Annotated in this window: 60 protein-coding genes (1 of these 60 only partly in view); 37 read left to right on the top strand and 23 right to left on the bottom strand. The window is 55.6% G+C overall.

The window, feature by feature from the left end:
- The 4 genes from VRY85_RS07405 to VRY85_RS07390 form a co-directional block, all read left to right on the top strand.
- Positions 1-999, top strand: the 3' portion of a protein-coding gene (locus tag VRY85_RS07405; RefSeq protein ID WP_414597953.1) for an MFS transporter. Its footprint begins 255 nt before the window's first position; only the last 999 of its 1,254 coding nucleotides appear in the window; the start codon falls outside the window, past its left edge; its stop codon occupies positions 997-999.
- 412 nt (positions 1,000-1,411) lie between these two features.
- Positions 1,412-2,893 (top strand): SulP family inorganic anion transporter, encoded by a 1,482-nt coding sequence (locus VRY85_RS07400; RefSeq protein WP_347287807.1) that lies wholly within the window; start codon positions 1,412-1,414, stop codon positions 2,891-2,893.
- 9 nt (positions 2,894-2,902) lie between these two features.
- Positions 2,903-3,739 carry a universal stress protein gene (locus VRY85_RS07395; RefSeq protein WP_347287750.1) on the top strand — a complete coding sequence of 279 codons (837 nt, stop codon included), beginning with the start codon at positions 2,903-2,905 and terminating at the stop codon, positions 3,737-3,739.
- Positions 3,740-4,340: 601 nt separating this feature from the next.
- Entirely contained in the window at positions 4,341-5,015 is a 675-nt protein-coding gene (locus VRY85_RS07390; protein WP_414597952.1) for an SOS response-associated peptidase, read from the top strand.
- 117 nt (positions 5,016-5,132) lie between these two features.
- Here VRY85_RS07390 and ssb read toward each other — a convergent pair whose 3' ends face one another.
- The 5 genes from ssb to VRY85_RS07365 form a co-directional block, all read right to left on the bottom strand.
- Entirely contained in the window at positions 5,133-5,591 is a 459-nt protein-coding gene (gene ssb, locus VRY85_RS07385) for a single-stranded DNA-binding protein (protein WP_414597951.1), read from the bottom strand.
- A gap of 66 nt (positions 5,592-5,657) precedes the next feature.
- Complete coding sequence (locus tag VRY85_RS07380; RefSeq protein WP_414597950.1) at positions 5,658-6,467, bottom strand: DUF3560 domain-containing protein; 810 nt, start codon at positions 6,465-6,467, stop codon at positions 5,658-5,660.
- A gap of 645 nt (positions 6,468-7,112) precedes the next feature.
- On the bottom strand, positions 7,113-8,423 hold the full coding sequence (locus VRY85_RS07375; protein WP_414597949.1) for an MFS transporter: 1,311 nt from the start codon (positions 8,421-8,423) through the stop codon (positions 7,113-7,115).
- 9 nt (positions 8,424-8,432) lie between these two features.
- Positions 8,433-8,690 (bottom strand): metal-sensing transcriptional repressor, encoded by a 258-nt coding sequence (locus tag VRY85_RS07370; protein ID WP_132475008.1) that lies wholly within the window; start codon positions 8,688-8,690, stop codon positions 8,433-8,435.
- A gap of 136 nt (positions 8,691-8,826) precedes the next feature.
- On the bottom strand, positions 8,827-9,354 hold the full coding sequence (locus VRY85_RS07365; RefSeq protein WP_347287406.1) for a JAB domain-containing protein: 528 nt from the start codon (positions 9,352-9,354) through the stop codon (positions 8,827-8,829).
- A 597-nt stretch (positions 9,355-9,951) separates the two neighbouring features.
- Here VRY85_RS07365 and VRY85_RS07360 point away from each other — a divergent pair.
- The 3 genes from VRY85_RS07360 (at position 9,952) to VRY85_RS07350 (ending at position 15,196) form a co-directional block, all read left to right on the top strand.
- Positions 9,952-12,291: a heavy metal translocating P-type ATPase gene (locus VRY85_RS07360; protein WP_414597948.1), complete on the top strand. Its 2,340-nt coding sequence runs from the start codon at positions 9,952-9,954 to the stop codon at positions 12,289-12,291.
- A gap of 154 nt (positions 12,292-12,445) precedes the next feature.
- On the top strand, positions 12,446-12,931 hold the full coding sequence (locus VRY85_RS07355) for a hypothetical protein (protein WP_414597947.1): 486 nt from the start codon (positions 12,446-12,448) through the stop codon (positions 12,929-12,931).
- A gap of 48 nt (positions 12,932-12,979) precedes the next feature.
- Positions 12,980-15,196, top strand: coding sequence for a DUF3141 domain-containing protein (locus tag VRY85_RS07350; RefSeq protein ID WP_414597946.1), 2,217 nt, complete (start codon positions 12,980-12,982; stop codon positions 15,194-15,196).
- A gap of 155 nt (positions 15,197-15,351) precedes the next feature.
- Here the strand turns inward: VRY85_RS07350 and VRY85_RS07345 are convergent, their stop codons facing one another.
- The 5 genes from VRY85_RS07345 to VRY85_RS07325 form a co-directional block, all read right to left on the bottom strand.
- On the bottom strand, positions 15,352-15,768 hold the full coding sequence (locus VRY85_RS07345; protein WP_414597945.1) for a DUF411 domain-containing protein: 417 nt from the start codon (positions 15,766-15,768) through the stop codon (positions 15,352-15,354).
- Between the two features lie 58 nt (positions 15,769-15,826).
- Complete coding sequence (locus VRY85_RS07340) at positions 15,827-16,300, bottom strand: c-type cytochrome (RefSeq protein ID WP_180150739.1); 474 nt, start codon at positions 16,298-16,300, stop codon at positions 15,827-15,829.
- An 81-nt stretch (positions 16,301-16,381) separates the two neighbouring features.
- Positions 16,382-17,893, bottom strand: a complete 1,512-nt coding sequence (locus VRY85_RS07335) for a multicopper oxidase family protein (RefSeq protein ID WP_414597944.1) — start codon at positions 17,891-17,893, stop codon at positions 16,382-16,384.
- A 217-nt stretch (positions 17,894-18,110) separates the two neighbouring features.
- The gene (locus tag VRY85_RS07330) at positions 18,111-18,389 is read right to left on the bottom strand and encodes a DUF2933 domain-containing protein (RefSeq protein WP_414597943.1); all 279 of its coding nucleotides are present in this window, start codon (positions 18,387-18,389) and stop codon (positions 18,111-18,113) included.
- 399 nt (positions 18,390-18,788) lie between these two features.
- Positions 18,789-19,124: a four-helix bundle copper-binding protein gene (locus VRY85_RS07325; protein ID WP_414597942.1), complete on the bottom strand. Its 336-nt coding sequence runs from the start codon at positions 19,122-19,124 to the stop codon at positions 18,789-18,791.
- Between the two features lie 326 nt (positions 19,125-19,450).
- Here VRY85_RS07325 and VRY85_RS07320 point away from each other — a divergent pair, with 326 nt between their 5' ends.
- The 23 genes from VRY85_RS07320 (at position 19,451) to VRY85_RS07210 (ending at position 38,876) form a co-directional block, all read left to right on the top strand.
- Positions 19,451-20,506, top strand: a complete 1,056-nt coding sequence (locus VRY85_RS07320; RefSeq protein WP_414597941.1) for a cytochrome D1 domain-containing protein — start codon at positions 19,451-19,453, stop codon at positions 20,504-20,506.
- Between the two features lie 123 nt (positions 20,507-20,629).
- On the top strand, positions 20,630-21,436 hold the full coding sequence (locus tag VRY85_RS07315) for a class I SAM-dependent methyltransferase (protein WP_243650786.1): 807 nt from the start codon (positions 20,630-20,632) through the stop codon (positions 21,434-21,436).
- Positions 21,437-21,748: 312 nt separating this feature from the next.
- Positions 21,749-22,057, top strand: a complete 309-nt coding sequence (locus VRY85_RS07310; protein WP_132474986.1) for a heavy-metal-associated domain-containing protein — start codon at positions 21,749-21,751, stop codon at positions 22,055-22,057.
- Between the two features lie 119 nt (positions 22,058-22,176).
- A complete protein-coding gene (locus tag VRY85_RS07305; RefSeq protein WP_132474984.1) occupies positions 22,177-22,446 on the top strand; it encodes a DUF2933 domain-containing protein in 270 nt (89 codons plus the stop codon).
- 214 nt (positions 22,447-22,660) lie between these two features.
- Positions 22,661-24,502, top strand: a complete 1,842-nt coding sequence (locus tag VRY85_RS07300) for a copper resistance system multicopper oxidase (RefSeq protein ID WP_414597940.1) — start codon at positions 22,661-22,663, stop codon at positions 24,500-24,502.
- The gene (locus VRY85_RS07295) at positions 24,499-25,569 is read left to right on the top strand and encodes a copper resistance protein B (RefSeq protein WP_414597939.1); all 1,071 of its coding nucleotides are present in this window, start codon (positions 24,499-24,501) and stop codon (positions 25,567-25,569) included. The genes VRY85_RS07300 and VRY85_RS07295 overlap by 4 nt, the downstream gene beginning before the upstream one ends.
- 145 nt (positions 25,570-25,714) lie before the next feature.
- Positions 25,715-26,143: a cupredoxin family protein gene (locus tag VRY85_RS07290; RefSeq protein ID WP_341539329.1), complete on the top strand. Its 429-nt coding sequence runs from the start codon at positions 25,715-25,717 to the stop codon at positions 26,141-26,143.
- Positions 26,144-26,321: 178 nt separating this feature from the next.
- Positions 26,322-26,909 carry a M23 family metallopeptidase gene (locus VRY85_RS07285; protein ID WP_414597938.1) on the top strand — a complete coding sequence of 196 codons (588 nt, stop codon included), beginning with the start codon at positions 26,322-26,324 and terminating at the stop codon, positions 26,907-26,909.
- 190 nt (positions 26,910-27,099) lie between these two features.
- Positions 27,100-27,792, top strand: coding sequence for a heavy metal response regulator transcription factor (locus tag VRY85_RS07280; protein WP_132474978.1), 693 nt, complete (start codon positions 27,100-27,102; stop codon positions 27,790-27,792).
- Complete coding sequence (locus VRY85_RS07275; RefSeq protein ID WP_414597937.1) at positions 27,789-29,204, top strand: Cu(+)/Ag(+) sensor histidine kinase; 1,416 nt, start codon at positions 27,789-27,791, stop codon at positions 29,202-29,204. The genes VRY85_RS07280 and VRY85_RS07275 overlap by 4 nt, the downstream gene beginning before the upstream one ends.
- 683 nt (positions 29,205-29,887) lie before the next feature.
- Entirely contained in the window at positions 29,888-30,502 is a 615-nt protein-coding gene (ccmA, locus tag VRY85_RS07270) for a cytochrome c biogenesis heme-transporting ATPase CcmA (RefSeq protein ID WP_414597936.1), read from the top strand.
- Entirely contained in the window at positions 30,499-31,182 is a 684-nt protein-coding gene (gene ccmB / locus VRY85_RS07265; protein WP_414597935.1) for a heme exporter protein CcmB, read from the top strand. The genes ccmA and ccmB overlap by 4 nt, the downstream gene beginning before the upstream one ends.
- 8 nt (positions 31,183-31,190) lie before the next feature.
- Positions 31,191-31,928 carry a heme ABC transporter permease CcmC gene (gene ccmC, locus VRY85_RS07260; protein WP_414597934.1) on the top strand — a complete coding sequence of 246 codons (738 nt, stop codon included), beginning with the start codon at positions 31,191-31,193 and terminating at the stop codon, positions 31,926-31,928.
- Positions 31,925-32,116, top strand: a complete 192-nt coding sequence (gene ccmD, locus VRY85_RS07255) for a heme exporter protein CcmD (RefSeq protein WP_414597933.1) — start codon at positions 31,925-31,927, stop codon at positions 32,114-32,116. Before ccmC ends, ccmD begins: the two co-directional genes overlap by 4 nt.
- Positions 32,100-32,540, top strand: a complete 441-nt coding sequence (ccmE, locus tag VRY85_RS07250; RefSeq protein ID WP_414597932.1) for a cytochrome c maturation protein CcmE — start codon at positions 32,100-32,102, stop codon at positions 32,538-32,540. Before ccmD ends, ccmE begins: the two co-directional genes overlap by 17 nt.
- 5 nt (positions 32,541-32,545) lie before the next feature.
- The gene (locus tag VRY85_RS07245; RefSeq protein WP_414597931.1) at positions 32,546-34,507 is read left to right on the top strand and encodes a heme lyase CcmF/NrfE family subunit; all 1,962 of its coding nucleotides are present in this window, start codon (positions 32,546-32,548) and stop codon (positions 34,505-34,507) included.
- The gene (locus VRY85_RS07240) at positions 34,504-35,028 is read left to right on the top strand and encodes a DsbE family thiol:disulfide interchange protein (protein ID WP_132474962.1); all 525 of its coding nucleotides are present in this window, start codon (positions 34,504-34,506) and stop codon (positions 35,026-35,028) included. The genes VRY85_RS07245 and VRY85_RS07240 overlap by 4 nt, the downstream gene beginning before the upstream one ends.
- On the top strand, positions 35,025-35,477 hold the full coding sequence (locus VRY85_RS07235; RefSeq protein WP_414597930.1) for a cytochrome c-type biogenesis protein CcmH: 453 nt from the start codon (positions 35,025-35,027) through the stop codon (positions 35,475-35,477). The genes VRY85_RS07240 and VRY85_RS07235 overlap by 4 nt, the downstream gene beginning before the upstream one ends.
- Positions 35,477-36,343 (top strand): c-type cytochrome biogenesis protein CcmI, encoded by an 867-nt coding sequence (gene ccmI / locus VRY85_RS07230; protein ID WP_414597929.1) that lies wholly within the window; start codon positions 35,477-35,479, stop codon positions 36,341-36,343. Before VRY85_RS07235 ends, ccmI begins: the two co-directional genes overlap by 1 nt.
- A 5-nt stretch (positions 36,344-36,348) precedes the next feature.
- A complete protein-coding gene (locus VRY85_RS07225) occupies positions 36,349-36,948 on the top strand; it encodes a TlpA family protein disulfide reductase (RefSeq protein WP_243650785.1) in 600 nt (199 codons plus the stop codon).
- A gap of 59 nt (positions 36,949-37,007) precedes the next feature.
- Entirely contained in the window at positions 37,008-37,754 is a 747-nt protein-coding gene (locus VRY85_RS07220) for a cytochrome c biogenesis CcdA family protein (RefSeq protein ID WP_132474957.1), read from the top strand.
- Positions 37,755-37,794: 40 nt separating this feature from the next.
- Positions 37,795-38,229 (top strand): disulfide bond formation protein B, encoded by a 435-nt coding sequence (locus VRY85_RS07215; RefSeq protein WP_180150725.1) that lies wholly within the window; start codon positions 37,795-37,797, stop codon positions 38,227-38,229.
- A gap of 41 nt (positions 38,230-38,270) precedes the next feature.
- A complete protein-coding gene (locus tag VRY85_RS07210; RefSeq protein ID WP_414597928.1) occupies positions 38,271-38,876 on the top strand; it encodes a DsbA family protein in 606 nt (201 codons plus the stop codon).
- A gap of 334 nt (positions 38,877-39,210) precedes the next feature.
- Here VRY85_RS07210 and VRY85_RS07205 read toward each other — a convergent pair whose 3' ends face one another.
- From VRY85_RS07205 to VRY85_RS07180, 6 genes are all read right to left on the bottom strand, one after another.
- Positions 39,211-39,768, bottom strand: coding sequence for an SCO family protein (locus VRY85_RS07205; RefSeq protein ID WP_414597927.1), 558 nt, complete (start codon positions 39,766-39,768; stop codon positions 39,211-39,213).
- A 90-nt stretch (positions 39,769-39,858) separates the two neighbouring features.
- On the bottom strand, positions 39,859-41,379 hold the full coding sequence (gene lnt / locus VRY85_RS07200) for an apolipoprotein N-acyltransferase (RefSeq protein ID WP_414597926.1): 1,521 nt from the start codon (positions 41,377-41,379) through the stop codon (positions 39,859-39,861).
- 170 nt (positions 41,380-41,549) lie between these two features.
- Complete coding sequence (locus tag VRY85_RS07195; protein WP_180150722.1) at positions 41,550-42,074, bottom strand: copper chaperone PCu(A)C; 525 nt, start codon at positions 42,072-42,074, stop codon at positions 41,550-41,552.
- 80 nt (positions 42,075-42,154) lie between these two features.
- Positions 42,155-42,757, bottom strand: a complete 603-nt coding sequence (locus VRY85_RS07190) for a peptidoglycan DD-metalloendopeptidase family protein (protein WP_180150721.1) — start codon at positions 42,755-42,757, stop codon at positions 42,155-42,157.
- 85 nt (positions 42,758-42,842) lie between these two features.
- Complete coding sequence (gene lspA / locus VRY85_RS07185; protein WP_180150720.1) at positions 42,843-43,361, bottom strand: signal peptidase II; 519 nt, start codon at positions 43,359-43,361, stop codon at positions 42,843-42,845.
- Positions 43,362-43,368: 7 nt separating this feature from the next.
- Positions 43,369-45,657: a heavy metal translocating P-type ATPase gene (locus tag VRY85_RS07180; protein ID WP_414598080.1), complete on the bottom strand. Its 2,289-nt coding sequence runs from the start codon at positions 45,655-45,657 to the stop codon at positions 43,369-43,371.
- A 228-nt stretch (positions 45,658-45,885) separates the two neighbouring features.
- Here VRY85_RS07180 and cadR point away from each other — a divergent pair, with 228 nt between their 5' ends.
- Both cadR and VRY85_RS07170 read left to right on the top strand, forming a co-directional pair.
- Positions 45,886-46,293 carry a Cd(II)/Pb(II)-responsive transcriptional regulator gene (cadR, locus tag VRY85_RS07175; RefSeq protein ID WP_347287770.1) on the top strand — a complete coding sequence of 136 codons (408 nt, stop codon included), beginning with the start codon at positions 45,886-45,888 and terminating at the stop codon, positions 46,291-46,293.
- 160 nt (positions 46,294-46,453) lie between these two features.
- Entirely contained in the window at positions 46,454-46,909 is a 456-nt protein-coding gene (locus VRY85_RS07170) for an ATP-binding protein (protein WP_180150717.1), read from the top strand.
- 61 nt (positions 46,910-46,970) lie between these two features.
- Here the strand turns inward: VRY85_RS07170 and arsH are convergent, their stop codons facing one another.
- From arsH to VRY85_RS07150, 4 genes are read right to left on the bottom strand one after another with little or no spacing between them, the layout of a single operon-like run.
- Positions 46,971-47,729: an arsenical resistance protein ArsH gene (gene arsH, locus VRY85_RS07165; RefSeq protein ID WP_414597925.1), complete on the bottom strand. Its 759-nt coding sequence runs from the start codon at positions 47,727-47,729 to the stop codon at positions 46,971-46,973.
- 23 nt (positions 47,730-47,752) lie between these two features.
- The gene (gene arsC, locus VRY85_RS07160) at positions 47,753-48,178 is read right to left on the bottom strand and encodes an arsenate reductase (glutaredoxin) (protein ID WP_414597924.1); all 426 of its coding nucleotides are present in this window, start codon (positions 48,176-48,178) and stop codon (positions 47,753-47,755) included.
- Positions 48,175-49,260, bottom strand: a complete 1,086-nt coding sequence (locus VRY85_RS07155; RefSeq protein WP_414597923.1) for an ArsO family NAD(P)H-dependent flavin-containing monooxygenase — start codon at positions 49,258-49,260, stop codon at positions 48,175-48,177. The genes arsC and VRY85_RS07155 overlap by 4 nt, the downstream gene beginning before the upstream one ends.
- A complete protein-coding gene (locus VRY85_RS07150; RefSeq protein WP_128355434.1) occupies positions 49,257-49,574 on the bottom strand; it encodes an ArsR/SmtB family transcription factor in 318 nt (105 codons plus the stop codon). The genes VRY85_RS07155 and VRY85_RS07150 overlap by 4 nt, the downstream gene beginning before the upstream one ends.
- A 157-nt stretch (positions 49,575-49,731) precedes the next feature.
- Here VRY85_RS07150 and VRY85_RS07145 point away from each other — a divergent pair, with 157 nt between their 5' ends.
- From VRY85_RS07145 to VRY85_RS07125, 5 genes are all read left to right on the top strand, one after another.
- Entirely contained in the window at positions 49,732-50,868 is a 1,137-nt protein-coding gene (locus tag VRY85_RS07145; protein ID WP_035274519.1) for an MFS transporter, read from the top strand.
- Between the two features lie 52 nt (positions 50,869-50,920).
- Complete coding sequence (locus VRY85_RS07140; RefSeq protein ID WP_180158578.1) at positions 50,921-51,262, top strand: ArsR/SmtB family transcription factor; 342 nt, start codon at positions 50,921-50,923, stop codon at positions 51,260-51,262.
- A 54-nt stretch (positions 51,263-51,316) separates the two neighbouring features.
- Positions 51,317-51,811: an arsenate reductase ArsC gene (locus tag VRY85_RS07135; protein ID WP_180158579.1), complete on the top strand. Its 495-nt coding sequence runs from the start codon at positions 51,317-51,319 to the stop codon at positions 51,809-51,811.
- Positions 51,808-52,293, top strand: coding sequence for an arsenate reductase ArsC (locus tag VRY85_RS07130; RefSeq protein ID WP_414597922.1), 486 nt, complete (start codon positions 51,808-51,810; stop codon positions 52,291-52,293). The genes VRY85_RS07135 and VRY85_RS07130 overlap by 4 nt, the downstream gene beginning before the upstream one ends.
- A 77-nt stretch (positions 52,294-52,370) precedes the next feature.
- Complete coding sequence (locus VRY85_RS07125) at positions 52,371-53,657, top strand: arsenic transporter (protein WP_414597921.1); 1,287 nt, start codon at positions 52,371-52,373, stop codon at positions 53,655-53,657.
- Between the two features lie 201 nt (positions 53,658-53,858).
- On the opposite strand, the gene VRY85_RS07120 is transcribed toward VRY85_RS07125, so the two are convergent.
- From VRY85_RS07120 to VRY85_RS07110, 3 genes are all read right to left on the bottom strand, one after another.
- The gene (locus VRY85_RS07120) at positions 53,859-55,403 is read right to left on the bottom strand and encodes an ArnT family glycosyltransferase (RefSeq protein ID WP_180158582.1); all 1,545 of its coding nucleotides are present in this window, start codon (positions 55,401-55,403) and stop codon (positions 53,859-53,861) included.
- Positions 55,390-56,433 carry a glycosyltransferase family 2 protein gene (locus tag VRY85_RS07115; RefSeq protein WP_180158583.1) on the bottom strand — a complete coding sequence of 348 codons (1,044 nt, stop codon included), beginning with the start codon at positions 56,431-56,433 and terminating at the stop codon, positions 55,390-55,392. Before VRY85_RS07115 ends, VRY85_RS07120 begins: the two co-directional genes overlap by 14 nt.
- Positions 56,434-56,470: 37 nt before the next feature.
- Positions 56,471-57,324: IS3 family transposase (locus VRY85_RS07110; protein WP_414597920.1), on the bottom strand; the 854-nt coding region annotated here is incomplete at its 5' end.

Genomic DNA, 57,324 nt, shown 5'->3' with positions numbered 1-57,324 from the left:
CGGCTAATCGATCAATTCGGTGGCCGTCCCGTATTAGCCACCAGCTCTCTACTGCTGGCAGCAGGACTGGCCCTGATGGGCTTGGCGCCGAGCCTGCTTGTTTACTTCCTCGCATGGACCATCCTGGGAACGGCCATGGCCAGCGGCTTGTATGACGCCGCCTTTTCCACGCTGGGACGGCTGTTTGGGGATAACTCTCGCACCGCCATGACAGGCGTGACGCTGATGGGCGGCTTTGCCAGTACGGTGGCCTGGCCGGCCATCACGGGCCTGGAGGCTGAACTGGGTTGGCGCGATACCTGCTTGGTGCTGGCTGGTGTGCATTTGACGGTAGGGTTGCCGCTGTATTTACTGTTGATCCCTCGCGAGCAGCAGCGCAATAGCGAAGTCGAGCCCACAAAACAAGCTGAACAGCCGGCCGAGGTGATCAAGGAAGCCAGATGCCTTTTCGTGCTAGTCGCCATCCTTTTCACATTGCAGTCATCCGTTATGTCCAGCCTTTCCGTGCATCTGCTCGATGTCCTTGGCCAGCTCGGCTTTGCTGCGCCTGTGGCATTGGCCGTCGGCATGATGATCGGCCCATCACAGGTGGTCGCCAGACTGTTGGAGTTTTCCCTTTGGCGATCGCTTCATCCGACATGGTCCGCGCGTGGTGCCGTGTTGCTCTGCTTTCTCGGCCTCGCCCTCCTGGCTGCGGCGGACCCTGCTCTGGCGTTTGTTGCAACGGCTCTATATGGCGCAGGCAATGGCCTTCTTACCATCGTGCGCGGCACGCTTCCACTCGCCCTTTTCGGGCCTCAAGGATATGGCACCCGTATGGGCCTACTGGCGCGCCCCATGCTTTTTGCCCAAGCCATTGCTCCCCTGATGATGGCGATGCTGCTCAGCGAACTGGGGCCGACGATCCTGTTGACCACACTCACCACCTTGGCGTTGGTCGGGGTAGTGGTGACGTGGCGCTTGCCCATAGGTCGTCATGAATCTGCACATAAGACCTGATGGAATGCGCTCAGCCAATGGAGTTCATCCTGACGGAGATCCTCCTAAAAAGCGGATTCTTGCCAACTGCGCCTGCAAAACCGGAATGCACCCTGGTACAGGTCAATTAGAAACCGCCTTTATCCTCAAGGTATAATGCCGCTATGCACAACAGTCTTTCCTCATCCGTCCGAGATGTCGCCCCTGCGTGGGCGGGATTGTCTGTGCCTTTTTCTCAAGCAAACATCGCCCGCCAAGCGGGTCATGCCATTCACAAGGCAGCTCGGCAACGACTGAGTCCGCCCTAAGTCGGTAGTTCCGTTTGCGTTCCAGCACCAAGCGCTGCTGGTTCGACCTTCGTCTTCCCCAATATTTCCGACTTATGTCGGCTCTGCTGCACGCTTGCGGCAGAGCGACGCTTTTTCTTGTGTCCATGCTAACTAAATCCCTGCACCAGGACTGGTTTTCCAATGTCCGTGGCGACCTGCTCGCCGGTATCGTCGTCGCGCTCGCGCTGATCCCTGAAGCCATTGCGTTTTCCATCATCGCCGGCGTAGATCCCAAAGTGGGTCTGTATGCCTCCTTCTGTATTGCAGTTGTCATCGCTTTTGCTGGCGGCCGCCCGGGCATGATCTCGGCTGCCACCGGTGCCATGGCGCTCCTGATGGTCACCCTGGTCAAGGAGCACGGCCTGCAGTATCTCTTGGCTGCAACCCTTTTGACTGGCGTGTTCCAGATTCTGGCCGGTGTACTTAAGCTGGGCGGCCTGATGCGTTTCGTATCGCGCTCGGTCGTCACCGGTTTCGTCAATGCGCTGGCCATCCTTATCTTCATGGCCCAGCTTCCCGAGCTGACCAATGTCACCTGGGTGGTGTATGCCATGACCGCCGCAGGCCTGGGCATCATCTACCTTTTCCCCTACCTCACGAAATCTGTTCCCTCTCCTCTCGTCTGCATCGTGTTGCTCACCGCAGTCGCAATGATGCTGGACCTGGATATCCGTACGGTGGGAGATATGGGTGAGCTGCCAGACAGCCTGCCGGTTTTCCTGCTGCCGCAGGTGCCGTTGAACTGGGAAACGCTAGCCATCATCTTCCCGTACTCGCTGACCCTGGCAATCGTCGGTTTGCTCGAGTCCATGATGACCGCCACCATCGTGGACGACCTGACTGACACGCCGAGCGACAAGAACCGGGAATGCGCCGGCCAAGGCGTCGCTAACATTGCCTCCGGTCTGCTGGGCGGCATGGCGGGATGCGCCATGATCGGCCAGTCGGTCATCAACGTTAAATCCGGCGGTCGCGGCAGGCTTTCCACGCTGGCGGCCGGCGTAATTCTGCTGATTATGGTGGTGTTCCTTGGGCCGTGGGTAAAACAAATCCCCATGGCTGCACTGGTGGCCGTGATGATCATGGTGTCCATCGGCACCTTCAGCTGGGAATCTATCCGTAATCTGCGCGCTCACCCCAAGAGCTCCAGCATCGTCATGGTGGCAACCGTCATCGTGGTCGTTGCCACGCATGATCTGGCCAAGGGTGTTTTCGTGGGCGTCCTGCTTAGCGCCCTCTTCTTCGCCACCAAGGTCAGCCGACTGTTTCAGGTCAAGTCCGAGCTCGTGGACGAGGGCAAATGTCGCAACTACGTGGTGTCTGGTCAGGTTTTCTTTGCCTCTGCAGACAGGTTCGTATCGGCGTTCGATTTCAAGGAAGCCGTCGATCGCATCACGATCGATGTGAGCCGCGCGCATTTCTGGGACATCACCGCAATCAATGCGCTGGACAAGATTGTTTTGAAGTTCCGGAGGGACGCCACCACCGTTGACATCATCGGCATGAACGAGGCCAGCGCAACTCTGGTCGACCGATATGCCGTTCATGACAAAGCCGGCGCTGACCACGACCTGACCGCACACTAAGGAGACACCATGAACAACGTGATTGCTTGTATTGACGGCGCGAGCTACACCGAGAGCGTCTGCGACTATGCGACCTGGGCGGCAAAGAGGCTGGGTACTCCGCTTGAATTCCTTCATGTGCTAGTTCGTCAGGACGATGCGAAGGTCGATGCCAGCGGCAGTATCGGGTTAGGCGCCCAAGAGTCCCTTCTGCAGGAATTGTCCGATCTGGATGAGCGTCGCAGCATCATTGCGCGGGAACATGGCCGGCAACTGCTGGAAGGCGCCAAGCAGCGGGCCATAGCAGCCGGTACACAACAGGTCAGCGCACGCCAGCGTCATGGAGAACTCATCGAAACGCTGGTCGAGATCGAGACAGACACTCGTCTGTATGTACTCGGTCAGCACGATCATGAGGCGAAGCCCAAGCGCTTTTTATTGGATCACAACCTGGAGAGTGCAGTGCGCACGCTGCACCGCCCGATCCTGGTAGCCAATTCAAAATTCGCTGAGCCCCAGCGCTTCATGATTGCCTTTGACGGGAGCGCGACAGGCCGCAAAACAGTCGAGATGGTGGCAGACAGCCCGCTGTTGCGCGGCTTGGAGTGCCATGTCGTGACGGTAGGCAATGCCGTGGAAGCGCTGCGCTGGGCCTCTGAGAGATTGGATGGGGCGGGGTTCCAAGTGACATCTCACCAGCTTGACGGAGAGCCTGCCAATGCGTTGGCTAACTATGCGCAGCAGCAGAGCATCAATATGATGGTCATGGGTGCCTACGGACATTCGAGGATCCGGCACTTGGTTGTGGGTAGCACTACCACGGCCATTTTGCGGCAAAGCAAAGTCCCTGTGCTGATCCTTCGTTGAGCGAAAATACAGACAATCTGCCGCCTCACCGAGGTGAGGGTTTCTCTGACGTAGCCCCCTGGTAGGTCTATTGCTGCGGCCCTGTAAATCCATAGCAGCCTCTATGCAGTCAACGTGTAGTGTCCTTGCAGTCTTCATGCGGTCAAAGTACAGATTGAAGGCTGCCGGTCTGTAGTCATGGTGTTGTGGCCGTAGGGGCACTACGCTGTCTACGCGCCAAGAGGCCACAGACGTGGTCGCAATCCTGCCAGCCAAATCAAAGTCTTACGCCGGTTTGTTGCTCTGTCTGCCTTACGGCGGCGAAAGTGGCCGCTTGCCCGCAAACGATTGATCCATAAGCCCTTTTCCCACTCCGCCAGGGGTGCGTCATGTGTGGGACTTTTAAGGCCACAAATGAGCGAAGGCGAACTTGGGGACGGAAGTCCCAGCCAGAACGGAAACCGGGCTGGCATCGTCACCGGACAGGGTCCCAGGCGCAGCCTGGGAACTGCACGGCACTAGCAGCAAAAGCTGCTCTGACATGCTCCCCAACAGTAAACCACCTGCAGAGAACAGCAATCCCGACATTGCACACCCGCAGCAAACACGCGGGAATTTCTCTATGTGCAATCGCTACGTAACACCCGATCAGGCGGCTCTTGAACGCTACTGGCATGTAGGAGGCCAGAACCCGCCAAGGCTCTGGGGGCCACTGGTCCATCCCCGGGGCATGGGGCCGTTTATTCGTGCGGGCGACCAGGGGCGGGAACTTGCTGCGGGCCAGTGGGCGCTGATTCCACCATTCGCCAAGGGTGCCAAACTGCCCTATTCCACCAACAACGCACGTGCGGAAGAACTGGCTAACAAGCCCACCTTCCGGCAGGCGTGGGCGCGGGGGCAGCGCTGCATCATTCCGGCGGAATCTTTCGATGAGCCCTGTTGGGAAAGCGGCAGCAATGTGTGGTGGCGGTTCCGGCGCGCCGATGGTGCGCCCTGGGGGCTGGCCGGTCTGTGGAATACCTGGGTCGGTCGAGATACCGGCGAAGTGGTGGAAAGCTACACCATGCTCACGCTGAACGCGGACACTCACCCCCTGATGAACAGAATGCACAAGCCGGATCCCTCCAAACCTGCCGGCGCGCAGGATAAGCGCTCGGTGATTCCGATTGAGCTGGCCGATGTCGATCAATGGCTGAACGGCAGCCAGGACGACGCGCAGGCGCTATTTACTCTGACGCCCGCTGCGGCATTCGATGCCATCCCGCTGGAACCGCCGCGACAGTCCAGCCTGATTTAATGATTTGCGCAGGCCAGCGCGGACATGACGGAACCACACGCGACAAGACCCGGCAAAGCCGGCCCAGTCGCGGTTTTTTGCCAGGCCGGCGTTACCCGGCCTTCGGCGGGCTGTCGATCAAAACGGAATATCTGATGGTTCGACTTCTTCAGGTGCTGCAGCAGGTGCCTTCGCCTTGCTGTTGCGGCCTTTCGAGCGGGCTGCCGGCCCAGGCTGGGCGGTGTCAGCCTGGGCCGTTTCCCTGGCGCCCAACATCTGCATTTGGTCTGCAATGATTTCCGTGGTGTAGCGATCTGTGACGGTGTCGGCGTCCTGCCATTTGCGGGTTTTCAGGCGGCCTTCCACAAATACGGTGCGGCCTTTGCGCAAGTATTCACCGGCAATTTGAGCCAATCGGCCATAAAAAACGACACGGTGCCACTCAGTTTCTTCGCGGCGCTCACCTGTGGCCTTGTCCTTCCATTGGTTGGTCGTGGCAATCGACACTGAGCACACGGCTGCACCGTCTGCGGTGTAGCGGACTTCGGGGTCTTTGCCAAGGTTGCCGATCAGAGTGGCGCGGTTCAATGATGCCATGGTGACTTCTCCTTTGTGTCAGTCAGGGTAAAAACCTGGACGACCTTTCGCCCAGGTGGGGAAGACTTATTGCTGCCGCTGGGCGAGTTCCAGGGCACGCATGAAATCCATTGCGGACCATTGGGCATTGGCCGTCAGTTGTCGAACCCAGGCGCTGCGTGTCGGACTCCAGCGAAAACCGTGGCGCTTGAGCAAGTCGCGAGTTTCCTTCGCCGGTTTGCCGTCAAACAGGAACATGGCGCGGTTTTCCTGCGGATCCTCGCGGTAGGTGTAGCCGGGGCCGCTGCGTTCAAACTCGGGCCGGTCAGCCACTTTCTCCAGGTCTTTGATGCGTTGGGCAATGCGGCGAATATTGGCGTTGTTGTTCTGCAGTTGGTACGGTGCAAAACCGATACGACCCATAAAATCGGGCTTGACCAGTTCGCGGGCGCGAGTATCGTCCACCAGGCCGCTGGCTACGAGGGCGCTGATGCAGGTTTCCGGCTCGGCCTTGGCGTGGCGGCGAAGAATCCCATTCAGTTTCTTCATGGTGTCCTGCCATGCCTGCAACGATGCCAGCTTGGCCTTCAGTTTTTCGATGGCCTGCGGGTCATCGCTGGAGATGCCGCCCTTGCCTACTGCTGCGGCCTTGTCTGCATAGTGTTCGGCCTTCTTCTGCAACTCAAAGGATTTTTCATAGCCCTGCTGGATGCGCTCCCGATAGCGGCGGTCGCCACGTTCGGAGTGATGGCCCACCAGAATTGGTTGACCAAAGGGAATGGCCTGTGCCATGTCGTGCGCCTGGGCGTGTGCCGCGTCTGCCTGTCGTTCGGCCTGTGCGGCCTTGGCCTGATACCCTGCTTTCCGTGCTGCTTGCTTCGCTTCATAGGTGTTCATGATCTGATCTCCAAATGAGGTTTTGGGTTTTCAGCTGACCGGATCCGAAGATTCTTGAGCCGAAACGTAAATCCGCCGTGTGGGGTTTATGCAGGCTCTCCGGTCTTGCCGCCGTCTTCCGTGAGTTCCGTCGCCGTGCCGATCTGGATCATGTAGCGCCGACCGGAAAGAGGCGGGAACGGAAGCCGCAGCCCGAAGCGAAGCGGAGGGATCGGGTGAGTACCCGGCGAAGCGAACCCCTTGTAGGGAGAAGCGCAGTGATACCGTCGGCGGTTTTGGCGACGGAACTCACGGAAGACGGAACAGCGGCCCGCCCGAGCGATGACCCCGAACGGCAGCCGCGCGGCGAGCGCCCCAGCCGCGCACGGCGCGGCTCTCACCTGGGCCACCGGCCCAGAGCAAGCGAAGCGCGCAGCGCCGGCAGGCGCGAAGACGTGAGGGATGGAAGCCCGAAGGGGCAAGACGCCGCAGGCGGCTTGTTGCGAAGCACGACAGCCCGGCCCGCAGCCGACAGGCGGAGGGACACGCGTGTGGACTATCGTTGAAATAGGGCCCACCCGCCCAGTCAGGAAACTAAGGCGCGGTTAGATTCGGCGCTGCTGTGGCTTGTCTTTCTGTGTCAGGGGTATGAGCGGCGGACCGCACTTAAACGCGCGTCCAGTCCCGGTGCAGATCGTCAAAGATTTGGGGGTGGCGATGCACACCTTGGTTTGTGTATTCGCGCAAATGAGGATGATCTGGTGGCAGATCCGGGTGATCGTGAGGGATGTCAGAAGAATCACTAGCGGGCCAGAGCCGCAATGCCAGCCCCACTCCGGCGAGACCGATGAGCGACATGATGACGAAGGTTGACTGCAGTCCAAAGGCAGCGCCAAAACGGCCGACCAAAGGATAGGCAATGAGCCAACATAGATGAGATAGCGCGAACTGCGCGGCAAAGACCGCAGGGCGATCCTCGGGATGTGCTGAGCGACGCAACAATCGACCGGAAGGTGTTTGCGCCATGCTGTAGCCAAAGCCGACAACGACCCAGATCACCAGTAGACCAACATAGCTGGAAATCATCGCACCAGCTGCTGTTCCCAGCACCAGCATCGCCGCGCCCGCAATCATCACGGGTCGATCGGCAAGCTTGCCAAGCAAACGAGGCAGTGCGAAGGCTGCAATCATCGAGCCGCCTCCGAAAGAAGCCAGCGCCCACGCGACCTCGGATTCACCCAGACCGAAGCGAGCCTTCACGATGACCACCGTATTGACAATCACCATTGACCCAGCAGCTGCCACTGCGAGGCTGATCGCCAACAGGCCCCGAAGGCGGGGCGTGGCAAGATAAATCCGCGTACCGCGCGTGATGCGCTCCCAGATACCACGACGCGGGCCTGGAACGGTTGAGGGCAGCCTCACGCTTACCACGAGCGCCGCGGAAATAAGGAAGCCGAGAACCGTTCCGGCAAACAGGTTGTGAAAACTGATGACCGTGAGCAGCGCGGCGGCCAGCATAGGGGACACCAAGCTTTCTAGATCGTAGGCCAGCCGCGAAAGAGACAGTGCCTTCGTGTATTCGTCTTCATCGGGGAGGATGTCCGGGATGGTGGCTTGAAAGGTCGGCGTGAAGCCTGCCGATGCCGCCTGCAAAACGAAGATCAACACATAAATTTGCCAGATTTCGCTGACAAAGGGCAGGCTCAGCGCAATAGCCGCTCGTATCAGATCTAGAGCAACAAGCAAAGATCGCCGCGGCAGCCGATCTGCGAACGCTTGCGCCACCGGAGCAACTCCAACATAGGCGAGCATCTTGATGGCGAGCGCAGTGCCGAGAACCACGCCAGCATCTGCACCGGCAAGGTCGTAGGCAAGCAGGCCCAACGCCACCGTCATCAGTCCGGTGCCAATAAGGGCGATCACTTGAGCCGCGAACAGGTGGCGGTACGTGCTGTTCTTCAGGACAGAGAGCATCGGATGGCCTCAAAGCAGTTTCGTCAGCGCCTTCATTTCGGCCAGCACGGAGTCGTTGTCATGGGCAATGCAGTGATCGATATGATCGTGAATGAGAACGCGCTTTGCCGCCGTGACAGCGCTTTCTACCGCCGCGAGCTGACGGGCGATGTCGAGACACGAGTCGCCACCTTCGATCATCCCGATGACGTGCCGAAGATGCCCATCGGCACGTTTCAGACGCTTCACGATATCGGGATGAGTAGAGTGCTTGCCCTCTGCTTTCATGCGGCAATTTTATCCCCCTAGGGGGATACTACAAAGCAAATTTGCCGACGGTGTTGGCCAACCGTGGACCTGCCTGGTCAATTGCATTCGTGCCTATAAAAGGCAGGGCGGAACGCCCTGCCCGATTTTCTGGCTCTCACATCTCCCCACGTTCGGCGAGCGAGATCGTTTCTGACGCGGTCACGATGACATGGTCAAGAAACCGCACATCAATCAAGGCCAGCGCTTTCCTGAGATGCTGGGTCAGATTGAGGTCGGCCATGCTCGGCTCGGACGAACCGGACGGATGGTTATGCGCCATGATCAACGCGGCAGCATTCAGCCTCAATGCCGTTTTCACGATCTCACGCGGATACACGCTCGCCTGATTGATCGTACCCAGGCCCTGCTCCATGTAGCGGATAGGCTTGAACTTGCTATCCAGATACAGGAAAGCCGCGCACTCATGCCCCAAGCCGGCCAGCTTAGACTGGAAAAATTTGCGTACTTTCTGAGGGTTGTCCACTGGCTGTGACTGCGGCAACAGACTTTCTGCAGCCATGCGGCCCGCTGCAAGAATCATGTCATCGCTGGCCAGCTTATAGCGACCGCTAGGGCCCCGCACGTAGAGTGCAGGGGTAGCGTTCATGTTGTCATAGCTCAGCGCGGCGGTTTGGTGTTCCATGGTTGTTTTCTCCTTTCGGGGTTAACCGGCTACCGGGGCCGAAGATTCCGAGCCTTTTGTAGGTTTTGCGGTGACCGCAGTCCTACGTCTGGCCCGGAGTGCCACCGTTGCCGTGAGTTCGTCGCCTTGCCGCGCTGGATCAAGGAAGGACGATAGGAAACGGGCTGGCACGCAAGCCGCAGCCTGAAGGAGAACGAAGAGAACCGGAGGGACCGGGTGAGTACCCGGCGAAGCGAACCCCTTGGATGAAGGAGTGGAGTGATACTGTCGGCGTTTTAGGCGGCGCACTCAGGGCAATGGCTGCCCTTGCCACATAGAAGGATTGTGGATACCAGCCGCGCGGCGAGCGCCTTTATCGCCCGCAGGCGATCCGAACTGCTGGATCTTTTTTTCCCCACCAATCGCCGAACGCCAAGTAGATCGCCCCGTGAGGTCTGACTCTGTACCGATTTAGATGACAAAAATGTAATGCGCGCGAAATGTAAATTGGCACGTAGACGTGGCATGATTGACAACAGTCGGGCGCCGACGCTACGGTCGTTTACTTGCTGTGGCGCGCCCTAACTGACGTTCTCTAAAGGATTGACGAACAGAGCCATGACACAGAAACAGCGTGATGGTCATCATAAGAATGATCAACGGAATCATCCAGGCGCCGAGGCTGCACTCACCGACCCAGTATGTGGGATGCATGTCACCAAAAACACTGAGCATCAATGGCAGCACGCCGACAGAACGTTTTATTTCTGCAGCGAAAACTGTCTTCAAAAGTTCAGTGCCGGGCCCGATAAATACCTGGGCTCAAAGAGCGACAGCGAATCAGCCCTTACCGAAGACGCCCCGGGCACGATATACACGTGCCCAATGCATCCCGAGATTCAACAGGATCACCCGGGAAGCTGTCCAAAGTGCGGCATGGCGCTCGAACCTTTGATGCCGACCCTGGATGACGATAACCCCGAACTGGTAGATTTCTCGCGGCGCTTCTGGTGGACACTGCCCTTCACAGTCGTCGTCACAATCCTTGCAATGTTCGGCCCGCAACTCGGTTGGTTCGACATAACCACACAGACTTGGGTCGAGCTCGTACTGTCCGTTCCCGTAGTCCTGTGGGCGGGCCTGCCCTTCTTCGTCAGAGGATGGCAATCGGTCGTCAACCGCAGCCCCAATATGTGGACCTTGATCGGTCTAGGCACAGGAGCGGCATTTGTATATAGCACGCTGGCGACCGTGGCCCCCGGAATTTTCCCGGAGACCTTTATGTCGATGGGACGCGTTGACGTCTACTTTGAAGCCGCCGTCGTCATCATTTCCCTCACACTGCTCGGGCAAGTTCTAGAGCTTCGCGCGCGCTCACAGACCTCGGCCGCGATCAAGTCTTTACTCAGTTTAGCGCCTAAAACGGCCCGCCGAATCAACGCCGACGGAACCGAAGAAGACGTGCCTCTGACCCATGTTCATGAAGGCGACCGTCTGCGCGTGCGCCCTGGAGAAAAAGTCCCGGTAGACGGCGTGGTGGAAGACGGTTCCAGTTCCCTGGACGAGTCGATGCTAACTGGCGAACCTTTACCCGTCAGTAAACGGGTGGGCGACAAGGTTATTGGCGCAACCATGAACACATCGGGCGCTTTGGTGATACGCGCCGAAAAAGTCGGCTCTGCAACCGTGCTTTCGCAAATCGTTCAGCTTGTCGCACAGGCGCAGCGCTCACGCGCACCAATGCAGAGAATGGCCGACCTTGTAGCAGGCTACTTCGTCATGGCGGTCGTTGCGATCGCCATCATCACTGTATTCGTATGGGGCATCTTCGGGCCCCAGCCGAGTTGGGTGTACGGCTTGATCAATGCCGTAGCGGTATTGATCATTGCATGCCCCTGTGCGCTCGGGCTGGCCACGCCCATGTCAGTGATGGTCGCAACCGGCCGGGGCGCCACGCAAGGTATTTTGTTCCGCGATGCGGCCGCAATCGAAAACTTGCGGAAGGTAGATACCCTTATCGTCGACAAAACCGGCACATTGACGGAGGGTCGCCCGGCGTTCGATAAAGCCGTTTCGGCCGGTGTAATGGAAGTGGACGAAGTCTTGCGCCTTGCTGCCAGCCTCGATCAAGGCAGCGAGCATCCCCTGGCTGACGCCATCGTCGACGCGGCTCGGGAACAAGGTCTGAGCCTGAGCCCAGTGAATAACTTTGAATCGGGCAGCGGTATAGGCGTCCGCGGCGAAGTTGACGGGAAGCGGCTGGCACTGGGTAATACAGCCCTAATGCAACAAGACGGTGTGGAGGTCACAACCTTGACCGAAACGGCCGAATCGTTCCGGGCCAGGGGCGCCAGCGTGATGTATCTGGCTGTCGACGGTCAAGTGGCCGGACTATTAGCCGTTTCCGACCCTATAAAGGCGAGCACACCGGAAGCCATGCAGGCCCTCAAGGAGGCGGGAATACGCGTCATCATGGCGACCGGTGACGGCTTAACGACAGCCAAAGCTGTTGCCGAAATCCTGAACATTGACGAAGTGTATGGCGAAGTGAAGCCCGCCGATAAGCTCGATTTAGTGAGCAGATTGCAAGCTGAAGGCCGGGTCGTTGCGATGGCCGGTGACGGCATCAATGACGCGCCGGCATTGGCCAAAGCAGATGTCGGCATTGCCATGGGAACCGGCACCGACGTGGCCATGAACAGCGCACAGGTGACGCTGGTTAAGGGGGACTTGCGCAGCATATCCACCGCACAACATTTATCCAGGAAGACGGTAGCCAATATGAAGCAGAACCTTGGCTTCGCTTTCATTTACAACGCGCTGGGCGTGCCGTTGGCGGCCGGCGTCTTGTACCCCTTTATGGGGCTCTTGCTCTCGCCCATGTTCGCCGCGCTGGCCATGAGCTTAAGCTCGGCATCCGTAGTATTCAACGCACTGAGACTGCGCAATTCAGTGTAGCCAAGCCGGCGCAGCTGCTCCTGATCTGACCGACGCTTGAATCCCGCGGACATTACTGTTTTGTAATGTCCGCGACATCATTTCGACAGCCCCCGCTCAGTATAGTGAAAGCAATGACCATGATCGTGGTCACTTGCAAGTAAGGAGCATCACCATGAGAAAGATCCGTTTAATCGCCTCCACCATTATTCTGAGTTCGGCTAGCGCCCTGTCGTTCGCTCAGACGACAGACGAGCATAACGCACACCACCCCGGAGGGACCGGCAACAACGAAACGTCAATTTCGGATAAATCATTAGCGGCAGACCCGGCGCTTCTGAAGCAAAAGATGGATACCCATATGAAGGCCATGAACACCTTTCATGAGAATCTTCAAAAAGCCACGCCAGACGAACGTCGCGCACTCATGTCCGAGCACCACGATTTGATGCAAGAAGGCATGAAGCTAATGGGCATGGCGTCCGCAGGAATGCAGGGTATGGGAATGATGGGAAGCATGCACTCTCAAACCGGAAAAGATCCATCCGCAGCGCCGTCAGGTGCACATCACGAGATGATGCTGAAACGGATGGACATGATGCAAGGCATGATGCAAATGATGATGGACAGAATGCCGGCGGCGGCCACTACAACCCCATAATCTTGGCGTTCTGATGACAACGACGCCGGCGCACGGGAGGGAACCAACATGAAGGCGGAAACACCGAACAGTTCACAGGGGAAAGGCCGCTACGAGGCGAGCCCAGAAGCCGATACACCCAAACTGCCACACTTGGCGGAGTATGCGGTTGACGCCTGGCAACGCAGTATCCTCTATGCAGACGTCATGCGCCAGCGCGGCAATCAATATGAAACGCACCTCGCCGAGCGTGTTCCGAATGTTCTGAATTTCCCTTCCGAAGTAGTGATATCCGGTAAAGACCTGCCTCGACCAGTGAACTATTGGCTGGTACGGATAGAGCCGCCGCACGACAAGCCTGCGGATCATATGAAACGACCTTTCGTGGTGATCGATCCTCGCGCTGGCCACGGCCCAGGCATTGGCGGCTTCAAAGTCGACAGCGAGATCGGCGTGGTTATCGATGCTGGCCACCCCTGCTATTTCATTGGTTTTCTGCCCGACCCCATAGAGGGGCAAACGATCGAAGACGTGATGCACGCGGAAGCGGCTTTCCTCGAAAAAGTGATTGAACTGCATCCGTGCCCTGAAGGTAAGCCAGCCGTCATTGGCAACTGCCAGGCCGGCTGGCAAATTCTGATGACTGCAGCCATTCGACCGGAACTGTTTGGCCCGATTATTGTCGCCGGTGCACCGCTTTCTTATTGGGCCGGATGGCGCGGTCGCGATCCCATGCGCTACACCGCCGGGCTGCTTGGTGGCAGCTGGTTAACTGCAATGACGAGCGACATGGGTGCCGGCCGTTTCGACGGCGCGTGGTTGGTGCAAAACTTCGAAAACCTGAACCCAGCCAATACGCTCTGGAACAAGCAACACCATCTGTATGCAAACATCGACACAGAGGCGCCCCGTTACCTGGACTTTGAAAAATACTGGGGCGGGTACGTCTACCTCAACGATGTGGAGATGCAGTACATCGTTGATAATTTATTCATTGGCAACCGCCTCTCGAGCGCCGAGCTGCGCACCTCGGATGGCTCACGCATCGATCTACGCAACATCCGCTCGCCGATCGTAGTCTTCTGCTCCTACGGCGACAACATCACACCGCCGCCACAGGCCTTAGGTTGGATTACTGACTTATACGGCGACGATGAAGACGTACTAACGCACGACCAAACCATTATCTATGCCACTCACGATAGCGTCGGCCATCTGGGCATCTTTGTGTCTGGAGCAGTCAGCCGCAAAGAACATCATAAATTCACTACTAATATCGACCTGATCGACGTTTTACCCGCGGGCATATATCGCGCAACGATTGCAGAGCCAGCGCAAAAAGATGGCGCGGTCCCGCTCGATAATTTTGAGCTTTCGATCGAGCCTGCCGACGTGGCCCGCGTGCGCGACATTGTCCAGCCGGATCCAGAGAGCGACCGTCGCTTCAACGCTGTGGCGCAGCTCTCGAAGATTAATTTAGGACTGTACCGCCAGTTTCTGCAGCCATGGGTACGTCATACGTTCACACCGCAGGCGGCGCAGTGGTTACAGGCCATGCATCCGTTGAGGCTCTCTTACGAATGGTGGTCCGATCAAAACCCGTTGTCATCACACATCGCCGATACTGCAACTAAAGTTCGCAAACAGCGTGTAGCGATTGACGACGACAATCCTTTTCTGCAGATGCAGGAAATTGGCTCGCAAGCCATTACGCAGGCGCTCGACCACTGGCGAGATGCGCGCGACTCGGCTTATGAACGAGCTTTTGAATGGATCTACGACTCGCCCTGGATGCGCATTATCACTGGACAGACAGGCAGCGACGAGCCAGCCCACGCGGGGCCTTGCACTGCACCTGATCATGATGCCTTGATCCAGCAGAAGATTACAGAGCTCCGTACCGAGATTGCCGAAGGAGGCGCGCTCGAGGCAGGAATCCGAGCCCTGATTTATATTCACCGCTTTTGTAGTTCTATTGATGAGCGGCGTGCGAACTTACTGCTCGAACTACACCAGCCCGACTGCCACCGTGGCTTTGACATGGCGTCTTTCCGCGACACAGTGCGCCGCCAAGCCAATATTATGCGGCTTGACGAAAAGGCCGCAATTGCGTCCCTGCCCCAGCTGCTGGCCCGTGACAACCCGGCCCGCATTCGGGAGATCGCTGACGGTGTCGCGCGTATGCGCGACTTTGGGCCGTTGTCGACTGCCGAAGAATCGAGTCTGTCTCAGATGTTGGGGATCTTCGATCATGCTGTCACTAGCCACGCTTTGAAGTTACCTTAAAGAACAGGTAAGAATCTACCCGCGCCTCCCGAGAGGCTCATCACAAAATGTCGTGATAACCGCGTCACATGCCTGCGCGGGTTGGGGCGAGGAAAGGCTATCCACATGATGCACGTACCGAGACATGATAGGAATATCACGACTCGGTACTACGGCTAGTCTTTTGAAAAGGCCTTCCCTTCGAAATCGACCGTCACCAGCTTTCCATTTAACTTGCCCATCCCGGGGGAATTCACTGGCATGCCAGGGGCCGCCACGCCCTTCACCGAAGCGTCTGCCAGGAGCTTGTTAACCGCATTGGCCGGCACGTGTCCCTCAATGATTTGCCCCGTACTCTCGACCACGCCTGTATGGCAGGATCCCAGCTTCGCGGGTACACCCAGCTTCTGTTTGATCGACGTCATATCAGTCGTCTTGATCGCTTTAACCTCAAAACCAGACTCCCGCATATGATCCACCCACCCGGAACAGCATCCACAGTATGGATCCTGATACACCGTAATAGCGGTATCGGCGGCATGGGCCAATGAAGAGGCGGCCATCAGAGTAGCCGCGACAACCAACATTTTCATAATTCACTCCTGATAAGTGGTCGGATCCGACCACTCGTAAATATCCTCTTGGACTCCATCAGCCCTGGGTTCGCACAGTCACTTCTTTTTGCGCCTCCAGCACCTTGGGCGGCCAGCTGCTCTTTATATACGCCAGCACCGCGATAATTTCCTCATCAGTCAGGATATCGCGATAGGCTGGCATATCGGTCTCGTAGCCCCGTGGCGCTGTGCGCCCCGGAACCAGGCTATTTTTCACCATGTCGATTAGCATTGCATCGGGGTGATGCCACGTGTGGCCGGTCTTATCGTGCGGCGGCGCGGGCAACCGACCATTCGCCAACCGTTGGCGCCAGTCCGGTTGACCTTGCAGCTCAGCGCCATGGCAGGACGCGCAATTGTTTGCGTATATCACTCTGCCCTGCATCACCAGGGTCTGATCGTCGGGGTCGATAAACACAGGCCCCGATTGTTTCATCGCCGTGTAAAGGGCTGCGGCGGAACCCAATAAAACGATTGCCGCTGCGCCAAAGACTAATTTCTTACGTGACATTGCTTCATGACTCGCTTAGCTGACCGTTATCTCTCGAAACATCCCAGCACCTGTGTGCGCTGGGAGTAACCATGCTCTGGCCTACGCGCTGACAGCGAACTCTGTCATCATGCCGGTCTCAAGATGCGGCATATGGTGGCAATGCAGCATCCAGCGCGCGGCTTCGCCCGCGTCGAGTGCGATATCGACCTTCGACATCGACGGCACATATACAGTGTCCCGGAAGGCGCCCGAGACCGCGCGTCCGTTCAGCCCGACGATCTGGAACACATGTCCGTGCAGATGCATCGGGTGGCCCATCATCGATACGTTATGAAAGGACAGCACGACCCGCTCGCCGCTTTTCGCGCTAACCGGACGGTGCTGGCCCCAAACGGCGCCGTCGATCGTCCAAACATAAGGCTGCATTGTGCCGCCCAGCGTTACGATGTGGCTACGATCTACGGGCCGACTCGTCAGTGCGTTCAAGGCGATCAAGCGCGACTCCTGTGACAAGTCAGTGTCAAAGGCGGGTGCGTCGGTTTCTGCCAGGGTGTCAATGCGGCGGATTTCAGCGCCCGGAGTGGCAAGGATCAGCCCTGTACGCTCTCGCGCCCCTTCCCGTAGCGCGAGAATCGGCCAGGCACCACCGTCCTGCGGCAGGTCGATTTCGAGATCAAGCCGCTGGCCCATGGCCAAGCCAAAGCGCGTACCCTGGATGGGCTGGATGGCATGTCCATCCACAGCGACGAGCCGGGCTTGCGCTTTCCCAGTCTCGATCCAGAAAACCGTTGCCGCAGCAGCGTTAATCACCCGCAGACGGATGCGCCCGCCACGCTCGACCTGCACCACCTCGGGATCCGAAAGCGTGCGGTCGTTGGCAAGATAGGCATCCCAGTCGTAGTCATTGAGATCCATCGCCATGCCATCCATGGCACCATGGTCCATGCCCGCCATATCACCCATGTGGCCGCCTCCATGACCATCTCCATGGCCGCCCCCGTGGCCTTCCTCGATCTCAGCCATCACTTCCTGGGGTGTCTTGAATGAGAAATCATGCAGGAATAGCACCACCTCTTGCCGATCGGCCGCGACATCTTCCTTTGAACGAACGATCAACGGCGCCGCGAGCAGTTGCATCTCCTGAATTGGCACATGACTGTGCATCCAGAATGTGCCTGACAACGGCTCGAAATCATAGGAGCGGGTCTCACCCGGCGCGAGCATCGGCAAAGGCAAGTCTGGTACGCCATCCTGCGCGTTGGGTGGAATTTGGCCATGCCAGTGAATGATCGTACTCACATCAAGATTGTTGGTCAGGTCAACCCTGAACCTCTGTCCGGGGTCGAGAACTAAGCCTTGGCCGCTAGGACCAGCAAGACCGAAGACGGTCGCCGCGCGACCGTCGACATCGAGCGTGCGGGTTGCTGCCTGTAGAGACAGCGGGGCCACACCCTGAGCTGCCGCGAACTTGGGCAGCTGCGAATAGGCCAGCATGGCTGCACCCGCGGCAAGAAAGCCGCGTCGTGAAATGGTATTCATTATTGTTTCCTGTACAACGGTAGTGCTAATGCATAGATATAGCGAAGTGCTGCGGTCAGTCGAGTGACGCAAGCATTACTTTTTCATAATAAAAAGACATTTGAGCTGGCAGCCCACAGGGGAGCGATACGAGCTCAAGTGCGCAGAAATGCTGAGGGCACACCCATCTCATAACCGCAACAATGAGTACAGCATGACCCCTGCAAACGCGACGGCCAACACTATGAGCATTCCCAGCACTGCGATTAGAACTAAAACTGCTCTCTTGAGGTCGCCACCCATTAGCTGGTTAGGCATCCCGCCGCTTACTCACCGCCAGGCCTAGGCGAGTGAATCCCGACTTAGCGGGCTCATCCTTCGATAGTTTTGGCGAACTGCTTTTATTGGTGGCATGGTCGGTGTGGCACGACTGCATACCCTTCATCATGAAAACCATCATCAGCGGACAAATTAACAAAAACAGAAACGGGCTTACTGCAACGAGCAGTTCGCGTGCAGCGGGAAACATTGCATAGGCAACCGCAATCCCAACGGCAAGCCCGGCGCCGGCCTTTAGCATCGTCTTCATATCGCATTTCATTTTCGGTTCTCTTTGGTGATGTGTTTATCGTCCGCCATACAATCGAGCGGCTCACCTTACTGTAGCCGCCGCCGCCTTTCAGGGGCATTGCTCGTGCATTACATCTTTGTCATCTTCGCCGCGCCGTCGTAACCAAGCTAATTTGTAGCGGTTTGTATTTTGTCATCGGCGCAATGCTCGGTGACTGCGCATAAAGCAGGAACGAACGATCCTTGCACATTCCATCAGGAGCCTCGACGGGGCTAGACACCAGACTTGTGGAGCAAGGTCATGCTCGTACCCGTTAGCACACCGTCGCTCGAAATATAAGAAGCCGACGTGACGTCACGTCGGCCTGCAGTTAATCGCGCCTTATTGGGCGGCGCGAACGTTCCTTAAAACAAGACGTTAAGCCGCCTGGGCCATCCGCCTGCACTCCTCAGCACATGTGCGACACGCCTCCGCGCAGCGTTGGCAATGTTCCATTTCGTGCTTCGCGCACTCTTCTCCGCAAGCTTCGCAGATCTCTGCACACAAGCGACAGATGGATTGCGCAAACTCACTCCCTCTCGCCATATGACTGGCCGCAAGGCGGCACATTGCAGCGCAATCCATATCCAGTTTTACACAGCGCGCCATGCTACTGGCGTCTTGTTCATGCAGGCAGGAAACTGCGCAGTGATCACATTCTGTAGCGCATGCATAGCAGGCGTCGATGCAAGATTGAAACTTCTTATGGGGCATATTCATCTCCAATGATCTTAACAGGTGTTTAATGTGCATCCCTAAGTGAGACGCCACACGGCTAAACCAGCAAATCTCGAGCCGTCGCACCAGACAAAAATATGAGTGGTGAGCGATACTGGCCGCGCATTACACCTTTGTAATCGTGCCGTCATTTTCTTGAATATTGGTACGTGCAGCGCCCGTCGCACCCGCAATAGCGGCATGACATTGCAAAAGGGTAATCCGCGAGTAATCGTCCGGTCAGGGGCAGCACCCTATAGTTTCAGCAATGGTTTCCCATTGCCAGAAAACAATTTTCCTTGCCTATATATGGAGGCTTCCCCATGCTGAAACTTCGTCCTGCCCTTCTCGCTGTCGCTCTTGCCTTCTCTGCCAGCACGATACACGCTGCGTCGCTGCCAAATGGCGTCGTATATAGTGCAAACGAGGGCGATGGATCCGTTAGCAAGATCGTTCTGAGCACAGGCAATGTGCAGACAACTCCGATCAGCGTCGTGCCCCATAATGTTCAGATTTCCCCGGACGGCAAAACAGTGCTCGCCGTCGGAACTGCGAAAAACAACGGAGGTGGACACGGCGGTCACGGAGAGAAGGCAGCTGGCGCGCACAGCGACGGCGCTGACGCTCACGGGGACGCCGGCCTGCTAATCCTGGACGGCGATCAGCTTGATACAGTATTGCAAACACTGCCGTCGGGCGACCACCCTGCTCATATCGTCACCAGTTCTGATGGGCGCTATGCGTACATCACCAACGCCGATAAGGATCGCGTGTCGGTAGTGGATATCCAAGCGAAGAAAATTACCGCTGAGATTGATACCGGGTCTTATCCGCACGGCTTGCGCTTGAGCCCGAGTGGGCTCGAGCTCTACGTAGCAAACGTGACCGACAACTCAGTTTCCGTCATCGACACCAAAAGCCTCAAAGAGGTCGCGAGGATTCCAGTAGGCAAGGCACCCGTACAGGTGGCATTCACCCCGGACGGCAAGCAGGTATACGTCTCACTACGCGACGAAAACAGCGTGGCGGTGATCGACGTGGATACAAGGAAAGTGACCAATCGCATCGGCGTCGGTCGCGGCCCGATCCAACTCTATGCCGCTGCGGGCGACACGATGTACGTGGCGAATCAAGGAAGTGATACCGATCCGGACAACACCGTTTCAGTGATCGATACCACAAACCAAAAGGTTATTGGCACCGTCGTGACGGGTAAAGGTGCTCACGGTGTAGTTGCGAGTGAAGACGGTAAATACGTCTTCATCACTAACACCCTCGATAATAGCGTGAGCGCGATCGACACCAGCACTCATGATGTGGTTGCTACGTATCAGGTAGGACCCAACCCTAACGGAATCACGTACCGTAGCGCGCCATAAATTGTTTCTTAGAAAAACGCGATTGGTGCCCCGGCGGGAATATTGGGGGTTCCGTGGCAAACCCACAAAAAAACGTGCGGGTTTGCGTAGGAATAGATCACCATTGATTTGGAACCAATGAACATGCAACAGCCTCTTAATCCTGCCGAAGTGTACGAGCGCTATCTCAGCCGACCTATTGCAGATCCATGGACACGCGTTCTTTTGGAATTGGCAGTTCCCAAGCGCGGTGATCGGGTTCTCGATCTTGCATGTGGCACCGGCAGTGTGGCTCGACAGGTCGCACCGATAGTAGGGACAACTGGTACAGTCGTCGCGGTCGATATCAACGCAGACATGTTGAAGGTGGGTCGCACCCAACACCAACCCGCAGGCGCGCCGATCGAGTGGCGCCAAGGCGATGCAACGCACCTAGACCTTCTTGACGATAATTTCGATCTGATTTTCTGTCAGCAAGGACTGCAATTCTTTCCAGACCGAGGCGCTTCAGTACGAGAGATGCGCCGCCTGCTTCGCACGCACGGAACAGCCGTAATCAGTGTCTGGCAATCTCTAACTCGACACCCAATACACGAAGCGCTATTCACCGCCACCGCGCGCTACCTCGACGTCCCATTCAGGGACGTCGACGTTGCCTTCTCCTTTTCCAGCGCAGAAAAGCTCTATACGTTGCTTAGAAGCGCGAACTTTACACATGTAGAAGTTACGACGAAAGCTGTGTCGATCCAAATGCCTGAACCCGAACGATTCGTCGAATTTTCTATATTGGGCGCAGCGACATCGATTCCGAAGTTTGCTTCGTTAGACGGGGCAACGCGAAGTGCGCTCGTGAGCGAAGTAACCAAGGAAACTCACGCAGTCGTGCAAAGCTTCATGAAGGGAGATTCCTTACGATTTCCCATGGAAGCCAATATTGCGATTGCGAGATAGTTTGATTCTGCGGACTGGGGCACCGGCCACTTGTGGTCGACGACGGTTGAAGTCGGAAGTAGAACTGCACTTCAATGAGTTGCAAACGACCAGCTGCATTTTCAATTTGCTACTAACACCGGAAAGCTTTCAAGTTTGGACGCTATGCGGAACCGTGATGGAATCAGCGAAGGTATTGCTTGACCTTGTCGCAATGGGAAGGTTTATCTTGGTAGTGACAGCACGCGACCGGGAACCGTGGGTACGAGGAAACAGAGACGAGCTGTGGCTCTGACTGCCGTTTGAACTGAAACAATACTGAAGGAGTAAAGCATGAAACAAATCGAACTGAAGGTAGCGGGCATGACTTGCGGCGCCTGTGTCGCAAGAGTGACTCGGGCACTTGTTGGTGTACCAGGGGTGCATAACGCCGAGGTAGACCTTGCGCGGGGAGTGGCGCGCGCCAACGTTAACGACGTCGCTGCGATACAACCGGCTCTGCTGCAAGCTCTAGCGGCGGCGGGCTACCCCGCGCAGCAAGTGACCGGCAGTGCTGTGAGTATGGAAGGCAGCCAGGAAGCCGCTCCAGAGGGTTCTAAACGCGATCCTCGAGCAAGCGGCGGGTGCTGCGGCGGCCACTGAGCGTCTCATAAAGTATCGGGTCGATATTTCGCTGTATGCATTGCAGAGGGGCGCAAACGCGAGCTGAACGCCGCTAGCGTTCTAGAAAGTATTAGTTAATTTAGTTGGAGCTCCTGCGTATGAAGCATCATCCGTCCCACCCCAAGCGTCAACGGCCATCGCCCTCGCTTTGGGCGCGCCCTGGGGCGAAGGCTTGGATTTCCCTCGTCCTAGTGACGGGCTTTTACCTCATGCGGGAGCATTGGGGACATATCACAGGCTGGTGGCCTTATTTACTCCTGGTAGCCGTTTCGCTCATGCATTTAATGCATGGGCACAGAGGACACCAGCATGGCAATTCGAGCGAATCGGATTCAACGCAGCATGACGAAAAAGCCAAAGGCCAATGATATCGGTGCTGCCGGCACCGGTCACTATCCGCCCGAGGAGGCGCCGATCACGTCGTCGCTAAACCGGCCATACCGTCCATTACAAAAATGTAATGCGGGCGTCATTGGGCCGACATGTGCGCCTCGTTAAAGTCGTTGTTGGCGATTTAATTGAAGCCTCGATCATCGAAGGATGATTGATTTCCACCATCTTTCGAATTTCGGATACGCTCACGTGAAACACCTGCTACCGCCCTCGCTTGCACTGCCTATCCTGCCCCGTCGCCGATTCGTTCAGGGCCTTGCGGCCGGCGGCGTATTGTTGGGCTTGTCCCCCTTCGCCCGAGCTGCTGGGGGTTCGTTCGCCAAGACGGGCACAGGCTCAGCCGCTGTCCTGACGGGAACCGAATTCAACCTGGAGATCGGTGAATCGCCCGTCAACTTCACCGGCAACCCACGCATGGCCACGACGGTGAATAGCTCGCTTCCTGCCCCCACGTTGCGTTGGCGCGAAGGCGATACGGTCACTATTCGCGTCAAGAACCGGCTGCAGGAAGCGACCTCCATACATTGGCACGGCATCATCCTGCCTTTCCAAATGGATGGCGTGCCAGGCATCAGTTTTACGGGCATCGCCCCAGGAGAAACGTTTACATATCGATTTAAAGTCGAACAGAGCGGCACCTACTGGTATCACTCCCACTCTGGGATGCAGGAGGCGACCGGCGTCTATGGGGCGATCATTATTGACCCGGCAGAAACCGACCCCATACGGGCGGATCGGGAGTATGTCGTTCAGCTCTCAGATTGGACCGACGAGGACCCGATGCGGGTCCTGGCCAAGCTGAAGACGCAAGGCGACTACTACAACTACAACCAGCCCACCGCCGTTGATTTCTTCCGGGATGCCTCACGGGATGGCCTCAAAGCAGCCATCGACAAGCGCAAAATGTGGAACGAGATGCGCATGAGCCCGACCGATTTAGCCGACCTGTCCGCGAACGTGCTGACCTATTTGATGAACGGCACGACACCGGCGGGCAACTGGACGGGGCTGTTTCGGCCTGGTGAACGGATCCGCTTACGCTTTATCAACGGAGCAGCCAACACCTTTTACGACGTCCGCATACCAGGCTTACAGTTAACAGTCGTTCAAGCCGACGGCGTCAACGTTGAGCCCGTGACAGTGGATGAGTTCCGCTTTGGTCCTGGGGAAACCTACGACGTGCTGGTGCAACCTAAGGACGATACCTACACCGTCTATGCGCAAGCCATGGATCGCACGGGATATGCGCGCGGTACGCTCGCCACACGTGCCGGACTCGAAGCGCCTGTGCCCGCGCTTGATCCAGTGGAATGGCTGACCATGGCGGACATGATGGGCGCAATGGGCGGTGGCATGGCCGGAATGAGCCACGGCGCGGCCGGCCAGTCGTCCATGAGCGGAATGGACCACGGCGCTATGGCAGGAATGAACCATGGCAGCATGCAGGGCATGAATCACGCAGGCATGGCGAGTATGGATCATGGCGCAATGGCAGCGGCTGGCGCAAGCACCCAAGTGCGCCACGCAAGGACCGAGTATGGTCCGAGCATCGACATGCGGGTCGACATGCCTCGCACCAATCTGGACGATCCCGGCATTGGGCTGCGCAATAATGGCCGCCGAGTATTGACGCTTTCAGACTTGCACACGGTGGGTGGCGCGATGGATCCGCGCGGCGCAGAGCGTGAAATCGAGCTTCATCTGACCGGCAACATGGAACGCTATGCCTGGTCGTTCGATGGCGTTGAATACGGAAAATCGACACCTGTGCATTTTCGCTACGGCGAGCGGGTCAGGGTTATTTTGCACAACGACACCATGATGACGCACCCCATGCACTTGCACGGTATGTGGAGTGAGCTGGAGGCGCCCGACGGAAGCTTCCAGGCTCGCCGTCACACGATTCCGGTGCAGCCGGCGCAGCGCATCAGCTTTCTCGTGACCGCGGATGCACTGGGTCGCTGGGCATGGCACTGCCATCTGATGCTGCACATGGATGCGGGAATGTTTCGCGAAGTGGTGGTGGCATGAGCTCAATAAACGAGAAAAAGGGAATCTTCTTCGTGAATACCCATATAAAGAAAAGCATTCTTGCCGTTGCAATCGCAACGCTCGGCGCAGCTCCTCTTTTCGCGTACGCCCAAGCGCATGACGCCCATACAGGCCATACCGCCATGCCAGCCAGCTCGGCTCCTAGCGATGCAGCAAGCATGCCTGGCATGGATCACAGCAAAATGAATATGCCTGGCATGGACCATGGCCAAACCAACACAACTCCGACGGCCGCTGTTCACGATATGGGAGCAATGGATATGAGCGGCGGCGGGATGGACCATGGCGATATGCAGATGCAAGGCGGATCGGCGCCACCAGATGCACGCGACCCCGATGCCTACTCCAATGGCTACGTGCGTAACGCGGGCAAGTACGCGCTGCCACCTTCAGATGCGCTGATCATGTCGGATATGCACAAGTTCGGCTCCGTCAACGTCGACCGGTTCGAGTACGTAAGGGCGCGAGGCGAGGAATGGGCCGCCTATGAAGGGGAGGCTTGGTATGGCAGCACCTATAACCGTGCCGTCATCAAAGCGGAAGGCGAAGTGGCGAGTGGCAAGCTGCAGGAGTCCGAGACGCAACTACTTTGGCGCCATGCGGTTTCAACGTTCTGGGATACGGAGCTGGGCGTTCGTTTCGATCACGGCAAGGGCGCGCCGAACCGGGAATGGTTGGCATTCGGCTTCAAGGGGTTAGCGCCTTACTGGTTCGAGGTGGATGCCACGGCTTATGTCGGCCCCAGCGGACGCACGGCTCTGGGACTGAAGGCCGAGTACGACATCTTGCTGACTCAGAAGTTGTACCTGCAACCGAGCGTGGAAGTGAATCTCCATGGCAAAGACGATGAACGTTGGGGCATTGGCAGCGGTCTGACAGACGGCACGGCGGGCTTGCGCCTCAAGTACGAAGTCACGCGTCAGTTTGTTCCCTACGTTGGCGTGGAGTGGTCCAGCAAATTTGGAAAAACGGCAGATTACGCGCGTGCAGCGGGCGACTCCAAGCAGGAAACCCGTTTCGTGGCGGGTTTGAGCTTTAGGTTTTAACGGTTTTACCAGGGAACATCATATCTGATGCTCTTTTTTTCCTCATTCAAAAGTGATTTTCATGAGAAAGACACTATCTATATTGATATTAAGCACGTTACCCGTTCTGGCATTTGCTGCCGGGAGCCACGGTGGAGGTCATGAGATGAAAGACGGCACCGTGATGCAAGGCCATGACATGTCCAGCATGAAAAAAACCGGCTCAACTATGGGGCAACCTGGCGACCCCGCCAAGGTCACACGTACGATCGAGCTAGTCATGGACGACACCATGCGTTTCTCTCCAAGCCAGTTCAACGTCAAGCCGGGCGAGACGGTTCGTTTTTTCATGAAGAACAACGGCAAGATCCCGCATGAAATGGTGATCGGTTCCGTTGCAGAACTCAAAGAGCATGCAGCCATGATGAAAAACATGCCTGGAATGAAGCATGCCGAGCCCAATATGATCACGGTCAATCCTGGTCAAAAAGGTGGGCTCGTCTGGCAGTTTCCTCAGGCTGGAACCGTTGACTTTGCCTGCCTTCTTCCTGGACACATGGAAGCCGGCATGATCGGTAAGGTAAAAGTCGGATAAGGTGCCATGAAGGCAAAGGCGGCGGTACTGCGTACGCAGTACCGCCCACGCTTTTTCCCCACAGCATCTAGAGTCGATCGGGTCAAAGAAGACGAACCACGCTTTAGCACTATAAAAATATTTTTTATCTGACATGCGTAGGATATTAAAAGGCCTGTTTCTCGTCTTAGGCTACCTTATGACGAATACTGTGGCAGCATCGGAGGTCAGGCAGACTTCTATTATCGAAGGCCCCGTTCACACGCTTGGTAAACACTCGCATAAAGCACCACCTCGGCTTGAGAGCTTACGCAGGATGTTTCTGAACACGCCACTACGCGAACACGTGCGTATCAATTCAGCCTATGGCTACCGACTTCATCCCGTATCGGGCAAGTGGGCTGGCCATCAAGGTCTTGATTACCCTGCCCCAAAAGGAACCCCCATCCGCGCCACGGCTCAGGGAAAAATTTCTTTTATAGGCGTCCAGAACGGATATGGAAAAGTGATTTTCATAGAACACGACGATGTCTATTCCACTGTATATGCACATCAAAGTCGATTTAAGAAAGGCCTAAGAAAGGGTGTCAACATAGAAAAAGGACAGATCATTGGCTATGTCGGTTCGACCGGAATATCCAGTGGCCCCCATCTGCATTATGAGCTGCGAGTCAATAATCAGCCGGTAGACCCCATCCAAGAAAAACGGAAACTGGCAGCCTCCAAGCCCGGTAACCCCATGCCAGATCTTGCGCGCGGCGCAAGTCTAGCAACAAAGACGCGTTGAAATCCGGGCTTACAGCAAGACTGGACGGACTTGACCGAAGGGTCGCAAAGCCGCCACCCGACATTACAATTTTGTAATCATCCCGTCATGCACGTGTCACGATGGTGACACTAGACTGTAACGATGGTTTAGTAAGGCGAAGTCCGGCCGTGGGAGCCCCGCTTCCGCGGAAACTTTCAGGAGCGATCACATGAAACTGCTTGTTGTGGAGGATGAGGTCAAGACGGGCGACTACTTGCGCCAAGGTCTGCTCGAATCCGGCTTTGTGGTCGATCTCGCCCGCACCGGCCTTGACGGTCACCACTTGGCGCTGACAGGCTCCTACGACCTAATCATCTTGGACGTGATGCTGCCCGACGTAGACGGCTGGCGCATCATGCAGTCGCTGCGTGATGCTAAATCGCAGACTCCGGTCTTGTTTCTCACGGCGCGCGATAGCGTGGAAGATCGGGTGAAGGGCTTGGAGTTGGGGGCAGACGATTACTTGGTCAAACCGTTCGCCTTCGCCGAACTTCTCGCACGCGTTCGCACCCTATTGCGGCGCGGCGCTGTCCCGGCCGCAAGTGATCAAATGCAAGTAGCCGATCTCGTACTCGACATTCCACGGCGGCGAGCGGAACGCAAAGGAACTCGGATAACCCTCACTAACAAAGAGTTCGCCCTGCTGGAGCTCCTCGTGCGTCGCCAGGGCGAAGTGCTGCCTCGATCGTTGATTGCTTCCCAAGTCTGGGATATGAATTTCGATAGCGACACCAATGTTATCGACGTCGCCATCCGGCGTCTTAGGGCGAAAATCGACGACGAGTACGAACCTAAATTGATACATACGGTGCGCGGGATGGGATACATGCTCGATGTCACCGATTCGACACCAAGCCAATGAAGCGACGTCCTGTCTCTCTGGCGGTACGACTTACCGTCTCGATCGGCGCAGTGATCACGGTTGTATTGCTGACGTTCGGATGGGTCATCGAGCGCTCAATCAACAATCACTTCATCCAGCAGGACGTAGATGAACTGAATGCGGTTCTGCAAGCCCTAAAACACACCGTTGCGACACTGCCGGATGGCTCACGTGCCGCAGACGTACGGGCCATGTTTGCAAGCGCTGTTTCCGGTCATCACAATGCTCAGTACCGAATTTCGACGCTGGCTGGCTCGGTGGTCTATGCGACGCCCGGCTCGAACCTGGCAAGGTTTGCAAAAATTTCGCAACCTGTCGACCAGATCACTGTTGATACAGTAAGTATATGGAAAGACCATAACGAAACTTACAGAGGTGCAGTGATTCAGGTTCCAGCCGACAGTCATACGGGTATGGAAGTTCTTACCATTGCCGTGGGTACCGGCATAAATTTCCACCTGCACTACCTTGAGAGCTTTCGCAATTATCTGCGTGTCATTACGGCGGCTGCCTGCCTTATTGCAATTTTTCTTACATGGCTCGCTGTGCATCAAGGCCACGCGCCCATAAGACGAATCAGCCGTCAGATAGGAAGAATCAAGTCCGACCAGCTGCACATCCGGTTGTTCCCTGATGCAGTGCCAGTAGAACTTGCCGAGCTGGCCACATCTTTCAACCAGATGCTAGACCGTCTCGAAGACGTGTTCAGGCGTCTATCCGATTTCTCGGGTGATATTGCTCATGAATTGCGTACGCCGATTACGAACATAAAAACCCAGACAGAAGTCGCGCTTTCTCAAGCCCGCAGTGTCGAACAGTACCGTGAAATCTTGTATTCCAATCTAGAAGAATATGATCGGATGGCCAAGATGGTCGGCGACATGTTATTTCTGGCTCAAGCGGACAACAAGCTGCTAAAGCCAGAGCTAGTAGCCATCGACCTTGAAACTGAAGTTCGCATGCTTTTCGATTATTTTGGCGCTTGGGCCGAAGAACGTGAAGTCGCCTTAGAGGTATACGGTGGGCCTGTCAGTACTTTAGGTGACAGATTGATGATTCGCCGTGCGCTGAGCAATCTATTGTCCAACGCTATTCGACACACTCCGAGCGGTGAAACGGTCTTGGTCCAGCTGGAAAAAATGGCTGCACACGCCCCGAGTACGGTGAAAGTCCTCATACAGAACCCAGGCCCCGCCATCCCTTCAGAACATCTTCCCCGTATATTCGAGCGGTTTTATCGTCCTGACGCCTCCCGTCAGCGCTCGGGGGAAGGTGCCGGCCTTGGATTAGCAATTGCGAAATCTATTATTGAGGCCCACGGGGGTACCATCACTGTCAGCTCGAACGATGCAGCGACGGCCTTTGAAATTCTTTTTCCTGGACACAATTGACGTTTTTAGAGTCTACATCCCACCCCGCACGACACACCGGCCAAAGGTGCGTCAGGGCCGCCCGAGATCCCCGCCGCACCCACATCCGGTTTGCAGACATAGCCCCAATCCTGTAGAATATCAACCGTCATGAAACGATTGATTTTGCTGATAATATTTTCGTTGCTTCCGCTCCAGGCCTCCTGGGCGGTAATCGACTTCTATTGTCCGCCAATGTCAGTCGACTATGTGGACGACCATAGTTTTAACCTCCAGGAAACGAAGGCGCCATCCTACGGCGAAGTGAAGAAGGCAGACACTTCGTCGGAGATGTCAGGGCATTCGGACTATGTCTGTCATGCATCCTGTGCGTTTTTGTTGTCATCCTCACATTCCCCCCCTCCCCCGCTCGCTTCCGACTCTGGCCCTGACCTTCGGCAGGCCGCCATGAAGCAGCGCGCGCTCAACGAGCGTCCCGAACGCCCCCAGTGGCTGCCTCTCGCCTGAGCTGGCACGCCGTGCGTGAAACTATCGCGCAATCTTGACCCTTTCGTGGTTCTCGGCCTGAAACGCATGGTACGCCGTGCCAGTTCTGTCCAGCTTATCGAACTGCACTGAGGGTTGACGGCACCGCCGGCATTCTTGCCCTTAGTGCCCGCAAGCTTTTGTACAGCGAGCAACGATGTTGCGAACTGGGGACGATCGTGCTTGAAGCCATCAATCTGACCTGCGTGCGCGGTGAGCGCCGTCTATTACATGACCTGAACGTTCATATTGAACGTGGATCCGGCCTGTTCGTCCAAGGGCCGAATGGGAGTGGAAAGACAACACTGCTGCGTCTATTCGCGGGGCTCACGCCCCCTTGCGGCGGAGCCATCCTCTGGAACGGCAATCCGATTCAAGTCGCTCGAGAACAATTGCGACGGGACCTTCTTTATTGCGGCCACCTGATAGGCCTTAAAGACGACCTGACCGCAATAGAGAATCTCGTTTATGCAGCGGCATTAGCCGGCGAACCTATCAGCGATGCAATCGCTCAGGACGCATTGAAGCAAAGCGGCTTGTATGAAATTGCAGACCTGCCGGTGCGGGCGCTTTCTCAAGGCCAAAAACGCCGGGTAAGTTTGGCCAGACTGTGCTATTTGCGACGGTCTTTCTGGATACTCGATGAGCCTTTGACTGCGCTTGATGACGCGGCAGCGCAATGGGTACTCGACAGGATTTCGCGGCATTTAGCTGAAGGCGGCACTGCGATTTGGACCAGCCATTTACCGATGGTCGTAACCGGATCAATACGTACGTTGCGGATCGGCTCATGATGGAATCACTTGGCTTGGCGGCCACATATGCGGTGATTCGCCGCGACTTAGGTCTTGCGATGCGTCGTAAGTCCGACGCACTTACACCGGTCTTCTTTTTCGTCATCGTGGTTAGTTTATTCCCCCTTGGTATAGGTGCCGAGCGCGATACGCTGAGACAGATCGCGCCCGGGGTCATTTGGGTCGCTGCATTATTAGCAAGCATGCTTTCACTGAACAGGCTTTTCGAAGAGGACCACGCTGATGGGACCCTGGAGCAACTCATGCTGTCCACAGCCCCCCTTGGAATGCTCGTCACAGGGAAAGTGATTGCGCACTGGATCCTTACGGGTGTTCCTCTGCTATTCGTCGCACCGTTGCTGGCGTTGCAGTTTGATATCTCACCCGCGTCATTATTGACGTTAGCTACCTCGCTCGCTATTGGCACGCCGGTACTGAGCCTGTTGGGGGCGATTGGCGCGAGCCTGACGATCGGATTGAGGGGAGGCGGCGTACTTATCGCGTTATTGGTTCTGCCGCTCTATGTACCAGTACTGATCTTCGGTGCAGGAGCGGTCGCCTCGGTTAATGCGGGGCTAGGAGCCGAGTCGCATTTCTCATTGTTAGCGGCAGCTTTAGCACTGGCTGCGTTCTTCTCACCCTTGGCCACAACTATGGCGTTACGGATCGCGTTGGAGTAAGGCAATAAATGATTAACTGGTTCAAATATTCCACGCCAAGCACGTTTTACCCTCTGGCAGGTCGTTTGGCACCATGGTTCATGCTCGCGGCTATAGCGATAGGATCCTTGGGGTTTTATATCGGTTTCTTCCTGGCGCCCACAGACGCGCAGCAGGGCGAAGGGTACCGCATTATCTTTCTCCATGTGCCTGTCTCGTGGATGTCCATGTTCATATACCTTGTCATGGCATTCTGGGCAGCGGTAGGCCTTGCCTTCAACAGCAGATTATCAGCCATGATGGCGCGGGCACTCGCACCGACAGGCGCGATGTTTACCTTCCTCTCTTTATGGACGGGCGCCCTTTGGGGCAAGCCGATGTGGGGAACGTGGTGGGTCTGGGACGCACGCTTAACATCTGAATTGATACTGCTCTTTCTTTATATCGGGATTATGGCGCTTCAGTCTGCCATTGAGGACGCTCGCCGCGCTGACAAAGCTGGTGCACTCCTGACATTAGTCGGTGTAGTGAATATACCCATCATCTATTTCTCGGTCGAGTGGTGGAACACATTGCATCAAGGCGCGTCCGTATCGCTAACGCGCGCCCCGTCCATGGCAACGATCATGCTCGTTGCCATGCTGCTCGTATCGTTGGCCGCTTGGATGTACACAATCAGCGTCGCACTGATACGCGCTCGATGCATCATTTTGGAACGAGAACGTCATAGCACCTGGGTACATCGATTGAATGAGAACAAACCATGAAGTGGAATAGCGCCGCAGAATTCTTCGCGATGGGAGGCTATGCCCCATACGTATGGGGCTCACTAAGTATCACGCTCATCGCTCTAGTAGTGGAAGTCGCTCTGCTTAGCCGACGTCGAAAACGCTCGATATCGAAGTTGCCAGAGAAATCCGATTTTGAAAGGAAAAACAATGAAAGCTCGACATAAGCGGTTTGCCCTTATCGGGGGCGGCATAGCTGCCTTAGGGATCGCGACTGCGCTGGTCTTGAATGCTTTTCAGGACAACCTGGTATTTTTCTTCACGCCTGCGCAGGTCATTGCTGGAGAAGCCCCTAAAGAGCGCACGTTTCGAGTTGGTGGAATGGTGCAGACCGGCAGCGTGCAGCGCGATGGCTTAACAGTAAATTTCGTCGTTACGGATTCAGTTCAAACCGTATCAGTGCTTTATACCGGGATACTGCCTGACTTATTCAGCGAAGGCAAAGGTGTTGTAGCGCAGGGAAAGCTGGATGGCAACGGCCAATTTCGAGCGGAGCAGGTATTAGCAAAGCACGATGAAAATTATATGCCGCGGGAAGCCCAGCACGCTATAGATCAGGCGACCCAGAACGCCGAAGGAACGAGGTTGTAGCCGACATGATTGCTGAATTTGGTCACTTTACCCTTATCTTGACACTACTCGTGGCGGGTGCTCAAGCGGCGTTGACTTTGCCAGGAGCGGCAAATGGGAACGTGGCATGGATCGCTTTTGCACGGCCTGCGGCGCGTATCCAGTTTGCCCTAGTCAGTCTGGCATTCCTTAGCCTGACTTGGGCGTTCATAACCAAGGATTTCTCTGTCGCCTATGTCGCGGAGAACGCCAACTCCCAATTGCCGCTGTTTTACCGTATTGCGGCAGTTTGGGGCGGTCATGAGGGTTCGCTTTTGCTGTGGGTACTGATGCAAACCGGCTGGGCATGCGCGGTCAGCGTGCTTTCACGTCAGTTGCCGGAGCCGATGGTCGCCAGAGTCCTGGGCGTACTGGGTTTGGTCAATGCTGGATTTCTGCTGTTTGTTCTGCTCACATCAAACCCGTTTGAACGCCTTACGCCAGCTCCGTTGGAAGGACTCGATCTAAATCCACTTCTACAGGATATAGGCCTAATCTTTCATCCGCCATTGCTCTACATGGGTTACGTCGGATTTTCCGTGGTGTTCGCTTTTGCGGTCGCAGCACTTCTGGCGGGAAGGCTCGACGCGGCGTGGGCTCGCTGGTCAAGGCCATGGGCTACTGCAGCTTGGCTCTTCCTTACGCTCGGTATCGCAGTCGGAAGTTGGTGGGCATACTACGAGCTCGGATGGGGCGGGTGGTGGTTCTGGGATCCCGTCGAGAACTCGTCGTTCATTCCATGGTTGGTGGGTACAGCCCTCATACACTCCCTTGCCGTCACTGAAAAGCGCAATAGCTTCAAAAGCTGGACCGTCCTGCTCGCCATTAGCACTTTCTCGCTATCCCTGCTCGGTGCTTTCTTAGTGCGTTCGGGCGTCTTGACCTCGGTACACGCTTTTGCCACAGACCCCCGCCGAGGCGTATTCCTATTACTCTTGTTCGCCGTAGTGGTGGGAGCGTCGCTACTCTTGTACGCGGTCCGCGCGCCAAAAGTTGGTCTAGGCGGACGGTTTGACTTTGTTTCGCGCGAATCCCTTTTGCTCGTTAACAACGTACTAATGGCTGTGGCTGCCGGATCGGTTCTACTCGGTACGTTATATCCGCTTTTCATAGACGCGCTGGGGCTTGGAAAAATATCCGTCGGTCCGCCCTACTTTAACGCGATTTTTGTACCTCTCATGGTGCCGGCACTGCTCCTTATGGCCGTGGGCCCTATAGCGAACTGGAAGTCCGCCAAGTTGCCAGCCATGTTGAAACGTCTGTACATCCCCGCATTCCTCGCCGTTGCATTCGGCATAGGTGTACCGCTAGCGCTCGGACGGTGGTCGCTGCTTGTTGCCCTCGGCGTATCACTCGCGACATGGATCGGTGTTGCCGTCGTCATTGGCATCTACGAACGCATGAAAGCGACGCGTAGCGGCTTGTTCTCCCAGCCTCTCAGTTGGCTCGGCATGCACGTCGCCCACCTGGGCATAGCGGTTTTTGTTGTCGGTGTCACGCTCGTAATGGGCTACGAAACTGAGGAAGACGTGAGCATGGCGCCGGGGCAAACGGTACAGGTCGGGGGGTATGACTTGAAATTCATGGGCGTGCGCAAGGTCCCAGGCCCAAATTATGTCGCCGACATGGGAGACATCGAAATGTTCCGCGACGGAGCATCTATGGGCCTACTGCATCCAGAAAAACGAACGTACGCATCCTCTGCCATGCCTATGACCGAGGCTGCGATCGACGCCAACGGACTTCGTCATGTGTACGTGGCATTAGGAGAACCGCTCGGTGGCGGCGCCTGGAGTGTTCGCGTGTATTACAAGCCCTTTGTAGATTGGATTTGGGGCGGTTGTCTCTTGATGGCCCTAGGCGGGTTGTTGGCAATTAGCGATCGCCGCTACCGACTGAAGCGGAAGGCGCGTGATGCGTCCGTCGCATTGAAGGGAGCGACGTCGTGAATCGTTTGTTTTGGCCCTTCGCGGGATTCATCGTGCTGGTGGCATTCCTTGCGGTCGGACTCACGTTGAAGCCAAGTGAGTTGCCCTCGCCTCTTATCGATAAACCGGCTCCAAACTTCTCTTTACCCGAATTGAAGTCGCCTGAAAACGTCTTTACCTCTGACTCGATGAAAGGCCAGGTCTGGCTACTAAACGTATGGGCATCCTGGTGTGCTGCTTGCCTTGACGAACATCCGGTCATCTCGGAGCTAGCCGACTCCGGTGTGGTACCAATCATAGGCTTGAACTACAAGGATGTACGCAACGAGGCGATAGCCTGGCTCGCGCGCTACGGAGACTCATATACGCTCTCTGTGTCGGACACGCGTGGCCGTGTAGGAATCGATTTCGGCGTCTACGGAGTCCCTGAAACGTTTGTCATCGATAAGCAAGGAATGATTCGCCATAAGCACATCGGGCCGGTGACACAAAGCGCAGTACGCGACACGCTGCTGCCACTAATTCGGGAGCTCCAGCAATGAAATACTGGTGGTTTGCCATTTTATCTCTCTTGATTGCAATGCCGGCTTCCGCAACGACGGTCGACCCTGAGAAGCGGATGTTCAACATCGCGCAAGAGCTGCGTTGCCTTGTATGTCAGAACGAATCCATTGCAGCGTCGAGAGCTGAGCTAGCCGTCGACCTCCGTCAGCAGATCCGCGAGCTAATCCAAGCCGGCCAAACCGATGACGAGATCCGAACCTACATGGTTGAACGATACGGAGATTTCGTGCTCTATCGTCCGCCCATGAATGCCACTACGGTGTTGCTCTGGTTCGGACCGATGCTGCTGTTCTTTTTGGGCTTGACGATACTGATAAGGGCACTCCGCCGCCGCAAGGCCCGCCTCGTTAACACTCCGCTGAGCGCCGAAGACCGCAAACGTGCACGTGCGTTACTAGCCCAATCTGCCGACACTGAGAAATCCTGATGAACCTCATTTTTACTGCACTGGTTGTACTGGTGCTTCTTGCCGTTGTCCTCCCACTAGGGCGCGTGCTGTGGCGCGGGCCCCGCGCAACGACACACCTTGAGCACCACGTCGTGAATTCGGCCGTGCTTCGTGATCAGTTGGCCGAACTCGAGCGAGATCGTAAAAGCGGCACCTTGTCGGCCAATGATCATAATGAAGCCGTTCAAGATTTACAACGTCGAGTGTTAGATGAGGCAAAACCCGTCGTTACAAGCGGGAAACAGCCTCGCAATGGGAAATATGCAGCGTTAGGTGTAGCGGTCGTCCTCCCCGTGGCGTCGATGTTGTTATACCTTCAACTAGGGAACCCCGCTGCGATGAATCCGGCGCCCACGCAGCCGTCACCGAGCATCACACAAGCTGATGTTCAGGCAATGGTGAATTCACTTTCTGCACGACTCGCACTGAATCCAGACGACCCGCAAGGGTGGCTCATGCTTGCCCGCTCATATCGGTATTTTTCGAGATACGAGGAAGCCGCAAAAGCGTTCGCACAGGCCGGAAGTGCAATTGAGACCGATCCGCTCGCACTGACCGAGTACGCAGAAACCTTGGCACGAAGCAATCCTAATGGCTTTTCCGGATATCCAACCACATTGCTCGAACGGGCGCTAGCCCTTAGTCCCGAGGAGCCATTTGCACTAACACTTGCAGGCGCTGCAGCATTAGAACGGCGAGATTATGACAGCGCCATCTCTTACTGGCAGCAGGTGCTTGGAGCGGTTCCCCCGGACTCGAACGCGGCGCGCGCTATTAGCGAGAGCATCCAACATGCGATCAATCAAAGAGACCACGACACAACTACTCCAACCCCAGCACAGTAGCCATCATGAAAAGTGCTTTGAAAATATTCTTTCTTACGATGATAGTGATTGCTTCATTGGTCGCCATCGCATTTTTCTTGTTTACTTACCAGCGTGAGAATGCCACAGGAAAAGTCTCCGGGGGCACTCTCAACATCGCCATTGATATCGGCGATCAACGCTTCATGCGCTGGAGTACACCGCGAGATCTTCCAACCCTGCCTTTCAAGGGCGAAGCAGACAAAGCGCTCAGCTTGGCAGACTTCCGAGGGAAAGTCGTTTTATTAAACATTTGGGCTACCTGGTGCCCACCTTGCCGAGAAGAAATGCCCTCACTCGACCGGCTAAACGCCAAACGGGGCGGCGCAGACTTCGAAGTTGTGGCTTTGTCGATTGACCGTGATACGGCCTTGGTCGAATCGTTCTACGAAGAGTTCGGAATAGAGACTTTGCGTGGATACTTTGATCCATCAGCACAAGCTCCAAATTCACTCCGTGCCCCCGGTGTACCAACGACTTTACTCATTGATCGAAACGGTCGAGAAATAGGTCGCGCGTTGGGACCCGCCGCTTGGGACGGCGAGCAAGTAGAAGCGTTAATCGATAGAGCTTTACAGGGCTCGTAAACAAGCTGACGCGCAAGGCGCATTGCGATCATAAGAAACGTCGTTTTTAGGATATTTCAATGCTTGAACTTACCACGATCGGAATGCTGACTGCATTTATCGCCGGTATTGCATCGTTCTTATCACCGTGTGTTTTGCCCCTGGTTCCGGGGTATCTATCTTATGTCGCCGGCGGCAACATATCTGCGACGACACCTGTTCACGATGGGCGCTCACAGCGATTGAGAGCGTTCGGGCTCAGTGCATGCTTTGTTCTCGGGTTCGCACTGGTATTCGTGATTCTAGGTGCTAGCATTACGGCAATCGGTCGCCTCTTCCTCAGCTATCGCTACGAACTCAATATTGCGGCCGGTATCATCATAGCGTTAGCGGGCCTGACCGTGATGGGCGTTGTGCGCGTTCCGATGTGGGCGCAGCGCTATTACCGTTTTGACCCTGACACAAAAGGCGGTAATCCCTGGTCCGCTCTGCTTCTGGGAGTCGCCTTTGGATTTGGCTGGACGCCCTGCATTGGCCCCGTGCTTGGCAGCATTCTGGTTCTTAGCGCAACATCTGAGAGCATAGGCCATGGGACTGCTCTGTTAGGAATCTACGCAGCCGGTTTAGGCGTTCCGTTCCTGCTTTCCGCATATTTCATGACGCCTTTTATGCGTCGCCTAAGCTCCCTACGTCGAACGGGTCGTTACATTCAGCTGATTACGGGCGCGATTCTCGTGTTGATGGGGATCGCGGTAGCGAGCGGACAGCTAATGCGTTTTGCGATCTGGCTCCTGAAGACATTTCCTGCTTTGGGGAGTATAGGCTGATGTCTTGCACCGACAACAACTCTTTCGGGACCGGTTTTTTATGATGAATGGCCCAAGCCTATCTGGGGCGCGATGGTATTGGCTCTTCGCTGCATGGGCTATTTCCCTTATTGCAACCTTCAGCGCATTATTCCTAAGTGAAGTAATGGGCCTTATTCCATGCGAGCTCTGCTGGCATCAACGAATTTTTATGTTCCCGCTTGTACTTATATTAGGGGTCGGCCTAGCGTCCTCGGACGTCGGGGTTTTTAAGTACGCGTTGCCCCTCGTTGTTCTCGGGTGGCTTCTCTCCGTTTATCACAACCTTCTGTACATCGGATTCATCCCCGAGGCATTACAACCTTGTGGGGCGGGGCCCTCCTGCGCGAAGGCCGATCTTAACTTGCTCGGCTTTATTTCCATTCCCTTGTTGTCGTTCAGTGCATTTACTGCGCTCGCCATTATTCTGGTAACCAAAATAGGTCGCAAAAAGTGAAAAAACAAACTCTGCTAGTCTTGACTAGCATCCTCGCCGTCATGACGTTTTCTGTTGGTGCTTTTCTATACGAGCAGAGCCAGCTGCGCAAGCAGGTGATCGCAGAAAATACGGCCAAAGAGCTTACTCGCATGCATTCGCCGGTGCTTGGCTCGGCGAATGCGAAGGTCACGATTGTCGAGTTTTTCGACCCGTCGTGCGAAACTTGCAGGGCCTTCTATTCATTCGTCAAGAAGATCGTGGAAACTCATGAGGGCAGGGTGAATCTTGTCATCCGTTATGCTCCCTTTCATGAGGGCTCCGAGGAGGCCGTTCGTATCCTCGAAGCTGCGCGTATCCAGGACAAGTATTGGCCACTTTTAGATGTCGTAATGGATGAGCAGCCACAGTGGGCGAGCCATCACGACCCGCAGCCTAGCTTGATCTGGAGCTACGCGGAGAAAATCGGCGTTGATGTCGATAAAGCGCGTAAAGACGCTAATAAAGACACCGTGACCTGGGTTATCGATCAAGACAAATCTGACCTCCGAACTTTAAACGTCAAGCAGACTCCAACCTTTTACGTCAACGGCAAGCCTTTGCCCAAGTTTGGATATGAAGATTTAAAGCGTCTCGTAGATCAAGAGGTTAAAGCTAACTATCGCTAGCAACACAGCTCTGTACGCCGCCACAAGGGAAAACAGAAATTCTTTAAACTCTTATGCTGACAGTAGAGATATGGACGCAACGAAGTTGATTATTATGGCGCTGAGCGCTCTTATCGGTTACGGATTTGTGCAAGGGTACCGTTATATATTTGAAGCTAATCTACCTATAAAAGGTGACGATTTTAACTTAGACGCGATCACGAAAAGTAGGGAGCAGCTACCACCTAAAGCTCGCAAAATTATACGGAAAGCCTACTCTACAAACAGAATTTCTCGCAGGGAGCGATCCTACTTGACGCGTCATCATTCCCGTTTAACACAACGGCGGCAATGATCACCCCTCAATAATTAGGTGCCGGAGATCCGCCGCTATTGCATCTATCGGATCATCGGCACGAATCAGAAGCCTAACTTGTCCACCTCGGTCAAATGCCAGAACGGCGCTGGAGTGCGAAACATCATAGCTACCGTCGTTATCCTTTTTACTGTAAGAATGTGTGCTTCCATACCGCCGGGTCAATACGGTCAGCGCCTGTTTATCACCGGACAATCCTATGAATTGGAGCCCGAAGGCATCGGTATAACGCGCAAGAATCTCTAGATCATCACGCTCCGGGTCAACCGAAACGAACAGAACCTTGAGATCTTCTCGGATATTCTCATCTAGTCGTTGTGTCGCTTCAGCCAAAACGGCAAGGGTAGTCGGGCAAACGTCCGGACAATTCGCGAAGCCAAAGAATAGCAACGCGGGACCACCACGATAGTCTGCAGCTGTGACTATACGTCCGTCCTCGTCCTGCAGTTCGAACTCCAGAGGCGGCATAGCACCCGAAATTTCAGAAGTCTGCCAAACGTAATCCTTACAACCTGACAAAGCGAGAACGGTCAGCAATATAAGATGCCACTTCCTCATCGCTCATCTTCCTTAATGCGTTTAATGTTCGATCTCTGCAATATTCCGGACATGCGTCCCCCTGCTTACCTATAACGACCTCGAGCCAACACTAGCGACATAATCACGCTGTGCAGCACCCAGCTTGCCTTTCTTCTCCGTCGCCCAACCTCGCCGAGACGATAAACCCACTAGCAATCCTAAACCGCAGAACAGGAGGATCGGACCGTTACCCAAAATCACATAAGGGGTGGCACCCGTAAAGCCCTGGGCGTCGCCCTCTAAAATGAGCCGTTCAAAAGGCTGTGCTTGCCTCACCACGGTTCCACGCGGATCTATGATTGCAGTAGCCCCCGTGTTCGTGGATCTCAACATATAGCGTCCAACTTCGAGCGCTCGTGTTTTCGATATTTGTAAATGCTGCGGTGCCGCTAACGAATCACCAAACCAAGCAAGATTACTCAGATTCACGAGTACTGTGGCAGAAGGCAACGCTTGCCTGATTTCTTCACCGAACACATCCTCAAAACAAATATTAATCGCAACCATTTCTCCAGCCACTGGAATAGGTTCCTGTAAGGCGGGTCCTCGCGACATGTTATTAAGTGGAATCCGAAGAGTATCGACTACCCAACTGACGAGTCTGAAGGAAGGAACGTACTCACCAAATGGAACAAGATGCTGCTTCCTATATATTCGTTCCTGCGACACCCCCATGCTGATTGCGCTATTATAGTAAATGTCCCCTTCACCGCTTGGCTGTCTCTCCAGGATCCCAGTAATAAGGTCAGAATCACGGGCACGAATGTGTTCCATCAGCGCATCTACGTAGCTATTGGGAATCTCATCGATAAACAGAGGGATTGCGGTTTCAGGAAGCACAATTAGTTTGGCACTGCTTTGACGTACCAGCGACAAGTACAGGTCAAGCGTGGGCTTCAAGGATGCCTCTTTCCACTTTGTATCTTGAGGCACATTCCCCTGCAGCAAGGCTACCGAAAACTTGAGACCTGATGGGGATGTCCATGAAACTTGCTTTAATAGGACTCCGACACCGATGATAGCCACGAGAATTATAGCGGCTCGATATCTTCGAACATTCGATGAAGAACAACAATGAAACAACAGGCCCGAGCTCACGGCGACCGCCAACGATACCCCATAGACGCCAAAAATAGGGGCGTACCCGGATAAGGGGCTATCCACGATTTGTGAGTAGCCAACTGAAAGCCAGGGAAATCCAGTAAAGAAAGTGCCACGAGCCAACTCAGTGGCAGTCCAAAATGCAGGAACGGTCAACATCAAATACGCCAACGTATCGCGACGAACTAGCCAGCAGCAGAAGGCGAATAATGTTGGGAAGACGGCGAGATAAACGCAAAATAATACAGTAGAAAGGAATGCCATTGTTGCCGACATCCCGCCGTACGTATTCAGGCTAATATAAACCCAGCTTACCCCGGCACCAAACATACCGATGCCAAAACAAAATCCGATATAAGCGGCTCTTTGAGCGGACGCTTGTTTTACAGTGATTCCGATGAGGCATGCAAGGGCAACCACTGGTATGGGAAACCATCCAAATGGAGCGTACCCTAGAATCGTGCTCATGCCGATAAGGGTTGCCAATAAGCCCGCGCTGGCAGGTCTACTTACTAACGTGCTTACGCGGTTTAATGCGTGGCGGTGTAAGTTCATCCAGGAACCATCTGCGACGCTCAGGTTCTGGACTGTCAACGACAGCATTCGCCGTAGTTGTGATGTTTTGATAGCATGGCGTATCAATGAGCTAAAGCCGAAGGGGGTTTAACGCTGCATTGGGCCGTTGCGGAAGCCCCGGCGCCGAACTCAAACCGTGCCTCCACTTCGCTGCCGATGATCAGCCTTTCTTCCGGCTTTTCGAGCATGGCATGATAACCTCCAGGACGAAATTCGAAGCTGTCTCCTGCTGAAATAGGGATCGCCTCTACTGCAGCCATCCGACTTATACCTCCCTGATTTATTGTGCGATGTAGTGATACCTTACTGAATCCGGGTACAGACATAGATATTAGCTTCGCCTCGTGCGTTCCACTGTTGCTCACTTTGAAATATGCACCGGACGGAGTGAGTCCAGGCATGAAGCGGATCCAGCAGTCTGAAACCTTTAGGGTGCTAGATTGCACGCCTGTGCCAGCTGTGTTTTTATTTTCGTTTTGAACTGGATATGCACTGCCCTCGCTTTCAATATGGTCGGCGTGTAAACTCGTAGCGTATGCGGGTAAAATAAAGCATAGACTGAACGCACCAACGATTAGCTTCCTCATATATCCTCTGTTTTAATTTAGCGTGCTTTTGAGGCGCCTTCCGAGGTAATTTTCTTAGGGCACCCTACTTATGCTCATTCTCAATCTATCCCGTTGATGACCTGCTCATTACCGGCATAGAGCGTTCCAAATTCCAATGGATCAATGGGATCATTGTCCAGTCTTACCTCGTAATGCAAGTTATTGCCCGTAGTCATGCCTGTCGAGCCCACGTATCCGATCGTGTCACCCCTGGAAACGAAAGCTCCTTTTTCAAGTTTGTGGGCGAAGCGGCTCTGATGTGCATATAGAGTAGTGAGATTTTCATTATGCCGGACCACGACCACCTTACCGTAGCCGTTCTGCCGACCCACAAACTCAATTTGCCCATCCGCAACAGTCACAATCGGTGTTCCTTTTGGAGCGGTGTAGTCAACACCCTTGTGCATTTTTTGTCTGCCTAAAACCGGATGGCTACGGAAGCCGAACCTGGAACTAATTGAGAACTGGCTTTCGTCGATCGGCGCCTCAAGGAAAAATCTTCGAAGACGCTCCATTCGTGAATCTTCTTCTCCGACCTCCCGTCTGTTGAGTTCAAATTTCTCATGGATGATTGAAAAGCTTAGAACGTCGGCGGTGGCACTGAAACTTATGCCCGTTGTTAAGAAAATTAATATCGCTCGCCGCAACAAAAATTTCGACATAGTGGTTATATAAAAACTATAATTTCAAAAATTTCGACGAAGCTCGGGTGCCTACTTGTAGTGTTCACTGTCGTAAAACTGAACATCATCCGTCCGTGCGATTTTGCCGTTCCGTTTCAGTCTTCGAGACGGACCACGTTGAGTAAATTAGCAACATAGTGCCCCCGACGAGGAGCATATCTGCCAGATTAAACGCGGGCCAATGCCATTGCTTCCAGTAAAAATCCAAGTAATCGACGACCGCACCGCGAAACACTCGGTCAACGACGTTGCCCATAGCCCCTCCAATAATGGAAACATAGCTGAGTGTGACGGAACGGCTGTCCAGCCCTCGATACAATGCCACTAAAAGCGTGGCACTCACCACCAACCCAATGATTCCGAGCACGTACCGCTGCCACCCACCAGCGTCAGCGAGAAAGGAAAACGCTGCTCCGGGGTTCAGGACATGAACCCAATTGAACCACGGTGTAATCCCAATGCCGGCGTGCAACGGTAACGTTGCTACGGTGGTCTGCTTAAGGATCTGATCCAGTGCGACAAAACCTAAAGCCAGAAGCCACCACAACCACCATCTCCGGTTCGAATTAAATGGCTGTTTCATTCTTCGCTTATCCGGGGACGCGCTTTGACTTCAACGTACGCATGCTGACCGCGCCTTTCTCTGTCGCGCTCAGCTTGCCCTGACGCAACAGGCGTAAACCGTTACCGACAACGAGCAGACTAGCTCCCATATCGGCAAATACTGCCATCCACATCGTTGCCTCGCCGAACACAGCCAAGACGAAGAACACTGCCTTAATTCCGAGGGCCAAAGTGATGTTCTGCCATAACACCGTGTGGGTTTTCTTTGATAGCCGCACAGTGGTCGCAATTTGATGTAGGTCATCGTTCATGATGACGACATCGGCTGCCTCTCGCGCAATATCAGTTCCAGCTGCACCCATGGCGAAACCAATATCGGCTTGGGCGAGGGCCGGCGCGTCGTTGATTCCATCCCCGGTCATTCCAGTTGGCCCATACTGACTCTGTAACTCTCGGATAGCGGCGAGCTTGTCGTCCGGCAGCAGATTGCCCCGCACGTCGTCTATACCAGCTTCATGACCGATACTCTCGGCTGTCGCACTGTTATCCCCGGTCAACATAACTGGGGTTACGCCGAGCGCGCGGAGCTCACCGATTGCCGCCCGCGAAGACTCCTTGATCGTGTCTGCTACAGCAAAGATAGCAAGTACGGACTCGTTAGAGGCTAGCAGCGTAACGGTGCGCCCCGCGCGTAAATGTATATCAAGAACCTCATCTAGCTCGGCTGTGGCTTGATTACGCTCATTAATTAAGCGGTAGTTTCCGAGGACATAATCCATACCTCCTATTTTTCCTTTAACTCCGCGCCCCGGAATTGCCTCAAAGTCTTGCACTTCCTGCCCGGGAGCATCCAGTCCCTTAGAGATGGCGTTCGAAACGGGGTGATCGGATCGATCGGCTAAACTGGTAGCGATGCTGGCCACGACTCCGTCGTCATCAATCAGCACCATTCTTTGCCATGCTACGAGTTCCGGCTTGCCTTCAGTGATGGTGCCAGTCTTATCGAGCGCGACAGCCTTGAGCTTCCGGGCTTCCTCAAGGTAGGTGCCGCCTTTAATAAGCACTCCTCGACGGGCACCAGCGGCCAAGCCGCTGACAACGGTAACAGGCGTGGAAATCACCAGAGCGCATGGGCAGGCGATCACTAATAAGACAAGCGCCTTGTAGAGTGCGTCAACCCAAGTCCATTCGAAGAGTAGCGGGCCCACTGCCGCCACCACAAGCGCCATGACGAAAACTGCAGGTGTATAAACGGCTGCGAATTTGTCAACAAAACGCTGGGTCGGCGCGCGGCTGTTCTGGGCTTGTTCGACAGCGTGTATGATCCGCGCCAGCGTAGAATTGCCCGCGGTCGCAGTAACTTCAAATTCTAGCGAGCCGGATTCGTTGACAGTCCCTGCGTACACCGGGTCGCCGACGGCCTTCTCGACAGGCAGACTTTCGCCAGTGACGGGAGCCTGATTGATCGTACTGGCCCCCGCTGTGACCATACCGTCGAGTGCGACTCGCTCACCCGGCCTTACGCGAACTATTGCTCCAAATGCAATGTCGTTTGCTGGCATCATTTGCCAGTTCCCGCTGGGCTGTCGTACCTCTGCCGTTTCTGGGGTCAGGTCTAACAAATCTCTAATCGCATTCCGAGCGCGGTCAACCGCGCGGGCCTCAATAAGTTCAGCCAACGCAAAAAGCGCCATGACCATAGCAGCTTCGGCCCATTGTCCAATAAGGAACGCGCCGGTAACCGCAACGCTCATAAGCGCGTTGATGTTGAGTCGCTTTCGACGCAGTGCTAGGAAGCCCTTAGTGTAAGTTTCCAGGCCGGCCAGCCAGATTCCTATTGCGGCGAGCCCCATTTCGGCCACTTCCCAGAATGTTGTTTCAGGGGAAAAAAAAGCTACCACTTCCGCCCCAATGGCCAGCACCAAGGCCAAAATTAAACGCGGAATCCCGCTAGAGAAACCGCGCTGCATGCTGAGGGAAGTGCCGGATCCGTCTCCTTCCCCGTCTCGGTGTTGCTCTTGAGGGTCGTAGCCAATATGACGTATGGCAGTGACGGCGCGTGAAAGCACGTCCTCCGGAGCGTCGATAGCTAAAGTACGAGCACTCAGCTGAAAATTTAAGCTACGAATGCCCTCAATCTCTTCGAGCGTGCGTCGAATTTCTGACTCTTCAACGGAACAATCCATCGTTGCGATTCGAAACGTTCGAACGGACGCCGAGCTCGTCTGCTCCATGGACTCGTGCTTTGCCCGGGATTCGGTGCCGCCGCAGCAAGACACACCGGCAGCTTCGGAATGTATGGATTTATGCTTCATCATGGTTTCCTCTAATCGTTGCATTGGAAACCATGTAGCTACTCCAGAGTCAAGCCCCATGTAGTGCATGCACAGCAAGGCCATGCAGAAACCGTGCTCAATATGGCAGATCGAAATGCGCCATAGGAGGTTGGTGACCAGGCTGTATGCCAGCTGAGCCGCTGTGACTGTGCGCTGGACGATCTAAAGTCTATACTAGCTTTATAGTTTTTCCCTTCGGAGAAGTCCATGAAAATGAGGATCGGCGAGCTCGCCAAGCGATCAGAATGTCCGGTAGAAACCATCCGGTTTTACGAGCGAGAAGGCCTTCTTCCGCAGCCCGGGCGCAGCGCAGGCAATTATCGATTGTATGGCGACGAATATCTCGAACGCCTCCGGTTCATTAAGCACTGCCGTACGCTTGATATGCCGCTAAACGACGTCCAGAGGTTGCTTACCTTTCGGGACGACCCCCGCCAGGATTGCGGTGACGTGAACAAGTTGCTCGACATGCGAATCACAGAGGTCGAAGAGCGGGTCGAAGAACTACAGCAACTGAAGGAACACTTGACGACTTTGCGCAGTCAATGCTCCAGGACGGCCCCGGTAGAAGCTTGCGGAATATTGCGTGCTCTATCGGATTGCTCATGCCATTGATTACTACCTCAAGCCAAGAACACTTTATAGCCGGGTCAGCATATCAATAGAGGACAGCGCCGCCTAACATACCGCTGATGGACCGGCCGACCATCATAAACTTTCTGGTGCTGACGTAGATCATATCGGGCTTACTCCCGCTCATCCCGCAAGATGTTATATGCGCAAGGCTTGCGCTCTCGTTCGTTCTCCTAGCGCCCTGTATTCATTCAGCCATCACTCATCGTTCATCTGGCCGATCGAGCGCCCGCTAACTTCGTGCGATAACATGGGTACTACTGACTCTGCGGATACTCTTGCTCGCCCCCTCCTTGCGCTAATGCTATCCGCCATACCCCTTCGCATCGCGCTGTTGTCGTCAGTTTCCCGGTCGGCCGGTGAGTTAGGCCATATCTGCATACAGAACCCCGGGCCTGTCATCCCACCTCGGCATTTAGCCCATATCTTTGAACGATTCTACAGGCCCGACGCATCGCGCCAACGCAGCGGCGAAGGCGCCGGTCTCGGCCTCGCCATTGTGAAAACACTCATCGAAGCACACGGGGGAACAATCACAGCCGAGTCTACACCCGATAAAACAGCGTTTGAGATATCAATGCCCAAGACTCTGTGCTAACGCGCCCTAGCCGCAACTCACTAGACACAGTAGCGGCATGATGTCGTTGCGTTCTCTGAAACTACGTCAACTCGTTCTCACGTTCATGAGCCATGGCGGCCTCGGCTAGCCGCAGCACTTCGGCTTCAACGGCCTTGCGTTCACTGTAACGATCGACAAGGTAATCCGCACGGCCGCGCACCAGCAACGTGAATTTAATCAGCTCTTCCATCACGTCCACGACTCGGTCGTAGTAAGCCGATGGTTTCATGCGGCCAGCCTCGTCGAATTCCTGAAACGCCTTGGCGACTGATGATTGATTCGGGATTGTCACCATGCGCATCCACCGGCCCAGCACACGCAAGGCATTTACGGCGTTGAATGACTGCGAGCCACCACTGACCTGCATCACGGCAAGCGTGCGCCCCTGCGTAGGCCGGACGCTACCCACTTCCAGAGGCAACCAGTCGATTTGGCTCTTGAAGATGCCGGTGATCGTACCGTGTCGCTCAGGGCTGCACCACACCTGCCCTTCCGACCATAGCGACAACTCACGCAGTTCAGCCACCTTGGGATGGTCGGCCGGAACGCTGTCTGGCTGGGGCAACCCGTACGGATCGAAGATCCGGGTTTCGGCGCCCAGGCGCTGCAGGATGCGGGCAGCCTCTTCAACAAGAAGCCTACTATACGAGCGTTCGCGCAGCGAGCCATAGAGCAACAGAATGCGCGGCGGGTGTTGAGCGTCAACCGGGATGCCGAGTCTCTCGTGCGAAGGGATATCCAACAAGGACTCGTCCAAGGCGGGCAACGAGCCGTCGTGTAGCGATGTAAATTGCTTCATTTCAAATTTCCAGGTGCGCCGGTTCAGCGCACACGATTCCCGTGTTCGTCTATGACCACTTCGCCGTCCTCTTTGACGAACGGGCCACGTTGGGGCTGCTCCAGGATGTCGAGTACCAGCTCAGACGGTCGGCACAGGCGCACGCCAGTGGGCGTCACGACGAAGGGTCGGTTGATGAGAATGGGATGCGCCAGCATGGCGTCTAATAGCGCATCGTCTGAAAGCGACGTGTCGTCCAAGCCGAGCTCTTGGAAGGGAGTTCCTTTCTCCCGCAGCGCCTCGCGCACTGACAGTCCGGCACGTTCGATCATCGACTTCAATACTTGCCGCGCCGGTGGAGTGGTCAGGTACTCGATCACTTGCGGCTCGATCCCGGCATTACGAATGAGGGCAAGCGTGTTGCGCGATGTTCCGCATTTGGGGTTGTGATAGATAACGACATCGCTCATTGCGATACTCCCTCTGGTTGAGTTTGGTGGACAGGCGACAGCGTCGCCCCGATTTCTTGCGCAGTACTGCGTGCCGTTCGCATGACGCCAACGAGAGTGGCGGACGCGAAGCCCGTCCAGTCGCCATAGCCCACGAGCCATAACCCTGGTTCAGCCACGGCACGCGTGCCCTCGACGGCGACTCGGCCATCTGCATCGAGGACGCCTAGTGGGCTTAGATGGTCAAGCGCCGGCAGAAAGCCCGTGCACCAGATGACGGCATCAACCTCTGAGTGGCTGCCATCGGGCCATACGACGCCGGTTGACGTAAAAGCAGAGAAAGGCCGAACAGATTTGAGGTCGCCGCGTCGTCGCGCAGCGGCAACGGAGGGCACCATCACGATATCGCCAAAACCGCCGACTTCTTCCGGCGGCGGCAAGCCCTGCTGCATAGCCTGCCAACGCTCGGTGGCCCGCTCAAACAACACTCGCCCGTCAACTTGATCGGGCAGAAAGACAGGTTCTAAAGGCGTGACCCACGTGGTCTGCGCGATGCCAGCCATCTCAGCCCTTATCTGTGCGCCGGAGTTGCCGCCGCCAACCACTAGCACGCGCTTCCCGGCAAAGGCTTGTGGATTCCGATAGTGTCCGGAGTGGGTCTGCACACCGGAAAAGCTATCCTGCCCGGGGTAACTGGGTACGTAGGGATGACGCCATGTGCCGGTGGCGCTCACCACTGCACGCGAGCGCCAGACACGACCATCTTCGGCTTCAATTTGAAAGCGGTCGCCATCACGCCGCACCGCCTGCACGAGAACCGGACGTACGACGGGAAGCTCATAGCGCGCCTCGTAGCGCGCAAAGTAGTCGATGACATGGTCGCGCGAAGGATAACCGTGTGCGGGGGGCATGGGCCAACCTGGAAGCGAACTCCATTGCGACGGAGAAAACAATGTCAGGGAATCCCATCCATGCCGCCACGCCGCGCCAGGCCCTTCCTCTGCGTCGAGTAACACGAAAGAGAGCTCAGCGCGGCGCAAAAAGTACGCCGTTGCCAGCGCTGATTGGCCCGCTCCTACGATTACAACATCGACATCATTCATGCTTCGCCTTGTTCCGATGGTACGCACAAGACGCCTTCGCAACAGTTCTCTGCAAGGTATCCCAGAATGTCGTTCATCACTGCAAAGTTGGCGCTATAGATAACGAAACGGCTCTCTTGGCGCGAGGTTAATAATCCTGTATGGGAGAGCTCCTTCAAATGGAAGGACAGTGAGGAAGGTGGGATAGAGGTAAGTTCAGCAATGCGGCCAGCGGGAAGTCCAGCTGGACCGGCTTGCACCAAGAGACGGTAGACAGCCAGGCGCGACTCCTGTGCAAGCGCCGATAGTACTTGAACAACGTCTTTCGATTCCATATTTCTATTATCGTGGAAATATGGAGCCTGTTCAAGTATTATCTGTCAAACATCCATCTTCAAGCGTCGCCGCTGTGGCCGCTTTCACCATCTCAGCAGCTTTGTGCGCATTCCGCTACCGTCCCTCTCCGATGCTCCTGTGCGCCTGATCGCCGTCATGGGAATCACCCAGATATTGGCATGGGGTAGTACGTTCTACTTACCTGCCGTACTTGCCGCCCCAATTTCTCGTGACACCGGTTGGTCGCTTGGCAGTGTCGTCGCCGGACTTTCCTGGGGGCTGCTCGTGGCGGGATTCGCCGCGCCCCGCGCTGGCCGAATGATCGATCATCTCGGTGGTCGTCCGGTGCTCGCCAGCAGTTCCCTGCTGCTGGCAGCCGGATTGGCCTTGATGGGGACAGCACCGAACCTACCCGTCTATTTCCTTGCATGGACCGTGCTTGGAACGGCCATGGCCGGCGGCTTGTATGACGCCGCCTTCTCCACGCTGGGACGTCTATTGGGCGACAACGCTCGCACCGCGATGACGGGCATCACGCTATTTGGCGGCTTTGCGAGCACGGTAGCTTGGCCGGCCATCACCACCTTGGAGGCGACACTGGGTTGGCGGGGTACCTGCCTGGTGCTCGCCGGTATACATCTGTCGGTGGGCTTGCCGATGTATTTGCTATTGATCCCTCGCGAGCAGAAAGGCAACAGCGGAGTTGAACCGGCGAACAATGCCGAGCTGCGCGCTGGGGCTCTTAAAGAGACCCAATTCCTTTTTCTCTTGGTCGCAGCCCTCTTCACGCTGCACTCCTCCGTAATGTCGAGCGTGTCCGTACATCTGCTGGACACGCTCGTTCAGCTCGGCTTGGCAACATCCGTCGCACTGGCAGTAGGGATGATGATAGGGCCGTCACAGGTGGCCGCTAGACTGCTCGAATTCTCCCTTTGGCGGACGCTTCATCCAACGTGGTCTGCCCGTGGAGCAGTGCTTCTTTGTTTTCTTGGGCTCGCTTTGCTAATGCCTGCCGATCCCGGTCTGGCCTTTATCGCAATGGCTCTGTATGGCGCAGGCAATGGACTGCTGACTATTGTGCGCGGCACCCTCCCGTTAGCCCTATTCGGCAGCCATGGGTATGGCGCACGTATGGGGCTATTGGCGCGGCCCATGCTTATTGCCCAGGCTATTGCCCCCTTGGGGTTAGCAATAGTACTGAGCGAACTCGGGCCGACAATGTTGCTAGGTACGCTCACCGCTCTGACCCTGCTGGGAGTAGCGGTTACCTGGCGCCTGCCGGTATCGACCTGAATGAAACGCCAATTACAGCACTTAAATTTGTCATTTCTGCTATTATCGAAATATGGAAACGAAAGACATTGTGCGACTGCTCGCAGCTATCGCTCACGAAAAAAGGCTTGAGGCGTATCGTCATCTCGTGCAGGCGGGTCCTGCAGGGTTACACGCGGGGCGATTAGCAGAACTGCTCGATATACCTCCCTCATCGCTCACCTTTCATCTCAAAGAGCTCGTCCACGCAGGCTTGCTGTCATCCCACCAGGAAGGCCGCTTCGTGTCCTATTCGGTGCAGTATGCAGCCATGAATTCCCTTCTGGCCTATCTCACGGAAAACTGTTGCGGCGGTAACCCATGCTTGCCGGTCAACTTGGAAGTCTGTTCTCCCGCCGAACAAAATCGCGGGTAACCCTATTAGGTCATCGCCACCCTGGCGCTGCAGTTCAAAGGAAATTTGTTCGCCATGTCAGACAAACCATACAACACCCTGTTTCTATGCACCGGAAATTCCGCGCGCAGCATCATGGCCGAAGTGTTGCTCAATCAACTGGGTAATGGTCGGTTCCGTGCATACAGCGCTGGCAGCCACCCCGGCACCGAAGTGAACCCGCTGACGCTGGAGCTTCTTACGTCAGTCCAACTGCCGACCGACAATGTGCGCAGCAAAAGCTGGGATGAATTCGCCGATGCACCACAAATGGATTTCGTTATTACGCTGTGCGACAGTGCAGCTGGCGAACAGTGTCCCGTATGGCCGGGTCAACCCATCACGGCACACTGGGGGTTTGAAGACCCCTCAGCGAGCGAAGGAACGCCCGAAGAAAAGCGTGACCGTTTCGACAAGATTTTTCGACAGATCGCAAATCGGATCAAGATTTTTACCAGCTTGCCGCTGACGACGCTCGACCGCGTCGCCATCAAACGTGAACTCGATACTTTAGGTACCAACCACAAATGAACGTCCTGTTTCTCTGTACCGGTAATTCCTGCCGTTCGATTTTGGCCGAAGCCACCTTCAATCATTTTGCTCCCAGCGGTTGGAAGGCGGTGAGCGCCGGCAGCCGGCCCACCGGAGAAGTACACCCACGTTCGCTCCTGATTCTAAATCGCGAAGGCATTTCAACGGCGGGCTGCGCTAGCAAGTCCTGGGATGATCTGCCGGTGAAACCCGATATCGTTATCACCGTGTGCGCCAGCGCGGCAGGCGAGGAGTGTCCGGCGTATCTTGGGAAGGTTATGCGCGCCCACTGGGGCGTGGAAGACCCCGCACATGCCACCGGAACAGACAGCGAGATTGATGCGGCCTTTGAGACGGCTTATCGCATACTTAGAGCGCGCATTGAAGCCTTCCTCGCCTTGCCATTAAGCGAACTGCAGACCGATCCCTTGGAGCTGAAAAAAGCGCTCGACCAGATCAGTGCTATCACTCCTTCTGTGTAGCCTGCACAGCTACACATACTGCTGCGCCGCCGTCACACGACGGCGTTTTTCTATTCCCGAAACATTGAGGTTTCCCTGTGGTCGTCGCACTACTTATCTTCCTGCTCACCATCGTGCTGGTCATCTGGCAACCACGCGGACTCAATATCGGCTGGAGCGCCACGCTAGGCGCCGTGCTCGCACTGGTCTTTGGCGCCGTCAGCTTCGGTGACATCCCTGTCGTGTGGGGTATCGTCTGGAACGCCACCGCCACCTTCATTGCCATCATCATCATCAGCCTGTTGTTGGATGAAGCAGGCTTTTTCGAATGGGCGGCTTTGCACGTGGGACGCTGGGGCGGCGGACGCGGCCGGTTACTGTTTGCCTTAATCATCCTGCTGGGTGCAGCTGTGTCAGCCTTCTTCGCGAATGACGGGGCCGCCCTCATCCTGACGCCCATCGTGATGGCCATGCTGCTCGCGCTCGGTTTCACACCGGCGGCCACACTGGCTTTTGTCATGGCGGCTGGCTTTATCGCGGATACGGCAAGCCTTCCCTTCATCGTGTCGAATCTGGTCAACATCGTCTCGGCTGACTTCTTCGATATCAGCTTCGCGCGATACGCTGCAGTCATGGTGCCGGTCAACTTCGTCTCCGTTGCGGTGACCTTGATGGTGCTTCTGATCTACTTTCGAAAAAGTATCCCGGTGAATTACGATGCCAGCCAACTGAAAGCACCTGCTGACGCTATTCGCGACCCGGCCACATTCCGGGCGGGCTGGTATGTGCTCATTCTGCTGCTAGTCAGCTTCTTCCTCTTGGAAGGCTTCGGCATTCCGGTCAGCGCCCTTGCTGCATCGGGTGCGGCCATTATGCTGCTGGTTGCGGGTCGCGGTCACGTAATAAGCATCCGCAAGGTCGTCCGCGAGGCACCTTGGCCGATTGTGGTGTTTTCACTTGGCATGTATCTGGTTGTCTACGGCCTGCGGAATGCTGGGCTGACCGATATGATCGCGGGATGGCTCGATGCAATGGCGAACCAAGGATTGTGGGTGGCCACATTGGGAACCGGCCTACTCACGGCCTTATTGTCTTCGATCATGAATAACATGCCGACAGTCTTGGTCGGCGCGCTGTCCATCGATGCAAGCCAGGCAACGGGCTCCATCAGGGAAGCCATGATTTATGCAAACATCATCGGCAGCGATCTCGGGCCGAAGATAACGCCTATCGGAAGCCTGGCGACGCTGCTATGGTTACATGTGCTGGCACGCAAAGGCGTGAAGATCACATGGGGTTATTATTTCAAGGTCGGGGTCGTGCTCACCATTCCCGTGCTGCTCATTACCTTGGCCGCACTGGTTGTACGACTTAACGCTTTCTAAATATCAAACTAAAAACCGCAAATCATCACGCCGTGGCGTCTCGGTGTAAGACAAGTTTTCATCCCCACCTCAAGGCATAGTCTTGAGGGTGGGGAAAAAGCAAACGTATGGCATTGTCAGGACGTTCGCCTATCCTCTTTCATAGGTTTACTTGACCAACCTATCAGGCCCGCCTGCAATCGCCTTCCTGTCCTGATGACGTCAGCTTGGGCCGCTCCGAACGGCCACTAATGAAGAATCACGCTTGGACACCTTCAATAAGCTATACCGCCTGTTTGAAAACACCGGCGTCATTTTCTTTCCCGCAACAACGTAAACAGCCTCCGGCCCCGTTTTAGGAGCTGCCAAATAGAAGGTTTTGTCCTGTTGCGCGATTTGTTGAAGCTCTGCTTCTTTTATCGCCCTAGCACGTCCTGATGAATAGAACCGGGCCGAAAAGGGCAGCTCCGACAGATAGAACAGAGGGCTCGAAGGACCCGGCTGACGCATTACGTATCGCACGAGCTCCCGTTCGGTATTGCGCAGATCTGGATTAATCCACACCACCACACTTCCTGCCAGAACCACCAGGGGAACCAGTGCCACCGCTGTAAACAGTTTGACCCGGGGTATCGAATATCGAGCTCTCACTTCCTGCGCGAGCATCGCGGCCAGGATACTAAAGCCAGCGAGCGATGGAAGCACATAAGTCCAAAGGATATTGGCAGAGAAGGTAAAGAAAACGGGGGTGAACAGTGCGGCAGTCACCCAGTAAAAGAATAGTGGATCTCTGTAGACAGCTTGCGCAGCCGACCGCATGCGCGGGCTAAAAACCGCACCCCCCAGAGCGGCCAGTACTAATAGCCCCCAAGGAAACGAGGCCTCTAGCCAATAGACCCATATCATTCCATAGGTTGTCCTATGAGCACTCCCATAGAGATCACCGGCCCATCCCGGATCCAAGAACCGCCGAAAATGCTCGCCTACGATGAAGTAGTCAAGAAACCCAGGGGTTTTGATTTCGGCCGCGATATACCAGGGCAGTGTCAAGAGAGCCGTTAGCAACAGGCCGCTTCGCCATGGCAACAACGCGGTATGGGATTTCGTCTTTCGCGTAAGCGACCACCATACCGTGATCGGGGCAAAGATTATGAGTGCGGCCAAAGGGCCCTTCGCCAAGAGACCGATCGTCAGTCCCAAGAAGAATCCATATTGCCACCACCGAATGTCGGCATTTCGGAGATTTACAGACCTGTCCGGTTGTTGGTCGAGTGACCCGACTAAAAGGCGGTCGCCACTACCTATCACCCTCGCAAAGGAAACTAACGAGAGCGTGGTGCCAAGTGCGAGAAACGGGTCGGTAAGCACGGCACCAGAGCTGATGTAGACGAGGGTACAGGTGCTGTAAATGATGGCGGCCCAGAGCGCGACGCCAATGCCCCGCACCGATTTGAACCCCGTCAAAAATAGGATATTGGTCAGGATGAGGCATAGCCACGACGGAAAACGCCCAGCAAATTCAGTGACGCCCAGTACCTTCATTGAGAGGGCCTGTGCCCAGAAGGACAGCGGAGGCTTGCCCCAAAACGGGACATCGACGTCAAACCACGGAGTGATCCAATCCTCGCTTTGCGCCATGACTCTGGCAATCTCCGCATAGCGAGGTTCGCTAGTGTCATAAAACGGGACAAGCTCCATGGACACTAGCGGCAGCGAAAGGACTATCACCAGCGTTAGCCAAGCTACTGCGTTACTACGCTGCTGCATGATAGCTCTCTTGCTCCGCTATCCCGTCGACCCGACCGGCATTCTCACCCGCCGCCCTGCCATGACGCATGACATCGCGGACGATATAAACTGGACGTTGTTTGGTTTCGGAATATGTTTTCCCGACATACTCCCCAACCAGCCCGATTGACAACAGCTGTACACCGCCGAGGATCGTGATCATCGCAATAAGCGAGGGGTAGCCTTGCACTGGATCCCCCAACACCAGCGCTTTGGCCACAATCCACAGCGCAAACAGAAGGCCTAGAAACGCTGTAATCACTCCACCGGCCGTCGCAACTCTCAGCGGGGCGACAGAAAAAGAAGTAATTCCCTGGAATGCCAGGTTGAACAGGCTCAAGTAATCCCATTTCGTCACGCCCGCAACACGCGGCAGACGGTCGTACTCGATGATCGCTGTTGGAAGACCAATCCAGGCAAACAGTCCTTTCATATACCGGTTGCGTTCATTCAGCTGCTGCAAAGCATAGACCGCCTTGCGGCTTAACAGCCGAAAGTCTCCGGTATCGGGCGGTATCTCGACATCACTGATGGCGTTAAGAAGTCGGTAAAAATGGTGCGCACTACGGCGCTTGAACCAGGATTCGCCTCTGCGAGACCGGCGACGCATGCAAACGACGTCTGCGCCCTTCTTCCATTCCTGCATCATCTGCGGAATGAGCTCGGGCGGATCTTGCAGATCGGCATCCATTATGACGACCGCAGCGCCAGCGGCATGCGCCAGGCCCGCCGTAAGCGCCGCTTCTTTTCCGAAATTTCGACTGAGGAAAACCGCGGTTATTGCCTTGTCCTTTTCAGCGAGCGCCTTAATTACGTTGGGCGTACCATCCCGGCTGCCGTCGTCCACCAGAACCAGCTCGTAAGGCGCGTTTAAACGAGCCAGCACAGTAGTGATCCGCTCATACATGGCCGGAATAACTTCATGCTCGTTGTACATAGGAATTACAACTGACAGCTCAGTCGGGCCCCCGGGGGGTTCAGGCGGCCACTTCTTAACCAACGCGTTCATGGAACACGGTGTTTGTCAACAATGATGTCCGTTTTCTTCATGCCGCGTGATTCAATTCTTGAGGCGCTGCGGCATGTTCCTTCGGCGGGTTTAACCACACCTCGCGAACCGGGTTCCAGTCACGCGTGTGGCGGCCTTTCCAACGCTGCGGCGTAACGCGTTTCGCTGCTTCGTAGACGCTACGGCGGCGCTCAAGAATTGCGTGCTCCTGCCCATAATGCCGTTGCGCAGGCGTCACGAACTTGATGCCGCTGTGGCGGTGTTCTGTGTTGTACCAGGTCACGAAGCGCAGCACCCATTGGCGGGCTTGGTCAATCGACGCAAACGGCTTCTTTGGGTACGCTGGGGTGTATTTCAGTGTCCTGAACAATGCCTCGGAATAAGGGTTGTCGTCGCTGACTGCCGGGCGGCTAAACGACGGCACGATACCCAGGCGCTGCAAGGTCGCCAACATGGTGGCGCCTTTCATGGGCGAGCCGTTATCGGCATGCAACACCAGCTCGGCGTGGCGCACACGGTGACGCAGGCAGGCCTTGGTGATGAGCGTGGCAGCATGTTCTGCGCGTTCATCCTCATGGATTTCCCAGCCCACAATCATGCGGCTGTACACATCCATCACCATGTACAGGCGGTAAAACTGGCCACGAACGACGGTGGGCAAGAACGTGATGTCCCAGCTCCAAGTTTTTAGCGGCGCATTGGCTACCCATGCATGGGGTTTAGCTACTGTTCTGGGCGGGTGGGCGCGACCGCGCCGGTTTGCCTGTCCATGCTCGCGCAGAACCCGGTAAAAACTCGATTCGCTGGCCAGGTAAAGCCCCTTGTCGGCCAGACTTGGCACGATCTGTGAAGGCGGCAGGCTTTGGTATTGCGGGCTGTTGCAGGTGGCAA

The sequence above is a fragment of the Achromobacter sp. F4_2707 genome, assembly GCF_047501535.1.
Taxonomy (GTDB): Bacteria; Pseudomonadota; Gammaproteobacteria; order Burkholderiales; family Burkholderiaceae_B; genus Yanghanlia.
The sequence above is the reverse complement of the archived record's forward strand: the minus strand, read 5'-3'. Positions and strand labels throughout refer to the sequence as shown.

Coding starts and splice junctions, on each gene's coding strand:
- VRY85_RS07400 (WP_347287807.1), top strand. CDS start 1,412: ATGCTAACTAAATCCCTGCACCAGGACTGGTTTTCCAATGTCCGTGGC.
- VRY85_RS07395 (WP_347287750.1), top strand. CDS start 2,903: ATGAACAACGTGATTGCTTGTATTGACGGCGCGAGCTACACCGAGAGC.
- VRY85_RS07390 (WP_414597952.1), top strand. CDS start 4,341: ATGTGCAATCGCTACGTAACACCCGATCAGGCGGCTCTTGAACGCTAC.
- ssb (WP_414597951.1), bottom strand. CDS start 5,591: ATGGCATCATTGAACCGCGCCACTCTGATCGGCAACCTTGGCAAAGAC.
- VRY85_RS07380 (WP_414597950.1), bottom strand. CDS start 6,467: ATGAACACCTATGAAGCGAAGCAAGCAGCACGGAAAGCAGGGTATCAG.
- VRY85_RS07375 (WP_414597949.1), bottom strand. CDS start 8,423: ATGCTCTCTGTCCTGAAGAACAGCACGTACCGCCACCTGTTCGCGGCT.
- VRY85_RS07370 (WP_132475008.1), bottom strand. CDS start 8,690: ATGAAAGCAGAGGGCAAGCACTCTACTCATCCCGATATCGTGAAGCGT.
- VRY85_RS07365 (WP_347287406.1), bottom strand. CDS start 9,354: ATGGAACACCAAACCGCCGCGCTGAGCTATGACAACATGAACGCTACC.
- VRY85_RS07360 (WP_414597948.1), top strand. CDS start 9,952: ATGACACAGAAACAGCGTGATGGTCATCATAAGAATGATCAACGGAAT.
- VRY85_RS07355 (WP_414597947.1), top strand. CDS start 12,446: ATGAGAAAGATCCGTTTAATCGCCTCCACCATTATTCTGAGTTCGGCT.
- VRY85_RS07350 (WP_414597946.1), top strand. CDS start 12,980: ATGAAGGCGGAAACACCGAACAGTTCACAGGGGAAAGGCCGCTACGAG.
- VRY85_RS07345 (WP_414597945.1), bottom strand. CDS start 15,768: ATGAAAATGTTGGTTGTCGCGGCTACTCTGATGGCCGCCTCTTCATTG.
- VRY85_RS07340 (WP_180150739.1), bottom strand. CDS start 16,300: ATGTCACGTAAGAAATTAGTCTTTGGCGCAGCGGCAATCGTTTTATTG.
- VRY85_RS07330 (WP_414597943.1), bottom strand. CDS start 18,389: ATGAAGACGATGCTAAAGGCCGGCGCCGGGCTTGCCGTTGGGATTGCG.
- VRY85_RS07325 (WP_414597942.1), bottom strand. CDS start 19,124: ATGCCCCATAAGAAGTTTCAATCTTGCATCGACGCCTGCTATGCATGC.
- VRY85_RS07320 (WP_414597941.1), top strand. CDS start 19,451: ATGCTGAAACTTCGTCCTGCCCTTCTCGCTGTCGCTCTTGCCTTCTCT.
- VRY85_RS07315 (WP_243650786.1), top strand. CDS start 20,630: ATGCAACAGCCTCTTAATCCTGCCGAAGTGTACGAGCGCTATCTCAGC.
- VRY85_RS07310 (WP_132474986.1), top strand. CDS start 21,749: ATGAAACAAATCGAACTGAAGGTAGCGGGCATGACTTGCGGCGCCTGT.
- VRY85_RS07305 (WP_132474984.1), top strand. CDS start 22,177: ATGAAGCATCATCCGTCCCACCCCAAGCGTCAACGGCCATCGCCCTCG.
- VRY85_RS07295 (WP_414597939.1), top strand. CDS start 24,499: ATGAGCTCAATAAACGAGAAAAAGGGAATCTTCTTCGTGAATACCCAT.
- VRY85_RS07290 (WP_341539329.1), top strand. CDS start 25,715: ATGAAAGACGGCACCGTGATGCAAGGCCATGACATGTCCAGCATGAAA.
- VRY85_RS07285 (WP_414597938.1), top strand. CDS start 26,322: ATGACGAATACTGTGGCAGCATCGGAGGTCAGGCAGACTTCTATTATC.
- VRY85_RS07280 (WP_132474978.1), top strand. CDS start 27,100: ATGAAACTGCTTGTTGTGGAGGATGAGGTCAAGACGGGCGACTACTTG.
- VRY85_RS07275 (WP_414597937.1), top strand. CDS start 27,789: ATGAAGCGACGTCCTGTCTCTCTGGCGGTACGACTTACCGTCTCGATC.
- ccmB (WP_414597935.1), top strand. CDS start 30,499: ATGATGGAATCACTTGGCTTGGCGGCCACATATGCGGTGATTCGCCGC.
- ccmC (WP_414597934.1), top strand. CDS start 31,191: ATGATTAACTGGTTCAAATATTCCACGCCAAGCACGTTTTACCCTCTG.
- ccmD (WP_414597933.1), top strand. CDS start 31,925: ATGAAGTGGAATAGCGCCGCAGAATTCTTCGCGATGGGAGGCTATGCC.
- ccmE (WP_414597932.1), top strand. CDS start 32,100: ATGAAAGCTCGACATAAGCGGTTTGCCCTTATCGGGGGCGGCATAGCT.
- VRY85_RS07245 (WP_414597931.1), top strand. CDS start 32,546: ATGATTGCTGAATTTGGTCACTTTACCCTTATCTTGACACTACTCGTG.
- VRY85_RS07235 (WP_414597930.1), top strand. CDS start 35,025: ATGAAATACTGGTGGTTTGCCATTTTATCTCTCTTGATTGCAATGCCG.
- ccmI (WP_414597929.1), top strand. CDS start 35,477: ATGAACCTCATTTTTACTGCACTGGTTGTACTGGTGCTTCTTGCCGTT.
- VRY85_RS07225 (WP_243650785.1), top strand. CDS start 36,349: ATGAAAAGTGCTTTGAAAATATTCTTTCTTACGATGATAGTGATTGCT.
- VRY85_RS07220 (WP_132474957.1), top strand. CDS start 37,008: ATGCTTGAACTTACCACGATCGGAATGCTGACTGCATTTATCGCCGGT.
- VRY85_RS07215 (WP_180150725.1), top strand. CDS start 37,795: ATGATGAATGGCCCAAGCCTATCTGGGGCGCGATGGTATTGGCTCTTC.
- VRY85_RS07210 (WP_414597928.1), top strand. CDS start 38,271: ATGACGTTTTCTGTTGGTGCTTTTCTATACGAGCAGAGCCAGCTGCGC.
- lnt (WP_414597926.1), bottom strand. CDS start 41,379: ATGAGCACGATTCTAGGGTACGCTCCATTTGGATGGTTTCCCATACCA.
- VRY85_RS07195 (WP_180150722.1), bottom strand. CDS start 42,074: ATGAGGAAGCTAATCGTTGGTGCGTTCAGTCTATGCTTTATTTTACCC.
- VRY85_RS07190 (WP_180150721.1), bottom strand. CDS start 42,757: ATGTCGAAATTTTTGTTGCGGCGAGCGATATTAATTTTCTTAACAACG.
- lspA (WP_180150720.1), bottom strand. CDS start 43,361: ATGAAACAGCCATTTAATTCGAACCGGAGATGGTGGTTGTGGTGGCTT.
- VRY85_RS07180 (WP_414598080.1), bottom strand. CDS start 45,657: ATGAAGCATAAATCCATACATTCCGAAGCTGCCGGTGTGTCTTGCTGC.
- cadR (WP_347287770.1), top strand. CDS start 45,886: ATGAAAATGAGGATCGGCGAGCTCGCCAAGCGATCAGAATGTCCGGTA.
- VRY85_RS07170 (WP_180150717.1), top strand. CDS start 46,454: ATGCGCAAGGCTTGCGCTCTCGTTCGTTCTCCTAGCGCCCTGTATTCA.
- arsH (WP_414597925.1), bottom strand. CDS start 47,729: ATGAAGCAATTTACATCGCTACACGACGGCTCGTTGCCCGCCTTGGAC.
- arsC (WP_414597924.1), bottom strand. CDS start 48,178: ATGAGCGATGTCGTTATCTATCACAACCCCAAATGCGGAACATCGCGC.
- VRY85_RS07155 (WP_414597923.1), bottom strand. CDS start 49,260: ATGAATGATGTCGATGTTGTAATCGTAGGAGCGGGCCAATCAGCGCTG.
- VRY85_RS07150 (WP_128355434.1), bottom strand. CDS start 49,574: ATGGAATCGAAAGACGTTGTTCAAGTACTATCGGCGCTTGCACAGGAG.
- VRY85_RS07145 (WP_035274519.1), top strand. CDS start 49,732: ATGGGAATCACCCAGATATTGGCATGGGGTAGTACGTTCTACTTACCT.
- VRY85_RS07140 (WP_180158578.1), top strand. CDS start 50,921: ATGGAAACGAAAGACATTGTGCGACTGCTCGCAGCTATCGCTCACGAA.
- VRY85_RS07135 (WP_180158579.1), top strand. CDS start 51,317: ATGTCAGACAAACCATACAACACCCTGTTTCTATGCACCGGAAATTCC.
- VRY85_RS07130 (WP_414597922.1), top strand. CDS start 51,808: ATGAACGTCCTGTTTCTCTGTACCGGTAATTCCTGCCGTTCGATTTTG.
- VRY85_RS07120 (WP_180158582.1), bottom strand. CDS start 55,403: ATGCAGCAGCGTAGTAACGCAGTAGCTTGGCTAACGCTGGTGATAGTC.
- VRY85_RS07115 (WP_180158583.1), bottom strand. CDS start 56,433: ATGAACGCGTTGGTTAAGAAGTGGCCGCCTGAACCCCCCGGGGGCCCG.